The sequence below is a fragment of the Haloechinothrix salitolerans genome (assembly GCF_042662605.1).
GTDB lineage: Bacteria > Actinomycetota > Actinomycetes > Mycobacteriales > Pseudonocardiaceae > Haloechinothrix_A > Haloechinothrix_A salitolerans.
Genome location: NZ_JBHSXX010000001.1, coordinates 3,760,897 through 3,818,567, shown reverse-complemented (window position 1 = coordinate 3,818,567; position 57,671 = coordinate 3,760,897). Strand labels below are relative to the sequence as shown.

51 protein-coding genes and 1 pseudogene (2 of these 52 only partly in view) are annotated in these 57,671 nt (G+C 67.8%); 28 read left to right on the top strand and 24 right to left on the bottom strand.

Translation table 11 applies throughout. The features are described from left to right. From ACFQGD_RS18080 to ACFQGD_RS18070, 3 genes are all read left to right on the top strand, one after another. Nucleotides 1-2,056, top strand: partial view of an AMP-binding protein gene (locus ACFQGD_RS18080; RefSeq protein WP_345393257.1) — the 3' portion only. The gene continues 740 nt to the left of window position 1, outside the view; 2,056 of the gene's 2,796 nt are visible here — the last part of the coding sequence; its start codon lies off the left edge, out of view; the stop codon is at nt 2,054-2,056. A gap of 46 nt (nt 2,057-2,102) precedes the next feature. Continuing rightward, the gene (locus ACFQGD_RS18075) at nt 2,103-2,228 is read left to right on the top strand and encodes a hypothetical protein (RefSeq protein ID WP_345393260.1); all 126 of its coding nucleotides are present in this window, start codon (nt 2,103-2,105) and stop codon (nt 2,226-2,228) included. A gap of 253 nt (nt 2,229-2,481) precedes the next feature. Beyond that, nucleotides 2,482-2,760, top strand: coding sequence for a hypothetical protein (locus tag ACFQGD_RS18070; protein ID WP_345393263.1), 279 nt, complete (start codon nt 2,482-2,484; stop codon nt 2,758-2,760). 91 nt (nt 2,761-2,851) lie between these two features. Here the strand turns inward: ACFQGD_RS18070 and ACFQGD_RS18065 are convergent, their stop codons facing one another. Continuing rightward, complete coding sequence (locus ACFQGD_RS18065; protein ID WP_345393266.1) at nt 2,852-3,274, bottom strand: nitroreductase family deazaflavin-dependent oxidoreductase; 423 nt, start codon at nt 3,272-3,274, stop codon at nt 2,852-2,854. A 132-nt stretch (nt 3,275-3,406) separates the two neighbouring features. Between ACFQGD_RS18065 and ACFQGD_RS18060 the strand changes: the two genes are divergently transcribed. Next, entirely contained in the window at nt 3,407-4,414 is a 1,008-nt protein-coding gene (locus tag ACFQGD_RS18060; protein WP_345393269.1) for an RNA polymerase subunit sigma-70, read from the top strand. Nucleotides 4,415-4,424: 10 nt separating this feature from the next. On the opposite strand, the gene ACFQGD_RS18055 is transcribed toward ACFQGD_RS18060, so the two are convergent. From ACFQGD_RS18055 to ACFQGD_RS18045, 3 genes are all read right to left on the bottom strand, one after another. Continuing rightward, nucleotides 4,425-4,988, bottom strand: a complete 564-nt coding sequence (locus tag ACFQGD_RS18055; RefSeq protein ID WP_345393272.1) for a dihydrofolate reductase family protein — start codon at nt 4,986-4,988, stop codon at nt 4,425-4,427. Nucleotides 4,989-5,210: 222 nt separating this feature from the next. Then, nucleotides 5,211-5,813, bottom strand: a complete 603-nt coding sequence (locus tag ACFQGD_RS18050; protein ID WP_345393275.1) for a response regulator transcription factor — start codon at nt 5,811-5,813, stop codon at nt 5,211-5,213. After that, on the bottom strand, nt 5,810-6,985 hold the full coding sequence (locus tag ACFQGD_RS18045; RefSeq protein ID WP_345393278.1) for a sensor histidine kinase: 1,176 nt from the start codon (nt 6,983-6,985) through the stop codon (nt 5,810-5,812). The genes ACFQGD_RS18050 and ACFQGD_RS18045 overlap by 4 nt, the downstream gene beginning before the upstream one ends. 131 nt (nt 6,986-7,116) lie before the next feature. Between ACFQGD_RS18045 and ACFQGD_RS18040 the strand changes: the two are divergent. Together ACFQGD_RS18040 and ACFQGD_RS18035 are read left to right on the top strand one after the other, a co-directional pair. After that, nucleotides 7,117-7,695 (top strand): annotated as a pseudogene (locus ACFQGD_RS18040) (ABC transporter ATP-binding protein); the annotation flags it as partial. Between the two features lie 170 nt (nt 7,696-7,865). Then, a complete protein-coding gene (locus tag ACFQGD_RS18035; RefSeq protein ID WP_345393284.1) occupies nt 7,866-8,609 on the top strand; it encodes a hypothetical protein in 744 nt (247 codons plus the stop codon). A 437-nt stretch (nt 8,610-9,046) separates the two neighbouring features. Here ACFQGD_RS18035 and ACFQGD_RS18030 read toward each other — a convergent pair whose 3' ends face one another. Then, on the bottom strand, nt 9,047-9,727 hold the full coding sequence (locus ACFQGD_RS18030) for a winged helix-turn-helix transcriptional regulator (protein WP_345393287.1): 681 nt from the start codon (nt 9,725-9,727) through the stop codon (nt 9,047-9,049). 113 nt (nt 9,728-9,840) lie between these two features. Here ACFQGD_RS18030 and ACFQGD_RS18025 point away from each other — a divergent pair, with 113 nt between their 5' ends. Continuing rightward, nucleotides 9,841-10,713, top strand: a complete 873-nt coding sequence (locus ACFQGD_RS18025) for a class I SAM-dependent methyltransferase (RefSeq protein ID WP_345393290.1) — start codon at nt 9,841-9,843, stop codon at nt 10,711-10,713. Nucleotides 10,714-10,775: 62 nt separating this feature from the next. Here the strand turns inward: ACFQGD_RS18025 and ACFQGD_RS18020 are convergent, their stop codons facing one another. After that, nucleotides 10,776-12,149 (bottom strand): MFS transporter, encoded by a 1,374-nt coding sequence (locus tag ACFQGD_RS18020; RefSeq protein ID WP_345393293.1) that lies wholly within the window; start codon nt 12,147-12,149, stop codon nt 10,776-10,778. 64 nt (nt 12,150-12,213) lie between these two features. Here ACFQGD_RS18020 and ACFQGD_RS18015 point away from each other — a divergent pair, with 64 nt between their 5' ends. From ACFQGD_RS18015 to ACFQGD_RS18005, 3 genes are all read left to right on the top strand, one after another. After that, complete coding sequence (locus ACFQGD_RS18015; protein WP_345393296.1) at nt 12,214-12,618, top strand: ArsR/SmtB family transcription factor; 405 nt, start codon at nt 12,214-12,216, stop codon at nt 12,616-12,618. A gap of 136 nt (nt 12,619-12,754) precedes the next feature. Further along, nucleotides 12,755-13,816, top strand: coding sequence for a HupE/UreJ family protein (locus tag ACFQGD_RS18010; protein WP_345393299.1), 1,062 nt, complete (start codon nt 12,755-12,757; stop codon nt 13,814-13,816). 154 nt (nt 13,817-13,970) lie between these two features. Continuing rightward, on the top strand, nt 13,971-15,158 hold the full coding sequence (locus tag ACFQGD_RS18005; protein ID WP_345393301.1) for a DUF418 domain-containing protein: 1,188 nt from the start codon (nt 13,971-13,973) through the stop codon (nt 15,156-15,158). A 24-nt stretch (nt 15,159-15,182) separates the two neighbouring features. Here the strand turns inward: ACFQGD_RS18005 and ACFQGD_RS18000 are convergent, their stop codons facing one another. Next, nucleotides 15,183-15,839 carry a response regulator transcription factor gene (locus ACFQGD_RS18000; RefSeq protein ID WP_345393304.1) on the bottom strand — a complete coding sequence of 219 codons (657 nt, stop codon included), beginning with the start codon at nt 15,837-15,839 and terminating at the stop codon, nt 15,183-15,185. 9 nt (nt 15,840-15,848) lie between these two features. Further along, nucleotides 15,849-17,000 carry a sensor histidine kinase gene (locus ACFQGD_RS17995; RefSeq protein ID WP_390183622.1) on the bottom strand — a complete coding sequence of 384 codons (1,152 nt, stop codon included), beginning with the start codon at nt 16,998-17,000 and terminating at the stop codon, nt 15,849-15,851. Nucleotides 17,001-17,235: 235 nt separating this feature from the next. On the opposite strand from ACFQGD_RS17995, the gene ACFQGD_RS17990 reads away from it, so the two are divergent. Continuing rightward, on the top strand, nt 17,236-18,759 hold the full coding sequence (locus tag ACFQGD_RS17990) for a flavin-containing monooxygenase (protein ID WP_345393310.1): 1,524 nt from the start codon (nt 17,236-17,238) through the stop codon (nt 18,757-18,759). Nucleotides 18,760-18,795: 36 nt separating this feature from the next. Here the strand turns inward: ACFQGD_RS17990 and ACFQGD_RS17985 are convergent, their stop codons facing one another. Further along, a complete protein-coding gene (locus ACFQGD_RS17985) occupies nt 18,796-20,115 on the bottom strand; it encodes an alpha/beta hydrolase domain-containing protein (RefSeq protein ID WP_345393313.1) in 1,320 nt (439 codons plus the stop codon). Here ACFQGD_RS17985 and ACFQGD_RS17980 point away from each other — a divergent pair. Continuing rightward, the gene (locus ACFQGD_RS17980; RefSeq protein WP_345398830.1) at nt 20,109-20,480 is read left to right on the top strand and encodes a hypothetical protein; all 372 of its coding nucleotides are present in this window, start codon (nt 20,109-20,111) and stop codon (nt 20,478-20,480) included. The two genes, ACFQGD_RS17985 and ACFQGD_RS17980, sit on opposite strands and share 7 nt — an antisense overlap. A 102-nt stretch (nt 20,481-20,582) precedes the next feature. Here the strand turns inward: ACFQGD_RS17980 and ACFQGD_RS17975 are convergent, their stop codons facing one another. From ACFQGD_RS17975 to ACFQGD_RS17925, 11 genes are all read right to left on the bottom strand, one after another. Continuing rightward, complete coding sequence (locus ACFQGD_RS17975) at nt 20,583-21,491, bottom strand: hypothetical protein (protein ID WP_390221041.1); 909 nt, start codon at nt 21,489-21,491, stop codon at nt 20,583-20,585. 517 nt (nt 21,492-22,008) lie between these two features. Further along, nucleotides 22,009-22,983: a hypothetical protein gene (locus ACFQGD_RS17970; RefSeq protein ID WP_390221072.1), complete on the bottom strand. Its 975-nt coding sequence runs from the start codon at nt 22,981-22,983 to the stop codon at nt 22,009-22,011. 3 nt (nt 22,984-22,986) lie between these two features. After that, entirely contained in the window at nt 22,987-23,319 is a 333-nt protein-coding gene (locus ACFQGD_RS17965) for a helix-turn-helix domain-containing protein (RefSeq protein WP_345390872.1), read from the bottom strand. Then, a complete protein-coding gene (locus tag ACFQGD_RS17960) occupies nt 23,320-24,435 on the bottom strand; it encodes a tyrosine-type recombinase/integrase (protein ID WP_390183717.1) in 1,116 nt (371 codons plus the stop codon). A 129-nt stretch (nt 24,436-24,564) separates the two neighbouring features. Further along, a complete protein-coding gene (locus ACFQGD_RS17955) occupies nt 24,565-26,610 on the bottom strand; it encodes a site-specific integrase (RefSeq protein WP_345392809.1) in 2,046 nt (681 codons plus the stop codon). Next, complete coding sequence (locus ACFQGD_RS17950; protein ID WP_345392812.1) at nt 26,607-27,314, bottom strand: tyrosine-type recombinase/integrase; 708 nt, start codon at nt 27,312-27,314, stop codon at nt 26,607-26,609. The genes ACFQGD_RS17955 and ACFQGD_RS17950 overlap by 4 nt, the downstream gene beginning before the upstream one ends. 33 nt (nt 27,315-27,347) lie before the next feature. Further along, a complete protein-coding gene (locus ACFQGD_RS17945; protein ID WP_345392815.1) occupies nt 27,348-27,836 on the bottom strand; it encodes a site-specific integrase in 489 nt (162 codons plus the stop codon). Nucleotides 27,837-28,073: 237 nt separating this feature from the next. Continuing rightward, a complete protein-coding gene (locus tag ACFQGD_RS17940) occupies nt 28,074-29,534 on the bottom strand; it encodes a purple acid phosphatase family protein (RefSeq protein WP_345392821.1) in 1,461 nt (486 codons plus the stop codon). A 571-nt stretch (nt 29,535-30,105) separates the two neighbouring features. Then, nucleotides 30,106-30,579, bottom strand: coding sequence for a hypothetical protein (locus ACFQGD_RS17935; RefSeq protein ID WP_345392824.1), 474 nt, complete (start codon nt 30,577-30,579; stop codon nt 30,106-30,108). A gap of 171 nt (nt 30,580-30,750) precedes the next feature. Beyond that, nucleotides 30,751-32,880 (bottom strand): YhgE/Pip domain-containing protein, encoded by a 2,130-nt coding sequence (locus tag ACFQGD_RS17930; protein ID WP_345392827.1) that lies wholly within the window; start codon nt 32,878-32,880, stop codon nt 30,751-30,753. After that, on the bottom strand, nt 32,874-35,576 hold the full coding sequence (locus ACFQGD_RS17925; protein ID WP_345392829.1) for an MMPL family transporter: 2,703 nt from the start codon (nt 35,574-35,576) through the stop codon (nt 32,874-32,876). The genes ACFQGD_RS17930 and ACFQGD_RS17925 overlap by 7 nt, the downstream gene beginning before the upstream one ends. A 125-nt stretch (nt 35,577-35,701) precedes the next feature. On the opposite strand from ACFQGD_RS17925, the gene ACFQGD_RS17920 reads away from it, so the two are divergent. The 4 genes from ACFQGD_RS17920 (at nt 35,702) to ACFQGD_RS17905 (ending at nt 38,773) form a co-directional block, all read left to right on the top strand. Further along, nucleotides 35,702-36,361, top strand: a complete 660-nt coding sequence (locus ACFQGD_RS17920; protein ID WP_345392832.1) for a TetR/AcrR family transcriptional regulator — start codon at nt 35,702-35,704, stop codon at nt 36,359-36,361. Between the two features lie 198 nt (nt 36,362-36,559). After that, nucleotides 36,560-38,155 (top strand): matrixin family metalloprotease, encoded by a 1,596-nt coding sequence (locus tag ACFQGD_RS17915; protein ID WP_345392835.1) that lies wholly within the window; start codon nt 36,560-36,562, stop codon nt 38,153-38,155. Continuing rightward, entirely contained in the window at nt 38,155-38,409 is a 255-nt protein-coding gene (locus tag ACFQGD_RS17910; protein ID WP_345392843.1) for a hypothetical protein, read from the top strand. Before ACFQGD_RS17915 ends, ACFQGD_RS17910 begins: the two co-directional genes overlap by 1 nt. A 13-nt stretch (nt 38,410-38,422) precedes the next feature. After that, nucleotides 38,423-38,773 carry a hypothetical protein gene (locus tag ACFQGD_RS17905; protein WP_345392846.1) on the top strand — a complete coding sequence of 117 codons (351 nt, stop codon included), beginning with the start codon at nt 38,423-38,425 and terminating at the stop codon, nt 38,771-38,773. A 73-nt stretch (nt 38,774-38,846) separates the two neighbouring features. Here ACFQGD_RS17905 and ACFQGD_RS17900 read toward each other — a convergent pair whose 3' ends face one another. From ACFQGD_RS17900 to ACFQGD_RS17890, 3 genes are all read right to left on the bottom strand, one after another. Then, complete coding sequence (locus ACFQGD_RS17900) at nt 38,847-40,094, bottom strand: PP2C family protein-serine/threonine phosphatase (RefSeq protein ID WP_345392849.1); 1,248 nt, start codon at nt 40,092-40,094, stop codon at nt 38,847-38,849. Between the two features lie 142 nt (nt 40,095-40,236). Further along, nucleotides 40,237-41,424: an NAD(P)/FAD-dependent oxidoreductase gene (locus ACFQGD_RS17895; RefSeq protein WP_345392852.1), complete on the bottom strand. Its 1,188-nt coding sequence runs from the start codon at nt 41,422-41,424 to the stop codon at nt 40,237-40,239. After that, entirely contained in the window at nt 41,421-41,780 is a 360-nt protein-coding gene (locus tag ACFQGD_RS17890) for a bifunctional 3-phenylpropionate/cinnamic acid dioxygenase ferredoxin subunit (protein ID WP_345392855.1), read from the bottom strand. Before ACFQGD_RS17890 ends, ACFQGD_RS17895 begins: the two co-directional genes overlap by 4 nt. 146 nt (nt 41,781-41,926) lie before the next feature. On the opposite strand from ACFQGD_RS17890, the gene ACFQGD_RS17885 reads away from it, so the two are divergent. From ACFQGD_RS17885 to ACFQGD_RS17855, 7 genes are all read left to right on the top strand, one after another. Then, complete coding sequence (locus ACFQGD_RS17885) at nt 41,927-42,706, top strand: IclR family transcriptional regulator (protein ID WP_345392858.1); 780 nt, start codon at nt 41,927-41,929, stop codon at nt 42,704-42,706. A 281-nt stretch (nt 42,707-42,987) separates the two neighbouring features. Beyond that, nucleotides 42,988-44,271, top strand: coding sequence for a serine hydroxymethyltransferase (gene glyA / locus ACFQGD_RS17880; RefSeq protein WP_345392861.1), 1,284 nt, complete (start codon nt 42,988-42,990; stop codon nt 44,269-44,271). Nucleotides 44,272-44,294: 23 nt separating this feature from the next. Further along, nucleotides 44,295-45,380 carry an S-(hydroxymethyl)mycothiol dehydrogenase gene (locus ACFQGD_RS17875; protein ID WP_345392864.1) on the top strand — a complete coding sequence of 362 codons (1,086 nt, stop codon included), beginning with the start codon at nt 44,295-44,297 and terminating at the stop codon, nt 45,378-45,380. After that, entirely contained in the window at nt 45,377-46,006 is a 630-nt protein-coding gene (locus tag ACFQGD_RS17870) for an MBL fold metallo-hydrolase (RefSeq protein WP_345392867.1), read from the top strand. Before ACFQGD_RS17875 ends, ACFQGD_RS17870 begins: the two co-directional genes overlap by 4 nt. A gap of 45 nt (nt 46,007-46,051) precedes the next feature. Continuing rightward, entirely contained in the window at nt 46,052-48,502 is a 2,451-nt protein-coding gene (locus ACFQGD_RS17865) for a GcvT family protein (protein ID WP_345392870.1), read from the top strand. 19 nt (nt 48,503-48,521) lie between these two features. Further along, nucleotides 48,522-49,703: an aromatic ring-hydroxylating oxygenase subunit alpha gene (locus ACFQGD_RS17860; RefSeq protein ID WP_345392873.1), complete on the top strand. Its 1,182-nt coding sequence runs from the start codon at nt 48,522-48,524 to the stop codon at nt 49,701-49,703. Further along, on the top strand, nt 49,700-51,364 hold the full coding sequence (locus ACFQGD_RS17855; RefSeq protein ID WP_345392876.1) for a BCCT family transporter: 1,665 nt from the start codon (nt 49,700-49,702) through the stop codon (nt 51,362-51,364). The genes ACFQGD_RS17860 and ACFQGD_RS17855 overlap by 4 nt, the downstream gene beginning before the upstream one ends. 56 nt (nt 51,365-51,420) lie before the next feature. Here ACFQGD_RS17855 and ACFQGD_RS17850 read toward each other — a convergent pair whose 3' ends face one another. After that, on the bottom strand, nt 51,421-52,089 hold the full coding sequence (locus ACFQGD_RS17850) for a GntR family transcriptional regulator (RefSeq protein ID WP_345392879.1): 669 nt from the start codon (nt 52,087-52,089) through the stop codon (nt 51,421-51,423). Nucleotides 52,090-52,162: 73 nt separating this feature from the next. Here ACFQGD_RS17850 and ACFQGD_RS17845 point away from each other — a divergent pair, with 73 nt between their 5' ends. The 5 genes in view from ACFQGD_RS17845 to ACFQGD_RS17825 are tightly spaced (at most 34 nt apart) and all read left to right on the top strand, a layout consistent with a single transcriptional unit that may run on beyond the window. Then, nucleotides 52,163-53,407: a sarcosine oxidase subunit beta family protein gene (locus ACFQGD_RS17845; protein WP_345392882.1), complete on the top strand. Its 1,245-nt coding sequence runs from the start codon at nt 52,163-52,165 to the stop codon at nt 53,405-53,407. A gap of 34 nt (nt 53,408-53,441) precedes the next feature. Beyond that, nucleotides 53,442-53,720 (top strand): sarcosine oxidase subunit delta, encoded by a 279-nt coding sequence (locus ACFQGD_RS17840; RefSeq protein ID WP_345392885.1) that lies wholly within the window; start codon nt 53,442-53,444, stop codon nt 53,718-53,720. Continuing rightward, nucleotides 53,717-56,560, top strand: a complete 2,844-nt coding sequence (locus ACFQGD_RS17835; protein ID WP_345392888.1) for a 2Fe-2S iron-sulfur cluster-binding protein — start codon at nt 53,717-53,719, stop codon at nt 56,558-56,560. The genes ACFQGD_RS17840 and ACFQGD_RS17835 overlap by 4 nt, the downstream gene beginning before the upstream one ends. Next, complete coding sequence (locus ACFQGD_RS17830) at nt 56,550-57,149, top strand: sarcosine oxidase subunit gamma (RefSeq protein ID WP_345392891.1); 600 nt, start codon at nt 56,550-56,552, stop codon at nt 57,147-57,149. The genes ACFQGD_RS17835 and ACFQGD_RS17830 overlap by 11 nt, the downstream gene beginning before the upstream one ends. Continuing rightward, nucleotides 57,146-57,671, top strand: partial view of an L-serine ammonia-lyase gene (locus tag ACFQGD_RS17825; RefSeq protein WP_345392894.1) — the 5' end (the start) only. 848 nt of this gene lie beyond the right edge of the window; 526 of the gene's 1,374 nt are visible here — the first part of the coding sequence; the start codon lies at nt 57,146-57,148; the stop codon falls past the right edge of the window. Before ACFQGD_RS17830 ends, ACFQGD_RS17825 begins: the two co-directional genes overlap by 4 nt.

Below are 57,671 nucleotides of genomic sequence, written 5' to 3'. Positions count from 1 at the left end.
GCTGCGCCATGTGCTGACACCGGACCAGCTCACCGGCTCCGGCGACACCGTCGCGGTCGCACGCCACCCGGACGACCTCGCGCTGCTGCAGTACACCTCCGGCAGCACCGGCGACCCGAAGGGCGTCATGCTCACCCACCAGAACCTGCTGGCGAACATCCGCGCGATGGGCGAGGCGGCCGCCGTATCCACTCAGGACGTTTTCGTGAGCTGGCTGCCGCTCTACCACGACATGGGCCTCATCGGCGCCTGGCTGGCCACGATGTACTACGGGGTGCCCTTGGCGGTGATGTCACCACTGGACTTCCTGACCAGGCCCGCCCGCTGGCTCTGGGCCCTGCACACCCACCGCGGCACGCTGTCGGCCGCCCCGAACTTCGCCTACGAGCTGTGCCTGCGCAAGACCACCGACGCCGAACTCGACGGCCTCGACCTCGCCTCGGTGCGCATGCTCTACAACGGCGCCGAGCCGGTGCAGGCCGACACGATGACCGGGTTCGCCGAGCGGTTCGCCCGCTACGGACTCCGGCGCGAGGCCTTGGCCCCGGTATACGGGCTGGCCGAGTCCTGCGTGGGGCTCGCCTTCCCTCCGATCGGCCGCGGGCCGATGATCGACCGCGTAACACGCGACGCCTTCCTACGCACCGGCCGCGCCGCCCCAGCCGCCGACGACGACCCCGACCCGCTGCGATTCGTCGCCTGCGGCCGGGCCATCCCCGGACACCAGATCCAGGTGGTCGACCCGGCAGGCAACCCGCTGGGCGACCGCAGGGAGGGCCGCATCGAGTTCCGCGGCGCCTCGGCCACAGCAGGGTACTTCCGCAACCCCGTCGCGAGCAGGGCGCTCATCCGGCACGACTGGCTGGACACCGGCGACCTCGGCTACCTCGACGACGGCGAACTGTACGTCACCGGTCGCATCAAGGACCTCATCATCCGCGCCGGCCGAAACCTGCACCCCGAAGAACTGGAACGCGCCGTCGGCGACATCCCCGGAATCCGCGCCGGCTGCGTCGCCGTGTTCGCCACCTCCGGCCGCGACGCCACCGAACGACTCGTGGTGCTGGCCGAAACCCGGCACACCGACCCCCACCAACTCGCCGACCTACGCAACGGGATCACCGGCGTCAGCGTCGACCTGCTCGGCACACCTCCCGACGACATCGCCCTCGCACCACCGGGAACGGTACTCAAGACCTCCAGCGGCAAGATCCGGCGCGCCGCAACCCGCGAACACTACGAGCGTGGCCATGCCGAACGCCGCCAACCCGTATGGTGGCAACTCGCCCGGTTCGCCGCGCACGGAGTGCTGCCGAGGCTGCGCCGCACCAGCCGCGCCGCCTCGACGGTGGCGTTCGCCGCCTGGTGCTGGTCGCTACTCGCCCTGATCGGGGCACCCACACTGATCGCGCTCTCGGTGCTGCCCAGCCTCGCGGCCCGCCGCGCCGTCGTCCGCTCGGCCGCCCGCGCTCTCGCCCACCTCACCGGAACCCCGATCACCGTGGACGGCACCGACCACCTCGCCGACACCCCGGCGTGCGTGGTCGTCGCCAACCACGCCAGCTTCCTCGACGGCATCGCGATGACCGCAGCGCTCCCCGGCCAATACACCTTCGTCGCCGGAGAGGTCTTCGAACACAAACCGTTCATCGGCATCGTCCTGCGGCGCACCGGAACCCGCTTCATCGAACGCACCCAACACCTGCAAAGCGTCGCCGACACCCAGCGGCTCATCGACGACGTCCGCGCTGGAGAACGGCTAGTGATATTCCCGGAAGGACGCCTCTCCCCCATGACGGGCCTGCGACCGTTCCACATGGGCGCGTTCGTCATCGCCGCACACGCACACCAACCCGTCGTGCCCGTCGCGATCTCCGGCACCCGTGCCATGATGCGGCCCGACCACGGCACCGTCATCCACCGCGGCGCGATCCACCTCGTCGTCGGCGAACCCCTCCACCCCACCGGCACCGGGTGGGACGCCGCCGTCGCACTCGAACACGCCGCCAGGACCGCGATCGCCGACCACTGCGACGAACCCGACCTGCACGAATAGACCATCGAGCAGGGTGCGTCAGCTACCTGCTGGCGAACGCGGGTGAATGCCTGAGGCACGGGTCATGGCCGTGGCGAAGTCCAACCTGGTGGCGTGCTGCGTGTCCATACCCGCCACCGAACCCGCCAGCCCGACCGGCCAACAAGGGCCGAATGACCCGGCCAGCAAGTGACCGCCAGGTCAACCCGAACGGTCAAGACCCCCGCCAGCGATCGGCGACCAGCACGCACAGGCCCGCCGCCGGGTCGGCAGGTTCACCGAGTCTCGGACCGAGGGTCATTGCTACCGGCTCTCCGAGGACTTCTTGGGTGTTGATCAGAGGTCCGAGGTCGTACGACCGCAGGGAGTTCGCCTCTGCCGCTCCCTGCCATGCCGGGCTTATGTTCCGACCGCAGACAGCAGTTCGGTGTGGCCGGGGAGGCGTCATGAGCTACGACGATGGCGATGTGGACCAGGTCGCCTATTCCCATCGGACGGTCGCGATGTTGCGTGCGGTCGCGGCAGGCCGAGCTGTTATGACCTGCAGCGCCGAACCCGATCTGTTCATCGATGGACTGCCCTGCTGCGACCAGTTCGCCGCGCACGAGCTAACCCATCACGGCCTCGTCTACCCGTCCCACCCCGGCCAGGTCGGCCAGCGGGTGCCGGCGCGGCTGACGCCCACCGGCCTCGGGCTGGTTGCCGAACTGACCGTGACCGCATAAGGCGGGTCGCCGATCCGCTCGCCTCACGGCCGCCGACGATCAGTAACGTCGGGGGCAAACTGGAAACAGCGGTACGATCACAAGGCCGCGCCTACGTGAGTAGCACGAGCGGGATCTCACGCGTGGTCTTGCGCTGGTAGCTCGCGTAGCCCCGGTATGCCTCCACCACACGCGGCCAGAGCGCGGCCCGCTCGTCCGCACTGGCGATCCTGGCCTTCATCGGGTGTCGTGGCCCTTGCTGCAACGACACCTCGACAGCGGGGTTGTCGCGCAGGTTGAGAAACCACGCTGGATGGGTAGGGTCCCCGCCTCGGGACGCCACGACGACGATGGTGTCGCCGTCGACGATGGGCGCGGTGAGCATGACCGATCGTGGCTCACCGGACTTCCGGCCGATCGTGATCAGCTCCAGCGACGGCATACCCGCGATCGTGCGGCCGAGCCTGCCCCCGGTGAGTTTGAGCAGAAGTCGGTGCCCGGCGTTCATCGTCTTCAGCTGGAGATCAGTTGGCATAATTCAAGCCTAGTGGGTCAGGCGCACCCGCACGTTGCGCCACATACGGGCAACGGCATCCGCGATCAGAAATCCTCCGCTACGTCGTCAGTTCTGGTAGTGCCCTCGCAACCGGTGGAAGGATTGATGACCATGACCGACGCTAGACCGCTGGGCGCCGACGAGGCCACGTCCATCGCGGCGGTCCGCTCAGGCGATACGACGCGGTTCGCGCTCATCACGGAGCGCCACCGGCGTGAGCTGCAGGTGCACTGCTACCGGATGCTCGCGAACTACGAGGACGCCCAGGACATGACGCAGGAGACGTTCCTGCGAGCGTGGCGCAAGCGGGAGTCGTTCAAGGGCCACGCTGCGCTGCGGACCTGGCTGTACCGGATCGCGACGAACGTCTGCCTCGACTTCCTGGAGAAGCGCAATGACCGCACACCCGTACCGACCGAGCTGTCGGACTCCGGCTCCGAGCTGCCGTACCTGCAGCCGTATCCCGACCGGATGCTCCCCGAGGACCCGCAGGAATCGGTGGTGGCGCGGGAGACGATCGAGCTGGCGTTCATCGTCGCCGTCCAGCACCTGCCGCCACGGCAGCGGGCGGTGTTCATCCTGCGCGATGTCCTCGGCTGGCCGGCGTCGAAGGCTGCCGACGCCCTTGAGCTGACCGTCGCATCGGTGACCAGCGCGCTGCAGCGGGCGCGCGTGACGATGCGCGAGCAACTGCCCGAGCGCCGTCACGACTGGCGGAGCCCCGCCACCCACGAGCTGTCGAATGACGAGCGCGGCGTGGTGAAGTCGTACATCGACACCCATGAGCGCAACGACCTCGACGGGCTGACGTCCCTGCTGCGCGACGACCTGCGGTTCGCGATGCTGCCCGAGCCGGGCACCGTGATCACGACGGCCAAGGACGCGGTGGACGGCTGGATCTCCGGTGGGCTCTTCCAGCGCGGCTACGACGACTGGCGCTGTGTCGCCACGACGGTCAACCGCATGCCTGCCGCCGTGCTGTACCTCCGCACCCCCGGCGACCCGGAGTACCGGTTATTGAACATCGCGGTCCTGCACATCGTCGACGGGAAGATCGCCGAGCTCACCGGATTCGACGTCACCGACAAACCATGGCTGGACCTGCCCCCGACACTGTGATCACACCTGCTCATCGCCTCGTTTCGTATCGGGTCAGCACCACGCCGCCGGGAAACGTGCGCGTCTCCACGAGGTTCAGGTTCAGCCAGCTGTCCATCGCCGTGAAAAATGGCGTGCCGCCGCCCACCAGGACGGGGTGGGTGGCCAGGGCGTACTCGTCGATCAGCCCGGCCCGCATGGCAGCCCCAGCGAGTGTCGCACCGCCGATGCGCATGGGGCCGCCGTCTTCGGCCTTGAGCCGGGTGATCTCGGCGATGGCGTCGCCGGTGACCAGGCGAGTGTTCCAGTCGACCTTGTCGATCGTCGAGGAGAACACCACCTTCGGCGTGTCCCGCCAGTTCCGCGCGAACTCGATCTCCGCAGGGGTGGCGTTGGGCTGCTGGTCGCCGGTCGGCCAGTAGGAGCTCATCGTCTCCCACAGCTTGCGCCCGTACAGCGATAGCCCGCTCGCCAACTCTTGGTCGAGCCACCACTGGAACAGCTCGTCGCTCGGCCCGCTCCAGCCGATGTCGTCGCCGGGTGCGGCGATGTAGCCGTCCAGGGTCAGGTTCATGCCGAAGATCAGTTTCCGCATCATGCCAGCCTTTCGTGAGTCGATCTCACACGTATAGACGGGCGCGGCGCGAAAACCTAATCGGTGCGCGATCTGTGTATCGGTTATGTGCCCGGGTTACTTGGGGCGACCCTGCCAGTATTGGCTTACCGTGTGATCGCAGCAGCAAGGCCGCGATGGCTGCGCCAGCGGTACAAACACCACGCTGGCTAGTAGTGATGAGCAGGCAATTCCCATCAGCGGTCAGATCCAGCCTTCTTCCCATGCCCGATACGCCGCAGCGTGACGGCTGGTGACGCCGAGTTTGCTCATCGCGGCGGAGAGGTAGTTGCGCACGGTGCCCGGTGCGAGATGAACCTGTGCCGCGATGGTGTGCACCGAGTCGCCGGTACGGGCCGCGCGCAACACATCGAGTTCGCGCGTGGTCAGCGGGCAGGTGTGTTCGGTGAGTGCCGACGCCGCGATGTCGGGGTCGACGTAGCGCCGCCCGGCCGATATACCCCGCAAGATCTCCGCGAGTCGGGTGGCGGGTGTGGTCTTGGGGACGAATCCGCTGACGCCGGTCGCGAGGGCTCTGCGCAGCACGCCGGGTCGTGCGTGCCGCGTCACCAGGACGACGTCGATGTCGAGCTCCGCGCGGATGTCCTCGGCGGCCCGTAACCCGTCCGCCGGAGGCATTTCGAGGTCGAGCACCGCGATATCGGGATGGTGCGCTTTGGCTTCGCGCACGGCTTCGGTCGTGGTCGAGACCTGCGCGAGCACGGTCATGTCCGGTTCGAGTTCAAGCAACGCGGCGAGCGCGCCGCGCACCAGGTCTTCGTCGTCGGCGAGCAAGAGTCGGATCACGTCCGCGCTCCTTCCTCGTCGGGTAGCAGAGCGGTGATGGTGAACCACTCGCCGTCGCGGTGCCAGTCCAGCACGCCGCCAGATACGGCCAGTCGCTCAGCCAACGTCGCCAGTCCGCTGCCCGGTTCGGTTGCGGGAGCTACCGCGCCGTTGTTGCGTACGCGTAGTCGCACGCCGTCCGCGTCGGTCCAGAGTGTCAGGGTGGCTTCGTCGGCGTGGCTGTGTCGTAGCACGTTGGTGGTGGCTTCGCGGACGACTTGGCCGAGCAACTGTCGCCGGTCGCTGGGGACCGAGTCCGCAGCTGATTCGCTGCCTGGGTGCAGGCGCCCTTCGATACCGGCTGCGACCAGCACCCGGGTCGCGTTTGTCAGTTCGGTCGTCAGCGGTGTGGTGCGGTAGCCGTGCACGAGGTTCCGGGTCTCTGCTAGGGCGTTCTGTGCGTGCTGGTGCACGTCCCGCATGCGAGCGACCGCCGCCTGCGGGTCGGTCTCGGCCAACCGTGACGCGAGTTCGCTTTCCAAAGCGATGACGTGGAGGTGGTGACCATGCGCGTCGTGCAGGTCGGCCGCGAACCGTAGGCGTTCGTCGGCGACGGCGAGCTCGCCCTCCACGCGACGGGCGTGTTCGAGCTGGACTACGACGTCGAGGTACCAGACGCCAGTGCGCAGTGCCACGGCAAGCAGCACGATCAGCACCGCACCGAACGCCGTGTCCGGCAGAGAGACATCGCCACGCGCGAGGAACCGTGCGGTGACGGCGACGGTGGTCGTGGATGCCGTCGCCACAAGCACGATCCGGGGCCGCCAGCGCGACGGCGCTGCGCACGCAATCGCACCGATCACGACGCCCGCCACGACCGCCCAGGTGAGAGTGGGACTGCCCGTGGCCCACTGCGACGCGACCGTGACTATCAGCGCGCCCGCGACTGCCAACGCTGCGGGTACGAACGCGAGGCCGCGTTCAGCGTCGGCCGCGAGACGGAGATGTAGCAGAGACGCGGCACCGGCCGAACCCGCGACCGTGCCCGCGACGGCGATCGCGGCCAGCGTGACGCTCGGTTCGGTGGTCACGATCGAGGCAACCAGCCCAACACCGAACGCGACGGCGAGCCCAACCGAGGACCACCACGTCAGGCGCCGCACTCGCTCGACGTTGCCCGCAGAATCCGTCATTCCCGTCATGATGCCGCACCCGACGTCTCGGGCACCGGTGCCATCTGTCATCGATTCGCGTGCCGGACTCACGAGAAGTCACGCGGTTGTGACACTGCCACCAGAAGCGTGTGAGCAGCATCGTCGCCGTTATGACGACAACACACTCACCCGCCGTGCACGTACGTGGCCTGCGCTACGACTACGGCTCGTTCGAGGCACTGCGGGGCGTTGACATCGACGTGCACTCCGGCGAACTGTTCGTTCTGCTCGGCACGAACGGTGCAGGCAAGACCACCACCCTGGACGTGCTGGAAGGCAGGTGCCAGCCCGGCGGTGGCTCGGTGCGGGTGCTCGGAATGGACCCGTGGCGGCAACGTCGCGACGTCACTGCCCGAGTCGGCATCGTGCTCCAGGAGTCCGCGCTGCCGCAGGAATTGACACCGCTGGAGTTCCTCCGCCTGTGGAACCGGTTGACCGACGCGGCGTCCACGCACATCCCCTCGGACGACAACCTCGCGTGCGTGGGCCTCGCGCATCGTCGTGACGTGCGCATCGGCAGGCTGTCCGGTGGAGAGCGCCGAAGGCTCGACCTGGCCACCGCGTTGGCCACCGACCCCGAGTTGCTTGTGCTCGACGAACCAACCAGCGGACTCGATCCGGAGACGAGAACGGACACGTGGGACCTGCTGCGCGACTTCCTGCGGCGCGGCACGAGCATCCTGCTGACCACTCATTACCTGGAGGAAGCCGCCACGCTCGCGGATCGGCTCGCCATCCTGCATCGGGGCCGCGTCGCGGTCTCAGGACCCCTCGACGAGGTACTGGCAGCGCGCCGCCTGCCCACACTGGCTGACGTCTTTCATGAGGTCAGCACCACAACGCCCGAGGAGGTGTCCCGATGATGACGACCGTCGCACTCGCGCGAGCCGAACTAGTCATGCTCACCCGCAACCGTACGGCGCTGGTGAACGCGGTACTCGTTCCGTTTGCCCTAGGCATACTGTGGATCGTCTCAGACCCGCCTGGCAAGTTCGCGTCGTTCGGCGCTGTCCTGCAACTGCTTGTGCTGATCGCGTTCACCATACTGAGTGTGGCCACCACGACGCTGGTCGCGCGACGCGGGCAGCACGTGCTGGAACGGTGGCGCCTGTCGACCGCCACGAACACAGCCATCCTCGCGGGAACCCTCACCCCGGCGCTGGTTCTGTTCACCGGCCAGGCGACTTTGCTGCTCGCCATGACCGCGTACGCCACAGGCAGCGCGCCGGACCGGCCGCTCGTCCTCGGGATCGCGGTTGTGCTCGGTGGCGCGTTCGGGTGCGCGCTCGCCTGCGTGACCGCCGCGTGCACCCGGACCGTCGAAGCAACATCGGTCACCCTGCTGCCCGCGACAACAGCGGTGATCGGCGGCGGAATCTGGGCGACCACGACCGCGCCAGGCGAACTGGACTGGTGGGTACCGGCCACCGGTGGCGGCGCGATCGCCGGCATCGTGCGAATCGGCTGGGACGGCGCACCCGACGGCGCTGGCCTCGGCGGCGCGATCGGCGCAGCACTCCCCCACGCCGCGTGGCTGCTCGCCCTGACGGCCGTGGCCACCGCCATCGCCGCACACTCATTCCGCTGGCACGGCCGCGCCTGATCACGCTGTTGGATCGCACGACGTCTACGCCGCGTCGACCCTGGCATCCCCCGACGCTCGGCCAGTCGAACGCCAGGCCCTGAATGCCACCGACCACTCCCGCCGCGCATGGCAGGGTGGCGGCCTCTACCGTGACGGCGTTGCCGTTGCCCTGGCCGCCACAACGCCCATGGGCCCTGCCATCTGCGACGAACCAACGTTCCGGGCGCGGAGCGGACATGATTATCAAGCGACCAGTGAAATGATCCGCTGCCGACGCCGAGCGCACACCCGGACGTCGGCGGCGACGTTCTCGACCGGGTCGGGTGGAGTCCATGACGATGCGGAGCGGGCTGCCTGCCGGTGCCCGAGGCCGACGCCGAGTCCGGCGGCAGCGCACGCTGGAGGCGTCGCTGGACTGGAGTTACGACCTGCGGCCTGCACATAGCCGCGGTCGGTCACCCGTGATCGTGCTTGGCGGTGCGGGGAGCGGGAGCCTTATTCCAGGTTGGCAGAGCCCGGCGCAGGTGTCGGGGGCCGTCGATGGTGATCGCGCCGGAGCGCACGGCGTCGGCCCAGGCGAGGGAGCCGAGGTGCCAGCGGGCGAAGGCGATGGGCTCGTCGATCCTGACGGTGACGTCGTCACCGAAACCGGGATCGAACCGGCAGATCTCCGCGCCGCCCCGCTCCACGAGCAGCCACACGGTACGTCGGCCTCGGTTGTGGAAGTCGAACCGCACCACGACTCGTCGCTCCGGCAGCAACTCAGTCCGCAAATGAGACCGGACCCACGACCACAACACGGCGTCAGGGTCCGCGTGATCGGTCGTGAGGTCAGTCCACTCCTCGGCCCAGTCGCTCAGCGCGTGGAGGATCGGCCACATCGCCTCCGCCGCCGGCGTGGGTTCGTAGCGTGAGCCTCGGCCGTCGGGCTTGGGGCGGATGGTCACCAACCTCGCTCGTTCCAGCTCCCGCAGCCGCCGCGTCAGCAGGGCCCGTGACAGCCCGGGTGCTCCGGCGGCAATCTCGTTGAACGTGTGGCACCCGAGCAGCAGGTTGCGCAGGATGATCGGCGTCCACCGCTCGGCAAAGACCTCTGACCCTCGTGCGATCGGACAGAACTGACCGTAGCTGCGCATGTGGTCAGTGTGCGCCGCGGCGTCGACCGCCGCTAGTTCACATCGAGAACCCCGATGGGCGTAGTTCATATTGTGTCCTTGCCACCCCCGCCAGCGCGCCAAATGCTGGTCACATGAGCCACGACGCCCACGAGGACCCGGCCGCGACCAACACCGCCAGCCGTCGCGGAGGGCACAGCTGGAGCGGCGTGTCCGTAGCCGCCGAACGCTACGAGCACGACCTCGTGCCCGCGCTGTTCGAGCCGTGGGCCAGCGTTCTCATCGACGTCGCCGACATCAGGCCCGGCGACCGCGTACTCGACCTGGCCTGCGGCACCGGCGTGGTCGCTCGCGCCGCCGCGCGGCGCGTCATGCCACACGGGCACGTGTGCGGACTCGACGTCAACGAGAATATGCTCGCCATCGCCCGCCGCGCCGACGCCGACATCGAGTGGCGGCAGACCGACGCCAGCCGCATCGACCTGCCGGATGCGTCCTTCGACGTCGCCGTCTGCCAGCAAGGCCTCCAGTTCTTCCCCGACCGCCTTGCCGCCTTGCGAGAGCTCCACCGCGTCCTCGCACCCGGCGGCCGGGCGGTGATCGCCACCTGGTGTGCCCTCGATGACGGCGACGCTGGCTACGCCCCGATCGCCGCGGCGCTGCAACGCCACCGACCTGACGACCCCGCCCCACTCAGGTTCATCACGGCCATCTTCGCGCTCAGCGACCCCACTGAACTCACACGACTCCTCGAACACGCTGGATTCGACGACATCGACGTCGAACGCCGCACCGGCACCGTGCGGTTCCCGTCGGCAGAGGCGTGGGTAGAGGCGTTCCTCGCCGCCGCGCCCGTCCCGAGCATCGCGAGCCTCTCACCCGCCACCCGAGCCGCGATCATCGCCGACGCCGCCTCCGCTTTACAGTCCTATGTGGATTCGGCTGGCATGGCGTTCGGACTCCACACCAACATCGCGTTGTGCCGCGCTCACCGAGCAGGCTTGTGACGCCTGCCAGCCTGGGTCGATCGAGCCGCGACTGAGCGTCGAGCTCACCGTCAGCGGCGTTCTCACCCGTGTGGCGTGGGCCAGCGGGGGTGGTCGGCGTCGATGATGAACTCGTGCGTGTGGGTGTATGCGCCGGCGGGGATGGCGTCGGCGAGGTGGCCTTCGCCCGTCGGCGGCGCGGGGTGGGTGTGCGTCAGCCGAACCGGATCGCGGCGCGGCCAGACCGCGACGGCGATGACGGTGCCGGTGACGGTGAGCGCGGCGAGGGCCAGCCAGCCGATCGTGAATCCGGCTGAGGTCACCAGGTATCCGGCGATCGGGTAGCTGAGCAGCCAGCAGGCGTGCGACAGCGAGAACTGGGCGGCGAACACGGCCGGGCGGTCGGCCTCCCGCGCGGAACGGCGCAGCACCCGCCCGACCGGGGTAAGCACTAGCCCGGCCCCGACACCCAGCACCGCCCACACGACGGCCGCCGCCACCGACCGGACTTCGCCGAGCGTCACGGTCGAGAGCGCGACAGCCCCGGCGGCACCGGCGCTCAGCACGATCCCACCGCTGAGCATTACCGGCCGCTCCGGCACCCGATCTAGCAGCCTCGGCAGGCACGCGGCGACGACGATCGTGCCGACGCCATTGGCGGCCAACAGCAGCGCGACGTCGTTGTCATCGCCGCCGAGCACGTCGCGGACGATGTTGACCGTGTTGACCATGACGATGGCGCCCGCCCCCGCGATCGCCAGGTTCAGCCCGAGCACGCCACGCAGTCGCGGGGTGGCCGCGAATATCCGCATCCCGGCGGCGATCCGATCGACTGGTCCGGTGCGGTCGCTGGGCCGCGCGCTCGGGATCGTCGACGTCGCCACCAGCATCGCCGACGCGACAAACCCGACCGTGGTGCCCGCGAACAACCAGTGGAAACTCGCCACCGTCAACACCGCGGCCGCGAGCGCAGGACTGAGCAGCGTCTCCATGCTCGCGGCGAGTTGCGAGGCCGACAGCGCGCGGGTGTAGTCCCGCTGATCCGGCAAGATGTCCGGCAGCACCGCCTGAAACGTCGGGGTGAACGCCGCCGACGCTGCCTGCAACACGCCGATCAGCACATACACCTGCCACACCGACGTCACGAACGGCAGCGCGAGCACCACCAGCGCTCGCACCATATCCAGACCGACCAGCAACCAGCGGCGCGGCAGCCGATCCGCGTAGGCGCCCGCGATCGGGGCGATCGTCACGTACACGACCATCTTGATGACCAGTGCCGTACCCAGTACCGCTCCCGCTCTCGACCCGGCCAGCCGGTACGCGAGTAGTGCCAGCGCGACCGTCGCCAACCCGGTACCCAGCAGGGCGATCACCTGCGCGCCGAACAGATGCCGGTAGTCCCGCACCCCGAACAGCGACCGCACCCCCGCCGTCGTCGTAACGCCCGTGCCCATGGGCGCCACCATAGCAGAATATATGAAGACATCTTCAAGTATTTGTGTCGACTAGACTCCCCGTATGGGGCACACACCACCCGGACACGCGGCACCACCGGCGCGGCTCACCGCCGCCGACGCGGACGCCGTCGCCGCGACGTTGCAGGCGTTGGCCACCCCGAGTCGCCTGCTGATCCTCACCCAACTGCGGCAGCGCCCCTGCGCCGTGGGTGAGCTGGCCGACGCCATCGGCATGGAACCCTCGGCCGTCTCCCACCAACTCCGACTGCTGCGCGCACTCGGCCTGGTCACCGGCACCCGACACGGCCGCAGCGTCGTCTACGCCCTCTACGACAGCCACGTCGCCATGCTGCTCGACGAAGCCGTCTACCACATCGACCACCTGCGCCACGGCATCCGTGAGAATCCGCCACCCGGCTCGGCCACCTCCGCCGGCGCCGACGAAGCCCCATCGATCCCCAGCTAGCCACACCACACGACGTAGCCCGCCGCGGTGGTTACTCGCGCGTATGGCACAGTGTCGGCCCCGTACCGTCCACCTGCCGCTCGGGGCTACCGCTGACGGGGCAGCGGTGGTTCGCCCAGAAGGGGGTCCGTTGCTCGTGACCGCACTGCGCCGATGTGCCGCCGTGTTCGCGGTGATGCTCGCCGGGCTCGCGAGCGCGCCGGGTGTCGCGCTCGCCCACGGCATTGGTGGCTCAGCTGCCGATCTGGACGTGTGGGAGTTCCTGCCCCTCGGCATCGAGCACATGCTGCTCGGCTGGGACCACCTGCTGTTCATCGGCAGCGTCGTGCTCCTGGCAGGCGAACTCGGCCGCGCCGCCAAGCTGATCACCGTGTTCGTCCTCGGGCATAGCACCACGCTGATCATCGCGACCTTGGCCGGATGGCAGATCAACGCCCTCGCGGTCGACGTCGTCATCGCGCTCAGCGTCGCCTTCGTAGGCATCGTCGGCTGGATCGGCCGCCCCCAGCGCTGGACGTGGTTCGGCACGGCCGTGCTCGGCTTCGGCCTCATCCACGGGCTTGGCCTCTCCACCCGGCTCCAAGCCCTCGGATTGCCCGAAGACGGTATGCTCGCCCGCGTCATCGCGTTCAACATCGGCATCGAGATCGGCCAGCTCTCCGCGATCGCCGTCATGGTGGTGCTCGGCAAACTCCTCACCCGGTTCATCACCTGGACCCACGCCGAACGCGCCACTCACGGCGGATTCGTCGCCATCGGTGTCGTCGCCGCACTCGTGCTGACCACGCTCACCCTCACCGGGGTCAACAACGACGCTCGCGCCGAGACCCTCGGCAGCTGCACCATCACACCGCGCGCCACGACCTACAGTGCGGCTGGCGGCGGGCACCCCGCCAAACCGTTCTACGGACCAAGCGAGAACTACCCCGAAACCGACTTCGGACACGTCCTCGGCGACGGCTACGTCCTCGTCCACTACCCCACCACTCTGCCCGACACCCAGGTCGCCGAACTCAAGAAACTCATCACCGGCCCCGACGGCGCGGGAATGCTCGCGGGCGCGGCACCGGACCAGGACGGCCCGCTGAGAGCCGTCACCGCACAACAACAGCTTGAGTGCGACGAGTTCGACCTGCCCGCCCTCCGCGAGTTCACCAAGAACTGGCACGCCGAACTCCAAGGAAACAACGCAAACTGAGACCGCGATAGAAACGGGACGCTCACCGATGGGCGTCCCTTTTCGTGACATGCGCGATCCTCGACACAGCGCAGCGCTGGTAGGGCTACCCCCACCCTCCATTGTCTAGTCGTCTGGATTCCACCCGAGTCCGCTGATCCTTAGTGTCGCCGTCATGACACCGACCTTCACGTCTCATCACCTAGCATCGCTAGAAACATCCCGCCTCCGGGACGTCGACGCGCTACGTGGTTTCGCGCTGCTGGGAATTCTGGTCGTCAACATCGCCTACTTCGCATCGGGATATCCATTCCATCAGGTCTCCGATCCGGCGTTCTCATCTGTCGTGGACCATAGCGTGCACTGGCTGGTGACCGCGTTCGTCGAAATGAAGTTCTACCTGCTCTTCTCATTCTTGTTCGGTTACAGCTTCACCCTCCAGCTCGACTCAGCTGAGCGGAGTGGAGCACGATTTCGTCCTCGCTTTCTCCGGCGACTGGCGGTCTTGTTCGTCATCGGAGGGCTGCACGCGATTCTGCTGTTCCAGGGCGACATCCTCACGACATACGCCGTGCTGGGCCTGATTCTGCTCGTCGTGCATCGAATTCAGCCCCGCACGGCTCTCATCGTGGCCGCAACTCTCACCGCCCTGGTCGCACTGTTCTTCGGCGCTATCTCGCTCGGCGACGCTCCGATCGTGAACGAGGCACAGGCTTTGGAGCAGGGCCAACAGAGCACCATCGCCCTGTCCGGCGGCATCACCTCGCTGATCACGGAACATCTCGCGGCCATTCCGCACATGCTGGTCGCCCTCGTCGTCCAGCAGGGCCCGATCGCGTTCGCCGCGTTTCTGGCGGGCTTGGCGGCGGGAAAGCTACGCGCACTCTCCGACACCGCGCGGCAAAACCGAGCACTTCGGACGATCCAGTTGGTCGGCTTCCCGATCGGCCTGGCCGGTGGCGTCGTGTTCGCCTCCCTCGGCGGTACGAGCAGCGCCGCCGGGCTGTCGATCAGCGTCGCGACCGCACCCTTTCTCGCCGCCGCCTACGCCGCGACCCTGCTCCGGTTGTGCCACACAGCGTGGGGAACGACGATAGCCGAGTTGCTCGCCCCCGCCGGGCGCATGGCACTGTCCAACTACCTCGGCCAGTCGCTGATCTGCGTAGTCCTCTTCACCGGCGTGGGATTCGGCCTGGTAGGGACGGTGCCGCCACTCGCGGTGCTGGGCATCGCCATCGCGATCTTCGCCGCGCAGCTCGTCGCTAGCGCGGGGTGGATGCGAACCCATCGGTACGGCCCGGTCGAGTGGCTGCTCCGTGCGGCGACCAACGTGGAAACTCCCCCATGGCGCGCCAGGCCGTGATCCACGCCAGGAACGACGCACCGTTCAGGAGACGTGATCGCCATGCCGGTTGAGGTAGGTCAGCACCGCCCGGACCCTGCGGTGCTCGTCGGTGCTGCCGTCGAGGCCGAGCTTGCTGAAAATATTGCCGATGTGCTTTTCTACCGCGCCTGCCGAGACAACCAGCCGCCCCACGATCGCCACATTGGACAGCCCTTGCGCCATCAGCTCGAGCACTTCACGTTCACGTGGCGTCAGCCGGTCCAGCGGGTTTCGACGACGCGCCAGCAGTTGGGCGATCACCTCGGGATCGATAGCCGTGCCGCCGCGCGCGACCCGCCGTACTGCGTCGAGGAACTCCGCGACGTCGGCGACTCGTTCCTTGAGGAGGTAGCCAACCCCTCCGGTGCCCTTGGCGAGCAGGTCGTCCGCGTAGCTTTCCTCAACATATTGGGACAGCACCAGCACCGGAAGCCCCGGCATCAGCACGCGAGCCGCCAAGGCGGCTCGTAGTCCTTCGTCGGTGAACGTCGGTGGCATGCGCACGTCAACCAAGGCTAGGTCCGGCCGGTGCTCACGGACCGCGGCGAGGAGTTCGTCGCCATTGCTCGCCGTAGCCGCGGTCTCGATACCGTCGTCGGCGAGCAGCCGCTGCAACCCGGCCCGCACCAGAGCCGCGTCCTCGGCGATCACGATCCGCATACTGAGGTTCTACCAGGCACACGGCAGGTCGGCGCGAATCACGGTGGGTCCTCCGCGCGGACTAACGACCGTGACGACGCCGTCGATGGTCGCGGCACGATCGGCAAGCCCTGCGAGTCCGCCACCCGGCTGAAGCTCGGCGCCGCCACGGCCGTCGTCGGTCACCTCGACGATGACCGTCGCGGCGCGACGGGACACCGTGACCTTGGCCTGCTGGGCGCCAGCATGTTTGGCGATGTTGGCCAACGCCTCGCCGACAATGAAGTACGCACAAGTCTCCACCGCCTGCGGAGGCCGCTGTTCCACAAGTCCTTGGTCAACGGCGACCTCGACCGGTACCGGACTTTTCGCCGCCAACGCCGAGAGGGCGGCATCGAGGCCACGGTCGCCGAGCACGGATGGATAGATGCCACGCGCCAGGTCACGTAGCTCCGACACCGCGAGCTTGGCATCGGCGTGTGCCTCGTCGATCAGCGTGCGTGCTTCCTCGGGGTCAACGGCGAATTTGGACCTGGCCTGTCCGAGTGTCATGGCGACCGTGACCATGCGCTGTTGCGCTCCGTCGTGCAGGTCTTGTTCGATGCGGCGCCGCTCGGATTCCGCCGCATCGACACCCCTGGCACGTGACGCCCGCAGTCGTGCTGCCTTCGCGGCCAGCCGCTCGGACTCGCTGGGCCCCAGCAGCGCCATCGCCAGCTTGCCGTGTAACCAGGCCACCCAGGGCGACACCCAGAGCCCGACCGGCACCAGCACGATGCCGCAGGCACCGATCACGAACTCGATCACACCAAGCGGGAACACGATCAGTAGGTAGGCCAAGTATCGCCACGTTGCCCGCTCAGTCAGCGTCGCCAACCACCGTCGGAACGGTGCGCCACCACGATCGGGGCCGTCGGACGGACGCGGCACCCGCACGCCGAGCATGCGGTGAACCCACTGTCGTTCGTGGTCGCCGAGGTAGTACACCAGCGACGTGGCGGCCATCAGAATCGGCACCCCGACCCACACCACGGTCGTCGCGATACCGACTATGGCGAGCGCGACGACCAGCACGAACTGAGCCACCCGGATCGGAAGGCTCAGCACAAGAAACCCGGTCGCCCGCACAACCGACGGAGGCCGGTCATCCCAGGCCGCCTCGGTGTCGCTCACAACGTTCATTCTGCCAAGGGCGGCAGCTGACGTGTCGGTAATAGCACGATCACCGCGCGGATGGCGTCGTTGGCCGTAGCTACCGGAGCGTCGAGCGACCGTGGACTCCGAACCAATTGTGGCCTACGTCTCACGCGACTTTGCGGCGAATTAACTGAGACATACTGTCACAGTTACGTGTGCGGAGCCCGTTCCCGGACCGCGCGATGTACCGGCCAACCGTGGAAACGAGGAGCGCCAGCGCATGAATGACAACTACGTGGACGTACTGATCATCGGCGCCGGCGTATCAGGCATCGGCGCTGCCTGTCACCTGACCCGTGCGCAACCCGGTAAGAGCTACCTCATCCTCGAACGGCGCAACGCGATCGGCGGCACCTGGGATCTGTTCCGCTATCCCGGGATCAGGTCGGACTCGGACATGTACACCTTCGGCTACCGGTTTCGGCCATGGCAGGGCACAAAGGTGCTGGCCGACGGTTCGCACATCAAGGACTATGTCGAGCAGACGGCGGCTGAGCACGGTGTTACCGAGCGCATCCGTTTCGGCCGCAAGGTCGTCTCGGCCAGCTGGTCCACGCCGGACGGAGTGTGGACGGTCCAAACGGTTCTCGAGGCGACGGGCGAACACGAGACCTTCACCAGCCGCTTCCTCATCGGCTGCACCGGCTACTACGACTACGACTCCGGGTACCGGCCCGAGTTTCCCGGCGAGGACACCTTCGGTGGCCGGATCGTGCATCCGCAGCACTGGCCGGACGATCTCGACTACAGGGGTAAACGCGTGGTGGTCATCGGCAGCGGCGCCACGGCGGTCACGCTCGTCCCTGCCATGGCTCGCGAGGCCGCTCATGTCACGATGTTGCAGCGCTCGCCGACCTACGTTTTGCCGGTGCCTGCTGAGGATCCGGTCTCGCGGCTGTTGAAGCGTGTCGGCGTTCCCGACGCTACGATCTACAAGCTCGGCCGCTGGCGCAACATCGCGCTGCAGCGTGCACTGTTCCAGGTCTCTCGGTCGCGGCCGCGCCTTGTGCGATCGCTGCTGCGACAGGTGGTGCGCGCCCAACTCGGCGGCGAGATCGACATGCGGCACTTCACGCCGCACTACAACCCCTGGGACGAGCGGCTCTGTGTCGTCCCTAACGGCGATCTGTTCGCCGCCCTACGCAACGGCACAGCATCGGTCGCCACCGATCAGATCGACACCTTCACCGAGACCGGCATCGTGCTGCGGTCCGGCGAGGAGATCCCCGCCGATATCGTCATCACCGCGACAGGACTTGTCGTGCAGATGGCCGGTGGCGTCAAGATCAACGTGGACGGAGGCCCGGTTTCACCACGCGATCACGTCATATACAAGGGTGTCATGCTCGACGGTGTGCCGAACGCGATGATCGTAATCGGCTACACCAACGCGTCCTGGACTCTCAAGGTCGATCTCGCCTGCGAGTATTTCTGCCGCCTGCTGTCCCATATGGACCAACACGGCTACACGCAGGTCGTGGCCGAAGCCCAGCCCGGTGACCGCGCCGAGGAGTCGGCGATGGGCAGCGCGCTGCGGTCCGGCTACATCCGGCGCGCCGACGCCGTCATCCCGAGGCAGGGCACCCGCGCGCCATGGAAGGTCCTCAACAACGTCTACCGGGATGCGCTCACCCTGCGGCGAGACCGCATCGACGACGGAGTCCTGCGATTCAGCCGCACCCCCGCGACCACAACAGAACACAACACCACTCGGAGTCCTGCCACTGAGGCGACACGGACCTGACCCCGATGTCTTAGCCGAGCCGACCCTTCGAACGGGTCAGCGAGGTAGCAGTGGCGAGTCCACACCTTGCTCGGGGATCGATGACTGCCGTGCCCGCCGCATCAGGTCCTCGGCGTCCTCCGGCAACAGGATGCCCTTGGTCACCGCCGTGTCGGTGGCGTCGCGCATCGTGGCTACGTAGGCCTGATGATCTGGGTAGAGTTCGGCCAGGGTCGCCGGACCAAGTGGGATGGTCGCTCCGAACAGCCCGCAACTCGCGCCGAGGTATCGCGCGACCGGCACATCGATCGGTGGCAACCGTAAACCGCCCTTCACGTTGCCGAACTCGTCCCGCGCGAGCAGTCCGGTTGCGGTGAACTCGGCACGAGGAGGCTGGATCGGGGCTCCCCTGCCCTTGACCCACTCGTCGAGCCTGACCAACGCCGCCGAGACGGCATAGCGTTTGGGGAACATATTCCCGCCCGCGGTGCAGATGAGTTCGCGCGGCTCGATGTCATAGCCGTAGTTCCCGGCTACCTCGTGCTCGGCCTCTTCCCACCCAGCCGGGTACGGCTCGTGGCCCGGCGTCACGATGTGGTCGGCGGCATCGGTTTCGTGGCGCAGCAGCCAGTAGTCCGCGTGCGCGGACCCCGCCACCTCCCAGAGCCGGTAGTTCTCGGCCGCCGAGGCTGGCTCGGGGGTGAAGAACACCTCCTCGAGCACGTTGAGTACGGGCACGCTCGGCTCGGTCGCCGACGCGCCGCGCTTGCCCCCGCCGTCGATGAGGAAGCCGTCGACCACCCCCGCCTTGTCCTGCACGTCGGTGACGTAGTCGGACAACCGGAAACCAGACTGCGAGTGCCCGGCCGCGAGCACCCGCCTGGTGCGCAGGCCACCCATCGGGTCGACACCGCGAGTAGCGGGTGTGCTGATCGCCTCGGCGACGTGGGTGAAGATGTCGAACGAGTAGTCGTCGCCCGGATGCGACAGCGGCTCGTAGCGCGGCGGGTCCGTCATCTTCAGTGACCCGGGGGCGCAGCAGTGTCCAGCCGCCTGTGCGGAGACATGTACATACGCATAACCGCGCCGCAGGATCGTTTCGTGCGCCCACAGCCAGTCAGGGGTGTTGTCGAACTGAGCGGAGACGTTGTTCCATTCCACGATCGTCGTGCCGTTGAACCGTGCCGGATGGACCGGCCGCCGTACGACGAACCGAGTGATGTAGTCGGCACGGGAGGGCGCGGACGTGTAGGTGTCCGCCGTCCCCGTGATGAAATACTCCTCCTCGACATAGCCGAACGGTTCCAGCGAGAAGCGGCTTTCTCTGAACTTGATCAAGGTCTTCGGGCCGCGGTGATGTCCATCCGATCGTGTCACTCGGTTGTGACGATGGGTATGCCGAGGTCGACGCTGGCTGGTCGTGCGGGGTGGCGATCGATCTGGGTGAGCTTGTCTTCGGCTCCGGCGAGGCTGACCTGCAGTCCTTCGATCTCGCCGAGCCAGCCCTCGCGTTCGGCCTCGGCGATGCGGGCGGTGAGGTTGTCACGGATCTCGATGAGCCGATCACGTTGGGCGGGATCGGGCCAGAGAACCGGGCAACGGACGCAGGCATGTTCATGGATGCACGGCGTTCCGAACGCTCGGGCGCAGGTGCCGATGGACACCTTGCGGCGTTCGAAGTGGCCGAGAAACTCCTGCCATTCGGCGTCGGTGGGGGTGCGGTATTCCTCGGTGGGGCGTAGCGCTCGCCGGCGGGTGAGGAACGCCAGATGGGCTTGAATGGCTTCGTCGGGGTAGACCGCCTCTGGCGGACTCAGGTATCAGAACTGTCCGAATTCCTGGCTTCATCGGCTGCTTCGGCGGCTGATTTCGGCGGCGTAGTTGGTCCAGTCGCCGCTGCTGGCGCGTTGCCAGGCGACGGCGACGGTGATGTGGATGCCGAGCAGTCGGGCCAGGACGGCAGCAGGCAGTTCGGTGCTGAGCTGAAACAGCGCTGCGGATCGGGATCGGGCCGAGTTGATGCCGAGCTTGCGGAGACGTTCGGCGAGGCCGAATGCGCTGATGGGCCGGCCGGGCTGACCGCCGGGGAACAGCCAGGGGGAGGTTCCCTGGTCGCCGACGACGGCCTTGCCGTGGCGGGCGGCGACAACCTGGAGAACGAGCTCAGCGAGGGGTTCGGGCAGCTCGATCGGCTCGCGTCCGAGCCGCAGGCGTACTTGGTTGTCGTGGTGTTCGACGTGGTCGATGGTGAGGCGGCTGAGGGCGGCGGGCCACTGGGCGTAGAGCAGCACGAGCAGCCCGGCGACGCGGTCCTCGGGTTTGAGCGTGTCGTCGTGCAGCAGCCAGCGAGCCTGTGTCCAGCGGGTTTCGGTGTCGATGAGGCCGGAGGGTCCGTCCCACCTCGTGGCTGGGAAGTCGAGCTGGGTCAGTTTCTGTTTCTTGGCCCAGCGGACAAAGTTGCCGGCCTCGGTGCGGTAGCTGCGTTTCGTGGTGGCCAGCCAGGCATCCAGGTCGCCTTGCCGCGCCGTGGCCAGCGTGAGCCTGTGATCGGTGAGCCAATCGAGCAGGGTGATGGCGGCCTTGATAACCCGCTGCGCAGCGACGACCTGCTCGTGGGTGGTGTCGGCGCCCTTGACTCGGCCACGCAGCCGCCGCATGACATGCCAGACGGCGTAGCGGTGCAGCATCTGCCGCTCGTCGGGGTCAGCACGGTCGGCGACGATGTCGGTGATCCACCGTTCCAGCCGCGCCATCTGCTCATCCCGTGGCGGCAGCGTTCCGATGGCGACCAGGACGCTGCGCAGGTGTTCGACCGTCTTTCCTCGGGCAGCGCGTCCAGGGACGCGTGGGTGAGCGATTGCCCGGTCAGATCGCGCAGGATCGCCGGGGCGGCGCTCTTGTTGAGCCAGTTCGCGACCGTGGTGGGTCGTTTTGCCTCGGCAAGGGTGTCGTAGAGGCCTTGCAGTTCGGGGCGAATCTCGCCGCTGTCGTTGCTGAGCAGGTCGCGCAGCCGCTGCTGGACGGCGCAGCGGGCGCACCGTCCAGCGTGAATGCGGTCGGGTTGACCGCAGTTGGGGCAACTGCGCCAGAAGCCAGGGTCGGGACGGGCGCAGCTCGCGCAGAGCGGTTCATCGAGGGTGCCGCCACGGATCGGTGCGTCTTCGCCGCAGCCGACGCAACGAATCCACCGCTGTCTGCAGGCCCGGCACCAGGGCGTGCCGGTCGCCTGGGAGATCACGCAGGGTGCGTCCTTCCCGCAGATCTGGCACGTCAGGGTCTTGTATGGCACGCAGCTGCCGCAGAGCGGCCCTCGGCGGTGCGAACGTTGACGGGACGGCGTCGGCCGCAGTCGAGGCAGGTTTCCTGGTTGGCGGGGTCGGTGATCATGCAGTTCGGACACAGCGGTTGGCCGTGCTCGTCGCGGGTGGCCGCCTCGCGGACCACGCCGCAGCGCGAGCAGGGTTGGGCGCGGGATTTGGCCACACAGTTGCGACACAGCCACTGTCCGTCGATCCGGCGGTGCAAATGGATGACTCGGTCACAGCCGGGACAGGACGGGCGCACGATGGCCTGCGCTCCGGCGTCGCGGAGCTTGTCGACCAGCCGCAGCACTGCGAGAACGGGTGCCTCAGCGCCAGCCCCGGTGAGCAGTTCGGGCCGATCTTGCACCGCCCATGCGAGCTGATAGCGGCGTCCGGCGCCGGGCACTGTCGCACGAACTGCGGCGGCCACGACGTCCGCCGACAGTGTCGAATCCACGCCGGTCACCACGCCCACGACGATGTCGACGGGATCCCGACCCGCATCGGGCGGGCAGTGGGCGCATCGCGGATTCCCGTCCCGGTCTCGGCAGTTCACCGGCCGGACCTTGCCGCAGGCCGCGCAGGCGTCTCGCCGGGGACCGCAAACGCCGCAGTACCAGTCCTGGCCGCGGCGCTGCAGGGTGCGCAGGGGTTTACCGCATTCAGCGCAGACCGGCGGCGAAACTTCCATCGCGCCGGCCTCGCGCAGCGCGATGAGCAGATCCCCGACACCCCTGGGTGCTGGGGAGCGACCGTCGGCCAGCAGCACTGGCTTCTCAAGCAGCGCTTGGGCCATGCCGCGGCGCTTGGCCCGGCCCCCGGCAACACCGGTCACCGTGGCTTCGATCACCGTGCGGTCCAAGTTGGGCTCGCGTGCGGCGACAAGGTCGACGATGACGCCGATAGGGTTGGCGAGCACCTCCGGTGCCAGCGGGACTGGCATGGTCTACCCGTCGACGCGGGTGATGCGGGCCCGCTTGGGGCGCAGACCGCCGACCCCGGCCTCGGTATCGCCGACAGCCTTGGACCGGCGAAGCGGGGTGGCCCCGGCGATCGGCTCGATCAACTCGTCCATCGTGCAGTCGAGGATGTCCAGCAACGCCATCAGCACGTTCAGGCTCAACCGTTCAGGCCGCTCGGCGACCAGCCGGTAGACCTGGCTGGACGACAGGTGGATGCCGCGCTGGGCCAGTGGTTCGATCAGGTCGGTGGTGGCGAACAGGCCCCGGTCGGCCATGACGTTTCGCAGCCGCCACCGGTAGTCGAGTTTGCGGGTCATTCACGATTCCTTCCGACATTGCGGGTCGAAGGCCGGGTTCAACGCCTTGCGCAGCGCGGTGTTCATGAAGTCACCGGACACATGGGTGTAGATCGCCGTCGACGTGTCACACCGATGCCCCACGGCCTCCTGGATGAACCGACGATCCACGCCTTGCTCTGTCAGATGGGTGACCCACGAGTGCCTCAGCGAGTGGGGCGTCAGCTGTTTCGGCAGGCCGAGGGCGTCGCGGTAGGCGACGAACCGGGCATTGACCTCCGCCGGTTTGACCCTTCCGCCGCGTTCGGTGACCCACATCGCCGGGTGCTCGTCGCAGCCGAACCTCGGACGGATGTTGTCCACGTAGTCGGCCACCGCCTCGACCGCCCACCCCATCACCGAGGGCACGTTCCGCCGCCGCGGTGGCTGCCCGCGCACCGCCTTGCCATAGCGGACGTGCAGCATCCCGTACCGGCCGAACTCCGGCGCCGCCGGATTCCGGCCCCAATCGGCGATGTCCAGTTTGGACGTCTCGGTGCGGCGCAACCCCCACGCATAGGCGACTTTGAACAGCGTGGCATCACGATAGGCAGCCAGTGCGCCCTTGCGTTTCGCCCGCACCGCGCGGTCGACCTGGTCGTCGGCGTAGTCGAGGAACCGCTGCAACTCCTCGCGGGTGAACGGCCGCGCCTCGGCATCACCCTCGTACTCGTTGAGGTGGGCGATGGTGTTCCACTCGTGGCAGATCGGCACCGGATGCACCCCCGGCCCGAACTCGCCCTCGCACGCGGCCGCCCAGCCATACCGGGCGTCGCACAGGTACTCGCTGAACAACCGCAGATCCGTCTGATAGTTCCGGATCGTCGCCGGGGTCAGATGCTTTTCGCTGGTCAGCCACTGCGTCCACTCGTCCACATGGGCCGGTCCCCAGCTCCACGGGTACTCATTGGTGAACGAGATGAACTGAAGCACCAATCGCACCCGCGGGGCCATCGTGGACTCCTGCAGCCCCCGCGCCGTCTGCTGAGCATGCCAGCCGCGCAGCATCGCCTCCACCATGGCGTCCTCCGGCCGCAACTGCACCACACCCGAGACCAGCTCCAGGTGCGCCGCGCCGGCCAGATCACCCCGTCCCACCACGCCTCCAAACCAAGATCACCAGGACCGTTTGGGGCAGGGATCATGCACCTAACGGGATCACTCGGCAAGCGACGCAGGTCAGACGGCGTGTCGCAGCCGCCCACCACCGGCATTGCCGAAGCGCTCTCAGCAGGCGACCCGCAGTTTCTCGCCCGTTGGATGCAATTCCCGAGGGTTCTTGTAGCCGAGTGTCACGTTGATGTCGCGGTGACCCGCGATGACCTGTGCGATGTGCGGCGGCAGCCCGTTGAGAACGGCGTCGGTGATGAACAACCTTCGGAAATCGTGCGGGGTATAGCGCAACGGACTGCCGTCGGGCTCGGTCAGGTCGGTGCGGGCCAGGGCCTTGGAGAGCAACTTGCGCACGAAGTCCGGGGTGAGGGCGCGGTGTTCGATGTTGACGCGGCGCTGGAACAGCAGCGGCGCCGGGTCACGCCAGACGCACTCATGGTCGTAGGCGGTCACGAGTGGAATGGCACCGGATTCGTTGCGGATCCGACCAATGATCGCGGCGAGCACGTCAGCGAGCTCGGGGCTGACCAGCAGGAGCCGTTCGGTATCGGTCTTCGATGGGGCGATCTGCAGCAGCGGCACGAGTTCCCCGGTCGTGGGCAGACGGTATTGCACCAGGCTGTGGTGGGAGAGTTCGAGGAGTTCCTCGATCCTGACCCCAGTGGCTCGCAGAACCTCCACCGCCGCCCAGGTCCAGAACGCGTAGTCCTCGGCAAGCACGAGATCCTCGCGTTGCCCCGTGTCGGGATCTTCGACCCAGACCTTGCCAGCGCGAGCGTGGGGCGTGTCCGCGCGCACCAACGTCTGGCCCGCGGCGGTGAACGTGTCGCCGGGACCGGCGTTGCGTCCCGCGTGGAGCAGCGCTTCGGCGTCCTTGCGGTGCTGGTCGACAGAGTGGATCAGCTTCGGCAGGACCGGAAGCCGTTCCCGGGTGCGAGCGTCCATTCGAGACTTGTGCCGACGTTTGGCCTTGCGGACCTCGATTTCCTGGGCGCTGACCGGGCTGGGCGCGACCCAGGGACCCCACCGGGCGGGGTCCTCAACGGCCCAGCATGCGAGGTCAAGGTAGAGCGCTCGCACCGGCATGAGAGATTCCCGGTAGCTGATGCGAGGAACGCGGACGTCGCTGTTGGTGCCGCTGTCGGTGCGGACTCGCGTTGTCTTGCTGCGTAGACGCTCTTTCCATGCGGCGGCGACCTCGGCCGGCAGGTTCAGGCTGTCGATCCCGGGGTGGTGCCGTTCGATATCGGCCCAGAACAGCCCGACCAGGTAATGCGCCAGCGACTTCACGCTCGCGTAGTCCAGCGTGGGTTGCCGTTCACAGAGGTAGGCAACCAGCAGATCGCGCACCGATCGGCAGGTCAGCTGGTAGCGATCGACCAGTTCAGCGGGGGTGAGCTGCCCCAGAGTGCGCAGCTCCCGCAGCGAGCTCGGCGCATCGGGTTCTAAGATGCCCATCCGGTGCAGCGTGCGATAGAACGCCGTGGTGCCCGCAGCTCGCTTGACGAGGACGTCGTTCTCGGTATCCAGCAGTTCCAGGACATCGCCGACGGCGACGTCGGACAGGGTGCCGCCTTTGGCCGCGAGGATGTTGGCGCTGCGGTAGAGGGTCCGCTTCGTCTCGGCCGGACTGAGGTCCGCGTCCGTGTCACACATGGCCCGCAACCGCGCGAACCCTTCGACGTCGCGGCTGCGGGCCATGTTGCGGACCAGCGCTCCCCGGCCCGTCGATCCGCCCGCCAGCCAGGACAGGGACGGGCGGATGATGTCACCGCACGTCGCGACGATGACCGCCCCGGACAGCGCCCACTGGCGCCATTGCGCTGGCTCGGATCGAGCGCGCAACCATGCCGCCGTCACCTTCCGCCAGTCGGCACCGGCCTGTTCGGCTCCGCTGGCCAGCCACCGTTGCTGCCAGGTGGTGCCGGGCTGCTCCTCAAGCCAGTCCAGCAGCAACCTCAGACCACTGGCACGCACCTTCTGGCTGTTGGGTTTGTGCTGCACGAACGGTGGCGCGGTCAAGCGCGCCAGCACCACATCCCGCGGCTGCTGGGTCGCATCCCATGCCTCCGCCGCGGGTCGGGCCGGGAACCGCGTCCTGCCTGCCGCGCGGCGTTTCATCCATACTGATTCCTGGACTCTCTCGATCACCGCGGTCATGACGATACCTCCGTCCCGAACAACACGCCCAGCGTTTCCGGGCGGTAGCCCGGCGCCGGAGCAGGGGCCACCCGCGCCGCGGCCTGCCGAGCCTGCTCGGCGTGATGGGCGAGCATCCGTCGGATGACTTCTTCCTTGCGCGGCGTCAAATACAGCTGTGTGGTGGTCAACGCGGCGTGTCCGAGGACAAGCTGCACGTCAGTCAGCGGAAGGTCCGGGTCTTCGGCCATCCGGTAAGCCGCGGTATGGCGCAACGAATGCAGCGTGGCGTTCGTGCCGACCTGCTGGTTGACCCGCTCGAACATGCGATGAGCCGCGTGATACGTCAGCGGGCGGGTCGGCCGGCGCAGTGTCCACCACAGCGGTTGACTGCGCCCGCGGGGGATCAGCTCCTGCATCTCGACCTGGTAGAGCCGCAACCAAACGAACGCATCCGGCGACGCCGGCAGTTCCTGCAGCTGCCTGCTGCCCTTGCGGACAACAGTGATCAGACGCCGGCCAGGGTCGACACCGCCCTGGGTGGCCGACAGCAGCTCCGAGGCCCGTGCTCCGGTCGACACGTAGAACGCCACCAATGCCCGATCCCGGTGCGAGGGCAGCCGAGCGAACATCTCGTTGAACTGATCGTCCGGGACGCTGCGAGGAATCCGGGTGGGCACGGTTGGCCGGTAGAGCCCGGTGCGTTCGTTGCGGTGCGGTTCCATCGGGTTGTGATGTGCCTGCGGCCGCCGCCCGCGTCAGGACCGCTCCAGCGGAAACGGGTTCAGGATCGGCCCGTCACCGAGGTCGAGATGGAACTCGTAGAAGCCGCGCAGCACCGTCTCGCTATGTGCACGCACCGACGGCGCATACGCCCGTGCCGGCGAAGGCGCTCCGCTAGGAGGCTGGCCCGGGCGACGCCAATGCGCGCGAGCAGGCTTGCCCGCGACCTGTAGCCAGCGGCAGAAGTCACGAGCCTCGACTCGTGTCGCCCGATCCCAGTCGACGCCGACCGCCCAGCAGAACCGGAACCAGCGCAGCAGGTCCATCCCATAGGACCGCAGCGTCGCTCCTGAACGACCGGCGGCCTGAAGCTCACGGAAGAACGCCGCCACCGACTCCACCGTCGCCCCGCCGCCGTCGAGTAACCGGTACGGATCCCACTCATCGCCGGTAGCCGCCAGCCTCCCAACCTGGGGCACCACCAGCGTCGCCAGATCCCGCGACGGAACGCGCGTCTCGTCCATGGACGCAGATGTTTAGCACAACCAGTAGAGGGTCACTGACCTGGGGATATGCCCCACCTAGTTCAGTCAACAGGCAGTCGGTCTGTGGCCGGTCGAACACACCGCCCTCGATCGGGCCGCTGACAGTCCAGTCCGGATCAGACCGATCCTGCGGCGTGCCGCTGGCGGGTGTGGCAGCGAGGAGGACATGCAGCGCCAGCAGCATCGCGCAACATCGGCCGATGGACAGTAGCGTCGTCACGATGGTTCCTTCCCGTCACGAGAGTGCCGCGCGCTCGGCATATGCGAACGGAGGAGAGTGAGCTCATCGACGACGCGTCGATCGCCCGCGTCAACCGAACGGATGGTCAAGGTGGTTGTGCCGCCACTATCGGGCGGGGATGCCTCGGCGCAGATCACGATGGGCGAGAGTTCGTCTTTGACCGCGGACCACGTGACGACCTCAGGAACCCGAAGTCCGAAATCGGTACCGGTGTAGTGGGTGACCCCGGCGACGGGCGCCGTCGCGATGTCCGGTAGTCGTTCATCCTCCTCGGATAGTCCGGACACGATATAGGTCGTGCCTGCCTGTCCCGGGTCGATTGTCGCGCCGATCGGGGCCTCCGTAGTGGGGTTGCCTTGCCGGATCGGGTGAGTGCGCTCATAGAGGTGGTTGTGGCCATTGATGACGAGATCGACCTGGTAGCGGTCGAACAGCGGGGTCCAGCGGTCACGCACGCCACCATCGGAGCTATGGCGGCTCGACGAACAGTACGGGCAATGGTGAAAACCCACCACGATCCAGTCCACGTCCGGGCGTGACCGGTAGTCGGCCAGGGTCGCTTCGAGCCAGCTTTCCTGAGCGCCGCCGAGGTAGTCCCGGTTTCGGGGCAGCTCGGCGCTGGCGTCATTGCTGTCCGGTGCGATGAATGCGACATTGCCGATCCGCAGCGACCACGTCGCTCCCCGCGGTCCGCCTGCGCCGTTGTCCGGCGGCACGAAACGCGCGAAGTAGGACGCGTAGCCCAACTCTGTGCCGTCGACCTCCATCTCGTGGTTGCCCAGCACCGGCATCCACGGGACCCGCGACGCGAAAGGCTGCAACCCGGCAAGCCAGGCGTCCCATGCTGACGGGTTGTAGCGCCGCTCGTCATCGGCCCACAGGGCTTCGAACGCACGGATTCCGCCCGTGTCTGAGGCATACGACAGGTCGCCGACATGCAGGTGCAGGTCCGGGTCGAAGCTCGCGACGGTGTTGACGACCGGTGCCATCCGGTTCTGGTAGGTGCCCTGATCCCCGAACGCGGTGAACCGTACCGGCCGACGCTCGTTTCCCACTGTGGTAAACGTCAGCTCGTCACTACTACCGCCGTCGTGGGCCGCACGGTAGAAATACGTCTTGCCAGGATCGAGATTCGACAACCGCGCGTGGTGCTGCACCGCATCGACACCAGGCGCTGGTTTCGACTCGGCATCGACTACCTCGCTCAACCCGCCTTGCGTGTCGCCGAGTAGCAGCCTCGGCGTGGCCACCGACTCGGCGGTGCTCCACGACACCACCATTTCCCGCCGCGGGTCGGCACCGTAGGTCAGGTGAATGCCGCTAGGCCGCATCGCGGTGTCGCCGGGCCGCTGCCACAGAATCGGCCCACCCGCCACCGCGCCACCAAGGGCCACGGCACCACGCAGGACAGAGCGCCGATTCAGCTCTCCAGCCATCGGCACCCAGCTCCCGTCTCACCATTCGCCGTGGCCGCGGCAACTGTTCGCGACAAGGCGCAGGCAACAACCCGAACCTTGAGACTGAAACAAGTTCTACCTGATGTCAAGACTCGGTGTGCGTTCGACTCACACCGCGAAACGTCGTAGGTCAGGCAGTGAGTGACGAAGTCCTAGTGCGAGCGAAAGGAACGCGCGGTCGTCTGTCATCACACACCCACTTCGCCGGGCCAAGCAGGGACGCTCAGCATCCCCTCCTCCGCGCGCCCGCGACCCGTCACTAGCGCTGTTTTCCACCGTCGCGAAGCGATGCTGTAGACCAGTGACACTCGCTCCGAGCTGGGCACCACGGTGCGGGTCCAACGTACTCGCCACCCCTGTCGGTGCCAGCTGCACGTTCACGTCGTACCGCTTGCCGCCCGACCGCTCCGCCACCAGCCGCTCGGCTTGCCGCGTCACGTCGTCCATGGCGGAGTTCCACGCGGTCGAGAGTCCATAGAGGACGCTGAACGAGTCAAGCGGTGGTACATCGGCCGGCGGATCGGGCAGCACCATCCACGGATCGGTGGCGTTAGCCGTCCATGTCGAAGTCGCTCAGTGAATGCCCGTCCTCCACCGCGTCGAGACCGTTCGTGACATGCTCGAATATCGCGTGAGTGAAGTCGTCGGACGTCGACGCGATCGCGTGCTCCGGCTCGGCGTCGGTCACATCGACGATCGCGTGCTCCGGTTCCGCGATCGCGTGCTCCGGTTCCGCATCCCCGGTAACACCTGGCACCGCGACGGTGTCGTGCTTGGTTTCATCCAGGTCAGCGCCAGCGCCGAATTCGAAACCAGCGAAAGCGTCGTCGAGGTTCGGCTCGGTGCTGCCGTGCTCCGGCTGTCCGGTCTGATCGGATACCGGCGGCGGCGGGGGATCCGGTGGCGGCGGCCGGTCGGGTCCGCCGTCCGGTACCGGTAAGGGGCCGTCCGGCCGCTCGGTGTCGGGGTCATCCGGCGGGTACGGAGTGTCCCTGCCAGTCTGGGGAAACTGGTCGCGTGTCATCATGCTCTCCCTTCGCGCTACCTGACGGCTTACTTTCCGCAACCGTGGCTCGCCGCTTCAGGGCGCACATCGGGGAAGGCCCCCGTCTCACCCGCCGCCGATAGGGGGTCCGGCTCAGGAGTGGTCGCTGGGATCCGATCCCGTGAGAACTCGGGCGACGCGCCGATCAGACTACGTGGCCGCGGGCAGGAACGATCCGCTGCGCAGCTGCTTGCCGGTCAGGAACCGGCGTCGATCGGTGACGACGATGGTGGCGAGAGCACCGATAGCAAGCCAAACGGCAAGTTGGATGACACCGGTGGTCGCGCCGCCGGCCTCGGTCACGATCGCGCGCAGCGCGAGTACGGCACCGTGTGTCGGCAACACACCGGAGATCGCGTACAGCGGGCCGGGGATGGTCGATACGACACCGGTGGCGGCGGTCAGCACAAGCACCGCCAGTGACGCCAGCCGTCCCGGCCGCTTGAAGATGGCCGTCGCCGCCTGGTTGAGCGCGACGAACGCGAGCGCGGCCAGCAATGTCACGCCGAGGAACGCAAGCCATTGGCCGAGCCCAAGGTCGAGGAACGGTGCGAGGACGAGGCTCAGCCCCAGTACCGCCAGTACCGCCGCTGTCGCGCCGGGCATCGCGGCACGGGCGATGATCCGCCAGGTCGGCTCGCGTGAGGTGAGCACCGCAGAGGGCACGGCGCGAGTGATCAGATACGTCGCGAGCGCCCCTGCCCACAGCGCCAGCGCCACGAACAACGCGATGGCCGACCGGCCGATGTCGATCCCGGACCCGTCGGCGGTCATCGGCGTCGCCGCGACCGTTTTCAGGTGGTCTCGCTCGTCGTCGGTGTAGGTGGGGATCTCGTCCTTGCCGCTGGCGAGGCCGGTCGCCAGCTCTTCGGCTCCGTCGTGGAGCTCGCCGGCGCCGTCGCGAACCTTGCCCGTACCGTCACGGAGCTCGCCGGCGCCGCCGCTGAGTTCGCTGGCGCCGCTACTGAGTTCACCGGTGCCCTCGGCGAGTCTGCTCGCTCCATCAGCTAGCTCGTGTGCACCGTCGTTGGTTCGCCGTACGCCGTCGTCCAGCCTGCGAGCGCCTTCCGCCGCGTCGGCGATACCCGCCGCGAGCTCACCGGCGGAGTCCGCGAGCCTGGCGTTGCCGTCGGCGACCTTGCGGGCGCCTTCGGCGAGCGCGGTGACCGAGTCCCTGGTCTCGACCACCGACTGCCGGACGGACTCCCGCACGGAGTCGATCTTCTCGGCTTCGGCCGTGAACCGGGCAGCCGCGTCGCGGAGCCGATCACAGATCCCGGTCTCACCATCGGGTTCGCACTCGTCGGCCAGTCGCTGGAACTCCGCGGCGGCCGATGAGGCCGCCGGAAGGGCGTCAATGGCCGTGATGATCCGATTCGCCAGCGGCACCACGACATCGGCGATCTGTTCGTTGCCGTTGGCGACCTGCCGGGCGCCTTCGGCGAGCCGTCGGGTGAGCTCGGGCAGCCGGGCGGTGTCGCGCTCAGCCTGGGTCAGCCCGTCCGCCAGCTCGGCCGAGCCATCGGCGAGCCGCGCCGTGCCGTCCGCGAGCTCCGCCGCACCCGCCGAGAGCTCGTGGGCCCCCTCGTCCAACTCGTCGGCCCCTGTGGAGAGTTCGTCGGCACCTATGGCGAGCTTGTCCGCACCATCGGCCAGCTCCCGCGTGCCCGCGAAGAGCTCACCGGCACCATCGGCCAGTTCACCCGCGCCGTCGGCCGCTTCGGCGATCTTGTCGTGGATCGTGCCGAACGCGATGTAGATGTTGCCAAGGTAGGTCTCGACCACCTGCTTGTTCAGCGTCCGCTGGGTGGCTTCGGCGACTTGCCTGCTGACCTCCGGGTCGATCACGCCGGCTGCCGCCGAGGTACGAACCGTGACCTCGGCCTGGGTCGCCTCGAGTGGTTCGGCGGTGGCGACCGACGTCGCGCGCGCCGAGAAGTTCTCCGGGATCGTCACGGCAGCGGTGTAGGAGCCGTCGGCGAGTCCGGCTTCCGCGTCGTCCGCGCTGGTGAGCACCCACCGGTACGCGGAGTCCGCGCGGTGGGTGAGGTTCGCGGCCAGTTCCCTGCCCAGCGGGACCAACTGATCGTCGACGGTGACCGGCTCGTCGAGGTTGACAACCGCGGCCGTCGCGGTCCCGTGGTCGGCCTGCGGCGACCAGTACGCCCAGCTGAGCAAGGCGACGATGAGCGCGGGGACAACGACGAGCCCTGTCCAGGTCCGCCACGTCAGTGGTCCGGACGCGGTGGCACGGGCGGTGTTGGCGAACGGCTTCAACATGAGCTGGCCTCGAGTGATTGTGTTGTCAGGGCAAGAGTGGTCACGCCAGACCGTGGGAGCAGGTCTTGTATCCGAATTGGGTCCTGGCAGGTGAGCACGACTGTCGCGCGCTCGGTGCGGGTCGCGTGGTCGATCAGTCGGCGCAGCTCGGCGCGTTGCTCGGGGTGCGGCACGAGGTCGGCATCATCGAGAAGGATCAGCTCGATCCCATCGTCCACCGCGGTGGCGACTTCCCTTGCGGGGCTGGTGCTTTCCATGCAGGAGATGACCGCGACCTGACTTCGCAGCGCGTGTGTGTGCTGCGGCAGGACGTGGCCGAGCACCTTCAGGTCACCCTGCAGTCGCGGCACGCGCCCGGCGATGCTGAACAGCAAGGCACTCTTGCCGACGGTTCCAGGGCCGTGCAGCACGAGCGTCTCGCCGGTTCGCAGGTGAATCTCCACATCCCGGTACACGGTGCGGTCCCGGTCGTCGGTCAGCGTCAGGTTCGCCGCACTGACGGCCTCGGCGGAGTCCGGCGATGGCCAGTCAGCCAGCCGCAGCTCCCGCATCAGAGCGTCGCCTTCCGCGTCGAAGACCGGCAGTTTGCGGTCGAGCTTGGGCGACAACCCCCATGCCCGGTGACCGAGCATCGCGAGGATCGCGGGTACCAGTGTCATGCGCACGAGGAACGCGTCGACGAACACGCCGACGGCGAGGCTGAAGGCGATTGGTTTGATCGTCGAACTGCCTTCGGGCACGAACGCCGCGAACACGGCGAACATGATCAGCGCCGCCGCGACGACCACCCGGGATGTCGCGACGAACCCGGTCTCGATAGCGCGATGCGGGTCCCCGCCGTGCACGTAGTCCTCCCGGATCCGGGAAACTAGGAACACCTCGTAGTCCATAGCGAGCCCGAACAGCACTCCCATCAGGATGATCGGCAGGAAGCTGATCACGCTGCCGGTACGGGTGATGTCAAGGGCGTCGGCGAAATGGCCTTGCTGGAACACGAACGATGTGGCGCCGAACGCCGCGCCGACCGACAGCAGGTATCCCGCGGTTGCCTTGATCGGAACCCAGATCGAGCGGAACACCATCGCCAGCAGCACCAGCGACAGCCCGATGACGAGGATGCCGAACGGGACGAGCGCGTCACCGAGCTGCGCCGAGACGTCGATGCCTGCCGCGGTGATCCCGGTGACGGCCGTGGCCGTTCCGTAGGTTTCGAGGAAGTGTGGTGCTTTGGCACGGAGCGTGGCGACCAGCTCCTCGGTCCCCGGTGAGTCCGGTGCCGTCGTGGGCACGACCTGGATCACCGACACCTCACCCTTGCGGTTGGGTGTGGCCACCGGCACCAGCGCCACACCATCGATGTCCCTGATCTCGTCGGCGATCTCGTTCGTGACACCGACAGGATCGTTGCTGGCGAGCACGTCGACGGTCACGAGTAGCGGGCCGTTGTAACCGGGTCCGAACCGCTCGGTGATTACGTCGTAGGTGTCGCGGGCAGGGTTGCCCTGTGGTTCGGTTCCGTTGTCGGGCAGTGCGAGCCGCAGATCGGTAGCGGGAATGGCGACTACCGCCAGCCCGGCCACGACAATCACGACAGTCAGTGCCGGGACGCGGGTGACGAACCGAATCCAGCGCCTGCTGAGTCCGGCATGTTCACGACCAGCGCGGCGCCGGCGCTTGGGCCGTATCCGGTCCCCCGCGAACGCGAGCAAAGCGGGAATCAGCGTGACCGCGATGATGACGGCGACCGCCACCGCGGCCGCGGCGGCGACACCCATGGTGGTCAGGAACGGGATGCCGGCAACGGCAAGCCCGAGCAGCGCGATCACCACGGTCAGCCCGGCGAAGATCACCGCGGATCCCGCTGTGGCCGTCGCCCGCGCGATCGACTCCTCGACGCCGATTCCGTCGGTGAGCTGATCTCGGTGCCGTGCGAGCAAGAACAGCGCATAGTCAATGCCGACGGCGAGCCCGAGCATCACCGCGAGCATGGGCGCCGTAGAGGAGATCGGAACCATGATCGTCGCGAGCATGATCAGGCCGATCGAGACGCCGACCCCGATGACCGCGGTCAGCAACGGCATACCCGCGGCCAGGAACGATCGGAACACCACGAGCAGCACGACCAACGCGATGACGAGACCAGCGGCCTCCACGACGCTGAGCTCGGGCACCCGCTCGGAGAGCGCGTCGCCACCCGCGTACACGTCTGCGTCGCCACCGATCGCGCGTTCGTATTCCTCGGCGATCGTGGTGATACCCGCCTTGGTCTCCTCCGAGACGTTGAGCAGGTCTACCTCGAGCAGCACGGAGACCATGGCGGCGCGGTTGTCGGTCGACAGTGCGCCGGTGACGTCGTCGCTGAACGGGTTGAGCACCATGACGACCTGGTCGAGACGTTCGAGCTCGGTGACCGCGTCGGCGGTCGCCGACGTGATCGCGGGAGTCTCGACGCGCTCTCCCTCAGGAACGACCACGACCAGCTGCGCCGACGTCCCGCTCACCTCGGGAAAAACCCGGTCCAGGTAGTCGAGTGCCTGCTGGGACTCGGAGCCGGGTATCTCAAAGCTGTCGTCCGTGCCGTGGTTGAACAGCGTGGCACCGCCACCAGCGCCCGTGAGCAGCACGATCCAGATGAGCAGTACGAGCGCTCTGTGCCTGGCGGCCGACCGGCCGAGCCGGTAGAGGAACGACGACACGTCTCGGCTCCTTGTCGATCCCTGATGACGAAGTCGATACAGTCTGTATCGCGATACATCGTGTATTCAATACACTGTGTACCGAATCACTCGGCGAACGACCTGTGTGACAAGCTGAGGCCGCGATGACGGACGACACCAAGAGCCAGCAACCAGCGACCCGGCGACGTGCGGTGACCCGGCGACGCCTCCTCCAGGCCGCCCTGGAAGTGTTCATCGAGCACGGCATTCGCGACACGCCGGTGGAGCTGATCTGCGACCGTGCCGGATTCACCCGCGGCGCGTTCTACTCGAACTTCGACAGTAAGGAGGACCTCTTCCTCGCGATCCTCGAGGAGCAGGTCCAGCTCCGACTCGAGCAGCTCGAGCAGTCCGTGAACGAGGCGCTGGCCACGTTCGGCCCCGAACGACCAGACAGTGTGCTCAACGCCGTCGTGCGGGCGAGCATGCCGTTCACGGACCAGCTGGCCGTCGACGAGAACTGGTACCTGCTCAACGCCGAGTTCCGGGCGCAAGCCCTGCGTCAGCCAGAGCTACGCGCGCAGACCGAACGGGTGCAGCAACGCCTGCTCGACGATCTAGCGAACGTGCTGACGAACATGCTCGACCGCATCGGCATGCGACTACTGGTCCAGCCGAGGGACGCGGCGCTGGTCGTCATCTCGCTGTATGACGCCGCTATCGAGCGCGGTCTCTTCGAGGGCGGCAGCGGACCCGCCGACCGGCTCGTCACCGAGATCCTGCCGCTGATGACGTCGGCCCTGATGGAGCCCGTGCCCAACTAGCTGCTCACCCGATCCAGCCTGCCGATGATCCGGCGCGCCGAGTGAGTTCACGTCATGGCTGGTCCATACCGGTGACAACTACTTGCGTCTCATTGACCGAATCACTTAGCCAGGTTCACGCTAAGTATTGGACCGACAGCACCGTGCTGCGACGACGTCGAAGGGTCCCAGATGTCTGCGGCAGGCCAGGTGAGGCGCATGCGCCTCGATATCAACCCACCGGGCGACACCGCGCGGACGGGACGGGTGGATTGGGACGAGGGCGAGCAGCGGCGGGTACCCGATAGGCGGCAAACAGCACCCCGCCGACGCGCCACGGCGACGGTCGAGGTCTCGGTCGAGGTCACCGACGCCGGACGGTGGCTCGCCTCCTGCCCGGTCGAGCTTACGTTGCTGCACGTCCACCGCGCGGCGAAGACGCCCGCTCGCGATCTCGAACGCCGCTGGTCGCTGACCGGGGCGGAGCACACTCTGACCGATGTCCCACTCGGTGACCATCTGGCGATCGTCCGCATCGAGAGTCACCGGCCCTACGCCACGATGATCGCGGTCCGCGGCAGGCAGGAACACATCACGCTGCGGCCCCCACTTATCCCCGTCGAGAGGACCGGACAGTCCGAAGAGCTGCTGCGGCCCGGCGAAAGCCATCCGTTCGTCGCGTCGGTGCGAACGTTCCTGCGCCACTTCGGTTACCTGCGGGAAGGCTGCGACTGCCGGCATTCCGAGATCTGTAGCCATGTGGCGGGTGCGCTGGTGCGCTTCCAACGCGCCTTCAGCCTCCGCGCCAACGGAGCGCTGACCATAGACGCGCTGCGTCTGATGCACCTGCCGCGTTGTGCCGTCCCCGACATCACCACCGACGACGATACACAGCCGGAGAATCGCGTCGTCGCAAGCGGATTCGGCGAAGCGGTGTCCGGGCCAGGTGGGACGTCGGAGGAGGACCCCATCGTCTTCAGCGACAACCACTGGGACGACGTCACGCTGACCTACCGGCAGCTCGACGGGACGTCCGATGTCACCAACGAGTGGTCGGAGATCCGGTCGGCGATGCAGGCGTGGGCTGATGTCAGCCCGTTGAGCTTCACCCGCACCACCGGCACACCGTCGCACCTGGAGTTCGACTTCCGCGCCCCGTCGGAGGATGACTACCCGTTCGATAAGGGTGGGTCGAAGGACTACAACACCTACGCACGCGGGTTCTTCCCCACCAACGGCCTCATCGAGTTCGACGACCACGAGGACTGGAGCGATCTCAGTATCGAAGCCACAGCGGCCCACGAGATCGGGCACGCGATCGGCTTGCGGCACTCATCGGTCAAGAACTCAACGATGTACGCCTACTACCACGACAGCTGGGACACGCCGAAAGAAGTCGATATCCGAGGCGTGAAGAGTCTCTACGCACCCGTGGTGCGTCGCGACGGGCAGTTCATCGCCTACCCGCTGTGGGCGGTCAGCGTAACCGGGGGCACCGACACCGTCACCATCGATCTAGGACGTCCACGAAACTTCCTCGCCTGGGGCATCATCACCGTGCTGGACGCCAAGATCGACCTGGACCGCGACAACATGTGCTTCGTCGACGTGTTCGAGGTCGACGGCACGCGCACCGGGTGGCGAGCGGCAGGCGGCGACCACTTCGGTTCGCCGAGCTCGCCCGCGAACCCGCACCAGTCGGCGTATACCGGTTACGGGCGCACGGTCATGTTCCGGCTCGTCGCCGGGCATGTCGCCGATCTCGAGGTCGGTGGATACGCGCTGGTGCTTGTCCTCGATGAAGGAGTCGACTGATGCCGTTCTACGTGCTTTACGACACCCGTGATGGTGCGGTCATCGGAATACACAGCGAGGTCATCGCCGGTACGCAGGACACAGCAACACTTACCGACGAGGAGGTGCTCGCCGCCGCGATGCCGGAGAATCCCGACATCGACGTCGCCGTTCTCGAAGTAGCGGACCATCCTCGTCCCCGCAGGGGCTACCGGCTCGTTGTCGATCCTCACCTCCGTCAAACCATCGAGGTCGAAGCATCATCGGCCGAATGAACCGGAGCGCGTCATGCAAGCATTCACGGTCAACCTGGCGTCGGCCAGCGGTGCTGGCGGCGAGACCGCCACCGTCAACCTCGGTTACCGGCGCACCTTCTATGCGTGGTGTCAGATCACGGTGATCGACTCTTTCAGCGACTTCGACCGTGACAACGCGGCCGCGATTGACATCGTGCGCGTCGATGGCGCCCTCACCCCGTGGCGCGCGGCGGGCGGAGACCATTTCGGCTCACCCGGCGACGTGTCCAACGTGCGCGAGGGCGCGATGACCGGCGTCGGTCAGCGCATCACGTTCCGGCTTCGCGCGTTCCACAAGGCCGACCTCGCCGTGCTCGGCGTCGGCATGGTCCTCGTGCCCTGACCGTCACCCGCGCCTCTGGTCCTGGCATCGCGGGCACCGACTGTTCGGCCGCATTGGTCCGTATCGGCCGATCTCATTCGACTCGGGACGAATTGAACGAACCGCTGCCGCATAGTACGACAAGGGCAACGTCGTCAGTCGGGACTTTTCCTGCGACGAGTTCTTTCATGATGGTGCCGCACACGTCTTCGGCCGGTGTCCCGACGTTGATGGCGCCGCACAGTCGGTCCAGCCCGTCGTCGATCGGCGCGCCGCTGCGCTCGACGAGCCCGTCGGTGTAGCAGCACAGCACGCCGTCGGCCCCGAGGTCGACTCGCGTTGTCCGGCGGCTCTTCGCCGGGAGCGTGACACCGATCGGCAGGTCGGTGGGCATGTCGAGCAACGCGGCGGGATGCCCGGGCAGCGCGTGGACCGGCGGCGGATGCCCGGCGAGCGACACCTCGATCTGGTGGGTCGACGGGTCGACGATCGCGTAGGCGACGGTGGCCATGGCACCGGGCTCGAAGTGCTTCATCTTGCGATCGAGCTTCTCGATGACCACGGCGGGCTCCTCGGTCTCCAGCGCGTACGCGCGAACCGCGCTGCGCATCCTCCCCATGATCACCGCCGCGTGTAGGCCATGCCCAACGACATCGCCGATCACCAGTCCAAGGCGCCCCGACGGCAGCGTGAACACGTCATACCAATCACCCCCGATGCTCGCGCCGCCGCCCGGCACGTACCGGGCGGCGAGCGCGAGACCAGGCACCTCCGGCAGTTTCGACGGCATGAGGCTGCGCTGAAGGGCCGCCGCCGCGGTGCGCTCGGTGCGGTTCGTCGTGGCCTGCGTCGCCAGCGCGATCCTGTCGGCAGCGACTTGCAGCAAGCGAATGTCGTCCTCGGTAAACGGGCGTCGCGCCACGGAGCCCACGTGCAGCACCCCGACGACATGCCCTTCGGCCAGCATCGGAACACCCAGGAGCGAGTTCAACCCCTGCTGCCACAACATCGGGTTGACTACGGTCGTCTCGTCGACCCGGTCGAGCACGAGCGGGCGCTTCAGGGCGGCAACCGAGCCCGCGAACCCGCTTCCGACGGGCACACGGGCGGCCTCCCGTACGTCGTACTGGAGCCCACGCGCCGCTGTGGGCACCATGACACCAGCGTCAGCGTCGTGCATCAGGATCACGGCCGAGTCCGCATCGAGCAGGTCACGTACCCGTTCGAGCAGCTCGCCCAGTAGGTCCTCCAGGTCGACATGCGCGAGTGCCGTATCGGTGATGTGTTCGATTCGGCGTAACTGGTCCTCCGCTTCGCCCGGCTGACCTACTCGTTGTGCCATCCAACGATGCTAGTCCGTGCGCGCTGCCGGGGTACGGTCAGCGCGACGGAATCGTCACATGGCTTCGACCGCGGGCGTATCCGACCACCGCATCGGCGTACGCTGGGTCGGTCCGAAGGGACTGACACCTCCGACGTACCCGTCACGCGGACGTGACGCGTTTCGCCAGCTGCTTGCGCATCCGGGTGAATAGCTTGGGATTGTTCATGGCGAGCACGCCGACGGTCTCACCGCCTTGCCGGTAGGCGACGACGAATCTGCGGTCGCTGGGTGATCCGTCGATCACCTCGACCTCGTCGGGCTGGGCCAGCTCGCCCGCGACCTGTAGTCGAACCCCGTACTGGTCCGACCAGACGTAGCCAGACGGTCGGTAGTGCTCGATCGTGGCACCCGCGAGCAGGTTGCGGATCGCCGTCGCCGACTGTTCGGCCGCGTTGGTCCAGTGCTCGTGGCGCACCGTGCCGCCGTTCGTGGTGCGGTACCGCGCGACATCGCCAACGGCGACCACCGACGGCAGCTCAGTGACGCAGCCGGGGTCACACACCACCCCATCGCTGACGGTGATGCCCGACCCGGCAAGCCAGTCGGCCGCCGGTCGTATCCCGACACCCATTACGACGACGTCGGCCGGCAGCTGTGTTCCGTCGGCCAGCCAGACCCCGGTCACCCGCCGTCCGTTCCCGTCATTGACATGGGTGAACCCGCCGACTCGTTCACCGCAGCGCAATCTCACGCCGTGATCGGTGTGCAGCGCGGCGAATACCGATCCCATCGCGTCGCCGAGCGTGCGCGACAGCGGCACCTCGCTGGCTTCGAGCAACGTCACGCTGAGCCCAAGCTCGTGACATGTGGACGCGATCTCGGCACCGATCCAGCCCGCGCCGACCACGACCACGTTCTCCACGCCATTGGTCAGGTCCGCGCGCAACGCGATCGCGTCCTCGATGGTGCGCACCGTGTGCACGCCTCGCATGTCCTCGGTTCCGGGAACCCGGCTGGCACGGCCTCCGGTGGCGATCACGACGCCATCGGTGTCGATCTCGGTCTCGTTCGACAGCCGCACCCGGCCCGCGGCGGGGTCGAGCTGCTCGGCGCGGACACCCAACAGCCACTCCGCCTCCAGCTCGTCCTGCTCGCTGGCGTCGCACAGCCACAGGTCGTCGACGCGCGCCCGGCCCGCGAGGAACGCCTTGGACAGCGGAGGGCGGTCGTAGGGCCGGTACGGCTCGTCGCCCACCACGACGATACGCCCGTCGAAGCCCTGGTGGCGCAGCTGCTGCACCGAGTTCAGGCCGGCTAAGGACGCGCCGACGACGGTCACTGTCCTCATGCGACAGCCTCGCTCGCCCGCACGGGCTCGGCGGTGTGTTCCGGCACGCGCTCGTGCGCGCTGGTGTCGACGTAGATATAGCCGTCGTGGACAAGCACCATGTGGGTCCGGACGGGCTTCTTCGCTGGCAGGCAGCTCGGCATGCCGGTGCGCAGGTCGAACAGTGCCGCGTGCAGCGGGCATTCCACGAAGCAACCTTCCAGCCAGCCGTCCGAGAGCGAGGCGTCCTGGTGGCTGCAGGTGTCATCAATGGCATAGAGGTCGCCGTCGGCATTGAACACGGCGATGGGGACGTCCGCCTGGATGCGAACCGACTCACCCGGAGGCAGGTCCGTCACGGAGCAGGCTGGAATCATCGGAACCCTCCAGTTGCTTACTAAGAAACTTTGTGTGTAATGCGCAACAGCGTGCTGCCAGTGATAGTGCCCAACCCACCCCCGCGCGTCAAGGAGCAACCAGGGGCAATCTTCCGATAGTTGCGTTTAGCGCTTACAGTTGCGTAATGGCAAACTCATCTGGAAGTAATGAGCCCGTCACAGTGCAGTCGGTCGACCGCGCGATCGAGATCCTCGAACTGCTGCTGCGCGAGGGCGAGGCCGGAATCAGCGAGATTGCCGATGAGCTGGGCGTACATAAGTCAACCGCCTCGCGGTTGGTCTACACGCTGCAGGCGAGAGACCTCGTCGAGCAGCACGGCGAACGAGGCCGGTTCACCATCGGCATCGGCATGCTGCGCTTCGCTGGCGCGGTGACCGGTCAGATCGATCTCGCCCGACTGGGCACGCCGCTGTGCGAATCGCTCGCCGAGAAACTGGGCGAGACGGTCAACATCGCGGTGCTCGACGGCCTGGTCGCGATCAACGTCAGCCAGGCACGGGGCACATCCGCGGTGGCGGCACAGAACTGGACCGGTCAGCGCACCCCGCTACACGCGACGTCCAGCGGCAAGGTTCTGCTCGCGTCGATGGCTGAGCAGGACCAGGAGAATGTGCTCGCGGGCGACCTCACCGCCTACACGCCGAACACCATCGTCGAGCCGGACGAACTGCGGACCGTGCTCAAACGCGTGGCCGAGGACGGCTACGCCACGTGTTTCGAGGAGCTTGAGCCGGGGCTGCACGCGGTCGCCGTCGAGGTGCTTGGGCCAACCGGCAACGTCGTGGCCGCCATCAGTGCGTCCGGGCCCGCCTATCGGCTTTCCCGCAAGCGAATCCGGCAGATCGCCCGCGAGCTCCGGAGTGCGGCATCCGAGCTCTCCGGGCAGCTCGGCTACATGCGGTAGCAGCGATCCCGGAGCCGAAGGATGACCTTCGGTGCATATGCGATACCGAAGGCCATCCTTCGGCACGAACGGGCGGACCGCGACACCTCGCGGCTCGCCCGTTTTGTCTGTCCAGTCCGGACTGGACACGCCGCCGACATCGCCCGCTGCGGCCATTCCGCGTACATCTTCAGTTCACCTCTTGACAGCGTCAGTGACGGGCTCCACATTAGGCGCATACGCGTTGCGTATCGCGATCCGCGATGCGTAATGCGCAACTTCGTCCCTCCGAAAGGAGTCCCGTGTCCTCGACCTCGGTCCATGCTGCCTGCTTGGAGCAGCACCTCGATGACGTCGATCCCGAGATTTCGGCCGCCATCGACGACGAGCTGCGCCGGCAGCGGTCCACCCTGGAGATGATCGCCTCCGAGAACTTCGCGCCGGTGGCCGTGCTGCAAGCGCAGGGTTCGGTGCTCACGAACAAGTACGCCGAGGGCTACCCGGGGCGGCGCTACTACGGCGGTTGTGAGCACGTCGACGTCGTCGAGAGGCTGGCGATCGACCGAGTCACGGCGCTGTTCGGGGCGGCCTACGCCAACGTGCAGCCGCACTCCGGCGCGCAGGCCAACGCCGCCGCGATGTCGGCCGTGCTTGACCCCGGCGACACTATCCTCGGGCTCGACCTCGCCCACGGCGGCCACCTGACGCACGGAATGCGGATCAACTTCTCCGGCCGCCTCTACGACGTCGCCGCCTATCACGTCGACGCGAACACCGGCCGAATCGACATGGCCGAGGTCGAACGCCTCGCGCACGAGCGGCGACCAAAGGTCGTCATCGCGGGCTGGTCGGCCTACCCGCGCCAGCTCGACTTCGCGGCGTTCCGCCGCATCGCCGACGATGTGGGCGCCTACCTGCTGGTGGACATGGCCCACTTCGCCGGGCTGGTCGCCGCTGGCCTGCACCCGAACCCCGTACCGCACGCCGACCTGGTCACCACGACGACGCACAAGACGCTTGGCGGGCCGCGTGGCGGCGTGGTGTTGACCAACGACGCCGAGCTGGCGAAGCGGGTCAACTCGGCGGTCTTCCCCGGCCAGCAGGGCGGGCCGCTTGAGCACGTGATCGCGGCGAAGGCGGTCGCGTTCAAGCTCGCTGCCAGCGACGACTTCGCTGAGCGGCAACGCCGGGTGCTCGATGGTGCCCGCGTCATCGCCGAGCGGCTGTCGTCGGCCGACTGCGCCGCGGACGGCGTCAGGGTGCTCACCGGCGGCACCGACGTGCACCTCGTGCTCGTCGACCTCGCCCAGTCTGAACTGGATGGACGACAGGCCGAGCAGCGACTGCACGGCGTCGGCATCACGGTGAACCGCAACGCGGTGCCGAACGACCCGAGGCCGCCGATGGTCACCTCGGGTCTCCGCATCGGCACTCCCGCGCTGGCCGCGCGCGGGTTCGACGCGGCTGACTTCGCGGAAGTCGCTGACGTCATCGCCGCCGCGTTGCGGCCGGAACCCGACCTGGCGGGACTGCGGTCCCGCTGTGAGGCACTCGCGGCGAAGCACCCGCTTTACGCCGCGCTCTAGCTCCCGAGAAAGGAATCATTCACGTGGCACACACAGTCCAAGGCGTGGTCGCGGGCGTGGCCGGCGCCAAGGTCTCGGTCGAGACCATTACAGTGCCCGACCCCGGCCCTGGTGAGGCGCTGGTCGAGGTGAAGGCCTGCGGCGTCTGCCATACCGACCTGCACTACCGCGAAGGCGGCATCAACGACGAGTTCCCGTTCCTGCTCGGGCACGAGGCCGCCGGTGTGGTGGAGGCGGTCGGTGAGGGCGTGAACGACCTATCCCCCGGTGACTTCGTCGTCCTGAACTGGCGCGCGGTGTGCTGGACCTGCCGCGCGTGCCGTCGTGGCGAGCCGTGGTACTGCTTCGAGACACACAACGCGGCGCAGCCGATGACGCTGGCCGACGGAACGCCGCTGAGCCCAGCGCTCGGCATCGGTGCGTTCGCCGAGAAGACGCTAGTCCACAGCGGACAGTGCACGAAGGTGGACCCCAGGGCTCCCGCTGAAGTAGCCGGGCTGTTGGGCTGCGGCGTGATGGCAGGCATCGGCGCCGCGATCAACACCGGGCAGGTCGGCAGGGGCGACAGCGTGGCTGTGCTCGGCTGCGGCGGCGTCGGCGACGCCGCTATCGTCGGCGCGCGACTCGCGGGCGCGACCACGATCATCGCGGTCGACCTCGACCCGAAGAAGCTGGAGTGGGCGCAGGCGATGGGCGCGACCCACGTCGTCAACGCCGGTAGCGCGGACGTGATCGAGTCGATCCGCGAACTCACCGGCGGCAACGGCGCCGACGTCGTCATCGACGCGGTCGGTATCCCGCAGACGTTCAAGCAGGCCTTCTACGCGCGCGACCTCGCGGGCACCGTGGTGCTCGTCGGCGTCCCGACGCCGGACCTGACCGTCGAGCTGCCGTTGATCGATGTCTTCGCCAGGGGCGGCGCGATCAAGTCCTCCTGGTACGGCGACTGTCTGCCGAGCAGGGACTTCCCCATGCTGATCGACCTCTACCTCCAGGGGCGGCTCGACCTGTCGCCGTTCGTCACCGAGACCATCGGGCTGGACGACGTCGAGGAGGCCTTCGACGCGATGCACGACGGCAGTGTGCTGCGATCGGTGGTGACACTGTGAGCGCCGGGATCGAGCGGGTTGTCACCTCGGGCACGTTCCGCCTCGACGGCGGCAGTTGGGACGTCGACAACAACGTCTGGCTCATCGGCGACGACACCGAGGTGATCGTCATCGACCCAGCTCACGACGCGGCGGCCGTGCTGAACGCGGTCGGTGACCGCAGGGTGACCGCCGTGGTCTGCACCCACGGCCACAACGACCACATCAACGCGGTGGGTGAGGTCGCGGCCAAGACGTCGGCCCCGGTGCTGATCAACCAGGACGACGAGGCGTTCTGGAGCACGGTCTATCCGGAGCGGCAGCCCGACGGCTGGCTCGCGGACGGCGACGAGATCACCGTCGCGGGCACCACGCTGCGGGTGCTGTCCACCCCGGGACACACCTGGGGCTCGGTGTCGCTCTACGCACCCGAGCTGGCGGCGGTGTTCGGCGGGGACACGCTGTTCCAGGGCGGACCAGGCGCGACCGGCAGGTCCGGCTCTGACTTTCCAACGATCATCGAGTCTATCCGCACCCGCCTGTTCACCCTGCCCGCCGACACGACCGTCCACACCGGACACGGACCGACCACGACGATCGGCGAGGAAGCCCCGAACCTCGACGACTGGATCAGCCGGGGCCACTGACCGGCGCCGTTACCCCGAACCACGACTCACACCAGGAGTACCTTCATGGCTAGACAGCCTCGCGTCGTCATCATCGGCGCCGGCATCGTCGGGTGTGCCCTGGCCGACGAGCTCAGCGCACGCGGCTGGACCGATATCACCGTCCTTGAGCAGGGGCCGCTGTTCGCCACCGGCGGTTCCAGCTCGCACGCGCCTGGTCTGGTGTATCAGACCGTGGGCTGCAAGACGATGACCCAGCTCGCCTCCTACACCGTCGAGAAGTACACCGACATGACCCTCGACGGGAAGTGGTGCTTCCAGCAGCTTGGCGGGCTCGAGATCGCCACATCGCGGGAGCGGTGGGACGACCTGCACCGTAAGCAGGGCTGGGCGACGTCGTGGGGCGTCGAGACCTCGCTGGTCGGCCCGGAGGAGTGCGCGAAGCTGCACCCGCTGCTCGACCCGGACAAGGTGCTCGGCGGCTTCTACAACCCCAGCGACGGGCTGGCCAAGCCGCTGCGCGCGGCCGAGGCGCAGGCCCGCGAGGCCATCGACCGGGGCGCGCGGTTCCTCGCCCACCACAAGGTCACCGGCATCGAACGCCATGCGGGCAAGGTCCGCGCGGTGACGACCGATCAGGGTGAGTTCCGCGCGGACATCGTGGTGTCTTGCGTCGGCATGTGGGGTCCGAGGATCGGCGCGATGGTGGACCTCACCATCCCGCTCGTTCCGATGGCCCACCAGTACGCCAAGACCAGCCCGCTGCCGGTCCTCGACGGCGTCAACGATGAGCTGCACGAGATGAGCAAGCCGTTGCTGCGGCACCAGGACGCCGACCTGTACTTCCGGGAGCACGTGGACCGTATCGGCATCGGCGCGTACGGACACCGGCCGATGCCGATCGGCGTCGACGAGATCCTCGACCCCGACGTCGCGCCGACCATGCCGTCGGAGATGGCGTTCACCGAGGAGGACTTCGACCAGTCGTGGGAGGACGCGGTCGACCTGCTGCCGTGCCTCGCCGAGGCGAAGGTCGAGGAGGGCATCAACGGACTGTTCTCGTTCACCCCGGACGGCAACCCGCTGCTCGGCGAGCACCCCGACCTCGACGGGTTCTGGGTAGCCGAAGCCGTGTGGATCACCCACTCCGCCGGTGTCGCGAAGGCGATGGCGGAATGGCTTATCGAGGGCCAGCCCGGCATCGACCTGCACAACTGCGACCTGAACCGCTTCGAGCAGGTCCAGCTCTCCCCCGGCTACGTGCACCAACGCAGCTGCCAGAGCTTCAACGAGGTCTACGACGTGCTGCACCCGTTGCAGCCCGCCGAGAAACCGCGCCCGCTGCGCACCAGCCCGTTCTACGACCGGCAGACGGAGCTGGGGGCGTACTTCCTCGAGGCGTCCGGCTGGGAGCGCCCGCACTGGTACGAGACCAACGCGAACTTGCCCGAGATCGACCTCATCCCCGAGCGCAACGAGTGGGCGTCGCGGTTCTGGTCGCCGATCGCGGGCGCGGAGGCGCTGGTCGCGCGCGAGCGGGTGGCGATGTTCGACATGACGGCGTTGAAGCGGCTGGAGGTCACCGGACCGGAGGCGCTCAACTTCCTGCAGACCATGACCACCAACCAGCTCAACCGCAAGCCAGGGGCCGTGGTCTACACCCTGCTGCTCGGTGAGGACGGCGGCGTGCGCAGCGACCTCACCGTCGCCAGGCTCGCCGAGGACCGGTTCCAGATCGGCGCCAACAGCAACATCGATCTCGAGTGGCTGCGCAGCCACCTGCCGCCGACCGGCACCGTGCAGGTCCGTGACATCACGGCGGGCACCTGCTGCATCGGGCTGTGGGGTCCTCGGGCCCGCGACCTGCTGCAACCGCTGACCAAGGAGGACTTCTCCCACAAGGCCCTCGGCTTCTTCAAAGCGAAGCACGCCTACATCGGCGACGTCCCCGTCACCGCGATGCGACTGTCCTATGTGGGCGAACTCGGCTGGGAGCTCTACACCACCGCCGACATGGGGCTGAAGCTGTGGGACACGCTGTGGGAGGCGGGCCAGCGGCACGGCGTCATCGCCGCCGGACGCAGCGCGTTCAACAGCATGCGACTGGAGAAGGGCTATCGCTCCTGGGGCGCCGACATGACCACCGAGCATGACCCGTTCGAGGCGGGGGTCGGCTTCGCGGTCCGCATGGACAAGGGCTACTTCCTCGGTCGCGACGCGCTCGAAGAGCGGATGGAGACCCCGAACACCCGCCAGCTGACCTGCCTGACCATCGCCGACGACTACCAGGTGGTCATGGGCTCCGAGCCGGTCTACGCGCACGGGAAGCCGGTCGGTTACGTCACCAGCGCCGCCCGCGGCTACACCATCGGCAGAAACATCGCCTACGCCTGGCTGCCCGCCGAGCTGGCCGAGCCGGGCACGCCGGTGGAGATCGAGTACTTCGGCGAACGGGTGGCGGCGGTCGTCGCGGCCGAACCCCTGTTTGACCCGGACATGACCCGGATTCGCTCCTGACACCCCCACGGAGAAACGAATGACCGACACCTTCAGCGCCGACACGGCCACCGAGAGCGAGGCCGACACCGGTAATGGGCACGCGGGCAGTCTCATCAGAACCTTGCCCGGCAACACCTACGTGGACCCGTCGATCTTTGAGCTCGAGCAGATCAAGATCTTCGAGTCGATGTGGTTCTGCGCCGTACGCGCCGCGGACCTGCCCAACCCCGGCGACTTCCGCACCGTCCAGATCGGACGCGAGAGCGTGCTCGTCACGCGCTCGCGCGACGGGTCGCTGCGGGCGTTCCTCAACATCTGCCGGCACAGGGGCGCGCGGCTCTGCGTCGAGGAGACCGGCTCGGTGAAGCGGTCCTTCCAGTGCCCGTACCACGCCTGGACGTACGGGCTCGACGGGAAGCTGATCGCCGCGCCGAACCTGCAGTCGATGCCGGACGTCGACCGCACCGAGTACGGTCTCCGGCCGGTGCACCTGCGGGAATGGCTCGGCTACGCCTGGCTGTGCCTCGCGGAGCAGCCGCCATCGTTCGTCGACACCGTGCAGTCCGACGTGACCGACCGGCTTGGCGACGTCGAGGCGATCGAGAATTACGACATCGACGAGCTGACGCTCGGGCGGCGGATCACCTACGACGTCAAGGCGAACTGGAAGCTCGTCATCGAGAACTTCATGGAGTGCTACCACTGCGCGACCATCCACCCTGAGCTGACCGAGGTGCTGCCGGAGTTCGCCGATGGCTTCGCCGCGCAGTACTACGTCGGCCACGGCGCGGCGTTCGGTGAGGACGTCGACGGCTTCACCGTGGACGGCTCCGAGGGCTTCGAGCGGCTGTCCGGCGTCAGCGAGGAGCAGGACCGCGCCTACTACGCGATCACGGTGCGCCCGCAGGTGTTCATCAACCTGGTCCCGGACCACGTCATCATTCACCGGATGTTCCCGCTCGCGGCGGACCGCACCCTCATCGAGTGCGACTGGCTCTACGCGAAGGACGTCGTGGCCAGTGGGCGCGACGTGTCCCACTCGGTCGAGCTGTTCCACCGCGTGAACCAGCAGGACTTCGACGCCTGCGAGCGGTGCCAACCGGCGATGTCCTCGCGCGCCTACGACAACGGCGGCGTGCTCGTCCCCTCGGAGCACCACATCGGGGCGTTCCATGACTGGGTGCAAAGCGTGCTGACGGAAGGAGGTGCTGGCCGATGACCACATCGGATCGCACCACGGCGTCGGCCGCACGGCGCTCGGTCGCACCGAGGGTGTTCTGGCCGTCGGCGGCCCTTGTGGTCGCCTTCGTCACGGTCACGGTCATCTCCCCTGGCTGGATGGCGTCGGCGATCAGTTCGATCCAGGACTCGATCATCGGGAACTTCGGCTGGTACTACACGCTCATCGTGACCGGGTTCGTCGTGTTCGCGCTGACCGTGGGGCTGGGTCGCACCGGCGACATCACGCTCGGCCCTGACGACGAGGAGCCGGAGTTCCGGCGCAGCTCATGGTTCGCGATGCTGTTCGCCGCTGGTATGGGCATCGGACTGGTGTTCTGGGGCGTCGCCGAGCCGTTGAACCACTTCGTCGCGCCGAAGCCCGGCGTGGGCGGCGCGCCGGACGACCTCGCGCAGGAGTCCCTTGTGCAGAGCTTCCTGCACTGGGGCCTGCATCCGTGGGCGATCTATGTGGTGGCGGGGCTGGCGATCGCGTACGCGATCCACCGCAAGAACCGCCCGGTCTCCATCCGCTGGGTGCTGGAACCCCTGCTCGGCAGCCGGGTCAACGGCTGGGTCGGTGACGCCATCGACATCGCCGCGATCGTGGGCACACTGTTCGGCGTCGCCACCTCGCTTGGTCTCGGCGTGCTGCAGATCTCGTCCGGGCTGAGCTTCCTCGGTCTCGTTTCCGATCCTGGCAACTGGACCTACATCATCCTGATCGGCGGCATCACGGCGCTGGCCGTGTTCTCGGTTGTCACCGGCGTGAAACGCGGCATCAAGTGGCTGTCGAACATCAACATGGTGCTCGTGGCCGGACTCCTCCTGTTCGTGCTGGTCGCGGGGCCGACCGCGTTCATCCTGTCCGAGACGGTGCAGTCCGTCGGGCTCTACCTGCAGAACCTGATCCAGGCGAGCTTCGACACCACAGCGCTGCAAGGCGCGGCGGGACAGGACTGGCAGGCGGGCTGGACCGCGTTCTACTGGGGCTGGTGGATCTCCTGGGCGCCCTTCGTCGGCGTGTTCATCGCCCGCATCTCGCGGGGCAGGACCGTTCGTGAGTTCGTGACCGGCGTGCTCGTCGTGCCCAGCGTCGTCACGTTCCTCTGGTTCACCGCGTTCGGTGGCACCGCTCTGCACCGCGAGTTGTTCGGCGGCGGCGGACTCGTCGTTGACGGCGAGGTCGACACCAACGGCGCCTTGTTCGGACTGCTCAGCGAGCTCCCAGCGGGAACGGCACTGGTGGCGGGGTCAGTCATCCTGATCGTGCTGTTCTTCGTGACCTCATCGGACTCCGGCTCGCTGGTGGTCGACATGCTCGCCTCCGGCGGTGACGTCGATCCGCCCAAGTGGAGCCGGGTTTTCTGGGCTGTCCTTGAGGGGCTGGTCGCGATCGCGTTGCTGCTGGCTGGCGGGCTTACCGCACTGCAGACGGTCTCGATCACGATCGCCCTGCCGTTCAGTTTCGTCATGCTGGCGATGTGTGTGGCTACCTGGCGAGAGCTCGGCGCGGAGCGCCGGGCGCAGCTCCGCCTGCAGCGCAAGCTACAGCGGGAAGAGCTCACCGAGCAGGTATCGCAAAACCTGATCGACGAGGGCTGGACCAATCCGAACGACACGGCCACCGACGTCAAGGACGTCGTCCCAGACAAGGTGTGATGTGTGGGCGAGGCGTGCTCCCGGTGACCTGCCGGGAGCACGCCCGGTCCTGACGCTCAGATCAGCGCGCGGATGGCCGTCTCGAAGCCGGTGACGTGTTGCAGCGCCAGGTCCGCCGCCTTCTCGGCGTCGCCGTCGATGATCGCGGTCAGCAGCGGGCCGTGCTCGCCGACGTGTCCGGCCATGCCGGACAGCCGGGGCGCGAACACGCACCAGATGCGCGTCGCGAGGTTGTCGTAGCCGACGAGGGTGTCCTCGAGGAACGGGTTGTAGACGCAGTGGTAGATCGACCGGTGCACGTCGAGGTCGATCCGCAGCAGCGCGTCGTTGTCCTCAGCGCCCTTGCTCGCGTCCAGCTTGTCGCGTAGCTCGGCCAGCGTCGCGCGGTCCTCGGCGGTCGCCCGCTCAGCGGCGGCAGCCGCCGCCATGGGCTCCAACGCGCGTCTGACCTCGGAGATGTGGGCCAGATCCGCGATGTTGACGTCGGTGGCGAACGTGCCTCGTCGGGGGAACGCGGCGACCAGGCGGTCGCTCGTCAGCCGCTTGAGTGCCTCGCGGATCGGCGTGCGGCCGCAGCCGAGCTCGCTGCTGAGCCGGTCCTCGTTGATGGGCTCGCCCGGTTTGATGTCGAGCATCACCAGGCGATCCCGCAGGACCCGATAGGCCTGCTCGGCAAGGGAGATGCCGATCCCGTCGGACAGTTGGGTGTTGACCTGGGTTCTCACCTGACCTACTGTAGCGCAGAGACTGATATATCAGTAGTTGACCAAACGGACCGCAGAAGGATGGGGTGCCGCGATGCCCTCTGCAACACCACCCGCCCAGCCCGGCGCCGACCTGCCGGAGCACCCTTCGTTCCTCTGGCGGAACCCCGACCCGGCGGCCCCCTACGACGTCGTCATCGTCGGTGGCGGCGGCCACGGACTCGCGACCGCCTACTACCTCGCCGCCGTGCACGGGATCACCAACGTCGCGGTACTGGAGAAGGGCTGGCTCGCGGGTGGCAACATGGCGCGCAACACGACGATCATCCGGTCCAACTACCTTTGGGACGAAAGCTCGGGAATCTACGAGCACGCCCTCAAGCTCTGGGAGGGGCTGGAAGACGAGCTGGACTACCCGATCCTGTTCGACCAGCGGGGCGTGTTGAACCTCGCGCACAGCCTCCAAGATGTCCGCGACAGCGTGCGGCGCGTCAACGCCAACCGGCTCAACGGGATCGACGCGGATTGGCTTGACGCCGACGCCGTCAAAGAGGTCTGCCCGATCATCAACGTCTCCCCCGACGTCCGCTACCCCGTGCTCGGTGCGACCTACCAGCCCCGCGCGGGTATCGCCAAGCACGACTACGTCGCCTGGGGCTACGCCAGCGCGGCGGACCGGCTCGGCGTCGACCTCATCCAGCACTGCGAGGTGACCGGCATCGAGACCACCGACGGCCGCGCCACCGGGGTGAACACCACCCGCGGCCGGATCGCGGCGGGCAAGGTAGCGCTGTGCGCGTCGGGGCACTCGTCCGAGCTGGCCGCGATGGCCGGGATCGAGCTGCCGGTGCAGTCGCATCCGTTGCAGGCGCTGGTGTCCGAGCTGCTGGAGCCGGTGCACCCGACGGTCGTGATGTCGAACGCCGTGCACGTCTACGTCTCGCAGGCGCACAAGGGCGAACTCGTGATGGGCGCGGGCATCGACAGCTACAACGGCTACGGCCAGCGCGGCTCGTTCCACATCATCGAGCGGCAGATGTCCGCGGCGCTGGAGCTGTTTCCGATCTTCGCGCGCGCCCACCTGTTGCGTACCTGGGCGGGCATTGTCGACGTCAGTCCGGACGCCTCCCCGATCATCGGCCTCACCCCCGTCGACGGGCTGTATCTCAACTGCGGGTGGGGCACCGGCGGGTTCAAGGCAACGCCCGGTGTCGGCGACTGCTTCGCGCACACCATCGCCAACGACAAGCCGCACCCGTACAACGAGCCGTTCTCGCTCGAACGGTTCACCACCGGCGCCCTCGTCGACGAGCACGGTGCCGCCGCCGTCGCGCACTGAGACATGTCAAGCACCCCAGACTTCAGGAGTCGTCATGCAACTCATTCCCTGCCCGTGGTGCGGGCCTCGTGAGGAGGTCGAGTTCCACTACGGCGGCCAAGCCCACGTCGACTATCCCGCCGAGCCCGCCGCGTTGTCCGACGAAGAGTGGGCGAAGTTCGTGTTCTTCCGGGACAACCCACGCGGACCGTTCGCGGAGCGCTGGAGCCACTCCGCGGGCTGTCGCCGCTGGTTCAACGCCGTACGCGACACGCGCAGCTACGAACTGCTCGCCGTGTACCGGCTCGACGAGGAAAGGCCGGTGACGACATGAGCGCCGACTTCCGTCTCCCCCGTTGTGGCCGCATCGACCGCGACACCCGGCTGCGCTTCACGTTCAACGGCCAGTCGTTGGCGGGCCGCGAGGGCGACACGCTCGCCTCCGCGTTGCTCGCCAATGGCGTGCACCAGGTGACCACCAGCATCAAGTACGGCCGCCCGCGCGGCATCATGGCCGCCGGGGTCGAGGAGCCCAACGCGCTGGTGCAGGTCGCCGAGCCGTACAGCGAGCCGATGCTGACCGCGACGACGGTCGAGCTGTGCGACGGCCTCGTCGCGGACGGCCTTGTCGGGCACGGCAAGCTCCCCGCCGAACCGGACCTCGCGCGCTACGACCACAAGCACGCGCACTGCGACGTGTTGGTGGTCGGCGCTGGTCCCGCTGGTCTCGCCGCCGCGCTCACCGCCGCCCGCTCCGGTGCCCGCGTCGTGGTCGTCGATGACCAGAGCGAAGCGGGCGGCTCGCTGCTGGGCCGCGACGACTACCTGGACGAACGGTCGTCCGACGCCTGGGTGCGCGACATCGTCACCGAGCTTGCCTCGCTGCCCGACGTGCTGGTGCTTGACCGCACCACCGCGTTCGGCGCGTACCAGGACGGGTTCGTGCTCGCGCTGCAGCGCCGCACCGATCACCTGGGCTTCGACGCGCCGAGCCACGTGTCCCGGCACCGGATCTGGCGGATCAGGGCAAAGCAGACCGTGATCGCGACCGGCGCGCACGAACGCCCCATCGTGTTCGCGGACAACGACCGGCCGGGCATCATGCTCGCCGGGGCCGCGCGCACCTACCTGCACCGATACGGGGTGCAGGTCGGCAGGCGGATCGGCGTGTTCACCACCAACGACAGCGCCTACCACGCCGCGATCGAGCTGGCCGAGGCTGGCATCGACGTCCCGGTGCTGATCGACGCCCGACACGACGTGCCGCCGAAGCTCAGCGCGGAGTGCGCCACGCGAGGCATCGACGTCTACCCAGGCCACGTCGTCACCGGCACCGAGGGAGCCGAACGGCTCACCGACGTCCACATCAGGTCGATCACTGGCGGGCACGCCGACACGTTCGTGTGCGACACGCTGCTCGTGTCCGGGGGCTGGAACCCGGCCGTGCACCTGTTCAGCCAGCTCGGCGGCACGCTGCGGTACTCGCCGGAAGTGGGTGCTTACGTGCCGGGCGAGGCGCTGTCGTCCGCGCGGGTGGCGGGCTCGGCTACGGGAATGGTCGAGCTGACGGCCTGCATCGAGCAGGGCCGCGACGCCGGACGCGCGGCCATCACCGCCGCCGGGTTCACGCCGGGCGCCGAGCTTCCCGCCCCGGCCGCCGACGCTCGCGCCGAGGAAACCGCGGCAGCGGTGCTGTGGCGCGTGCCGGGTGGTGAGACCGACACCCAGTTCGTCGACTTCCAACGCGACGCCACCGTCTCCGACGTCACGCGCGCGACCGGCGCGGGCCTGGAGTCGCTGGAACACGTCAAGCGCTACACCACCATCGGCACCGCGCACGACCAGGGCAAGACGTCCGGGATGCTCGCGGCGGCCATCGTCGCGGAGGAGTTGGGCGCGGACCTGGCCGACCGGCGGCCGACGACGTTCCGCCCGCCCTACGCCTCGGTGCCGTTCGCCGCGCTCGGCGGTCGCGACCGGGGCGAGCTGTACGACCCGATTCGGGTGACCGCGCTGCACGACTGGCACGTGGCGCACGGCGCGGAGTTCGAGGACGTCGGGCAGTGGAAGCGCGCCCGCCACTACCCGCAGGACGGCGAGGACATGCACGCCGCCGTGCTGCGCGAGTGCCGCGCGGCACGCGAAGGCGTCGCGCTGATGGACGCCTCGACGCTCGGCAAGATCGATGTCCAGGGCCCGGACGCGGCCGAACTGCTGGACATGCTCTATACGAACATGATGAGCACGCTCAAGGTCGGCCGCATCCGATACGGCATCATGTGCGGCATCGACGGCATGGTCATCGACGACGGCACGGTGATCCGTCTCGCCGACGACCACTTCCTGCTGACCACGACCACCGGCAACGCGGCGATGGTCCTCGACTGGCTCGAGGAGTGGCTGCAGACCGAGTGGCCGCACCTGCGGGTGTTCGCCACGTCGGTGACCGAGCACTGGGTGACCGTCCCGCTGGTCGGCCCGAAGTCCCGAGATGTGCTGGCGGAGTTGGCGCCGGAGCTCGACGTCGCGGGCGACGCCTTCGGGTTCATGACCTGGCAGGATGCCGTCGTCGCTGGGATTCCCGCGCGGGTCTGCCGGATCAGCTTCTCCGGCGAGCTGGCGTACGAGATCAACGTCCACGCCTGGGACGGCCTCGCGCTGTGGGAGGCGCTGATCGAGGCGGGCGAACCGTACGGCATCACCCCCTACGGCACCGAGACGATGCACGTCCTGCGCGCCGAGAAGGGCTACCCGATCGTCGGTCAGGACACTGACGGCACTGTCACGCCGCAGGACCTCGGGATGTCGTGGGCGGTGTCGAAGAAGAAGGCCGACTTCATCGGCAAGCGTTCATTCAGCAGGGCGGAGAACCTGCGCCCGGACCGCAAGCAGCTCGTCGGCCTGGTGCCCGCCGATCCCACGGTACTTCTGCCCGAAGGCGCGCACATCATCGAGTCCGACCACCTGCCGGAGCCGCCGGTGCGGATGCTCGGGCACGTCACGTCGAGCTACGACAGCGCCGCGCTCGGCAGGACGTTCGCCCTCGCGTTGCTGCGGTCCGGGCGTGACCGCATCGGCGAGAAGCTCTACGCCCCGGTGGGCGACGACCTCGTCGCCGTCACCGTGACCGAAACCGTGCTCTACGACAAGGAAGGAGCCCGCCGTGACGGCTGACATCAGGACCCGCCGCAGCCCGCTCGACGGCTGGGTGGAGTGGCTGGCAAAGCTCGCACCGGCCGTCGAGGTGGCGGAGCGGCCGTTCCGCACACAGATCACGTTGCGGCTGCGCGATGTCGGGAGGGCGGCGGCGGTGAGCGCGGTCCTCGGCGCCGAGTTGCCGCGCACGCCGTGCACCTTCACCGAGGGCGACGGCCCGCACGGGCCGGTCGAGGTGGCGTGGCTCGGCCCGGACGAGTACCTCGTGCTCGCACAGCCTGGCCTGCAGCGCACGCTGGAAAGCGCGCTGCGGCAGGCCATCGGCGACGCGGACGGCGCGGTGGTCGACGTCTCGGCGCAGCGCACCACGCTGACGCTGGCCGGGCCGAAGGCACGCGACCTGCTCGCGCACGGCTGCGCCATCGACCTGCACCCGTCGGTATCGCCCACCGGAACCTGCGTGCAGACGTTGCTCGCGCAGGCTGGGATCGTCCTGCTGGTTCGCGGCGCGGACGAGTTCACGGTGCTGGTGCGAGCGTCGTTCGCGCGCTACCTGGCCGCGTGGCTGCTTGACGCGGGTGTGGAGTACCGGGAGGAACCGGTATGAGCCTGAGCGTGTTCGACCTGTTCAAGGTCGGGATCGGACCGTCGAGCTCGCACACCGTCGGCCCGATGCGCGCCGCCAAGACGTACGTCGAGTCGTTGGCCGAGGAGGGGCTGCTGGGCCGGGTGGCGTCGGTGCGGGTCGAGCTGTTCGGCTCACTCGGTGCCACTGGCCACGGGCACGGCAGCGTCAAGGCCGTCGTGCTCGGTCTCGCCGGGTACGCCCCGGACGAGGTCGATCCGGTGGCGGCGCAGCCCCTGGTGGACGGCGTCGCGGAGACCGGCTCGCTTGAGCTGGCCGGTGGTACGCGCATCCCGTTCTCAGTGACCGACGACGTCAAGCTGCATCGGCGAAAGCGGCTGGAGTTCCACAGCAACGGGATGATGTTCCACGCCTTCGACCGGACGGGAACGGTGCTGTCGGTGCGCACGTACTACTCGGTCGGCGGCGGGTTCGTGCTCGGGGAGGACGAGGCAGGCGGCAAGCAGCTCGTCGAGGACCGCACGCCGGTGCCGTTCCCGTTCT

Coding starts and splice junctions, on each gene's coding strand:
- ACFQGD_RS18075 (WP_345393260.1), top strand. CDS start 2,103: ATGCCTGAGGCACGGGTCATGGCCGTGGCGAAGTCCAACCTGGTGGCG.
- ACFQGD_RS18070 (WP_345393263.1), top strand. CDS start 2,482: ATGAGCTACGACGATGGCGATGTGGACCAGGTCGCCTATTCCCATCGG.
- ACFQGD_RS18065 (WP_345393266.1), bottom strand. CDS start 3,274: ATGCCAACTGATCTCCAGCTGAAGACGATGAACGCCGGGCACCGACTT.
- ACFQGD_RS18060 (WP_345393269.1), top strand. CDS start 3,407: ATGACCGACGCTAGACCGCTGGGCGCCGACGAGGCCACGTCCATCGCG.
- ACFQGD_RS18055 (WP_345393272.1), bottom strand. CDS start 4,988: ATGCGGAAACTGATCTTCGGCATGAACCTGACCCTGGACGGCTACATC.
- ACFQGD_RS18045 (WP_345393278.1), bottom strand. CDS start 6,985: ATGACGGATTCTGCGGGCAACGTCGAGCGAGTGCGGCGCCTGACGTGG.
- ACFQGD_RS18035 (WP_345393284.1), top strand. CDS start 7,866: ATGATGACGACCGTCGCACTCGCGCGAGCCGAACTAGTCATGCTCACC.
- ACFQGD_RS18030 (WP_345393287.1), bottom strand. CDS start 9,727: ATGCGCAGCTACGGTCAGTTCTGTCCGATCGCACGAGGGTCAGAGGTC.
- ACFQGD_RS18025 (WP_345393290.1), top strand. CDS start 9,841: ATGAGCCACGACGCCCACGAGGACCCGGCCGCGACCAACACCGCCAGC.
- ACFQGD_RS18020 (WP_345393293.1), bottom strand. CDS start 12,149: ATGGGCACGGGCGTTACGACGACGGCGGGGGTGCGGTCGCTGTTCGGG.
- ACFQGD_RS18015 (WP_345393296.1), top strand. CDS start 12,214: ATGGGGCACACACCACCCGGACACGCGGCACCACCGGCGCGGCTCACC.
- ACFQGD_RS18005 (WP_345393301.1), top strand. CDS start 13,971: ATGACACCGACCTTCACGTCTCATCACCTAGCATCGCTAGAAACATCC.
- ACFQGD_RS18000 (WP_345393304.1), bottom strand. CDS start 15,839: ATGCGGATCGTGATCGCCGAGGACGCGGCTCTGGTGCGGGCCGGGTTG.
- ACFQGD_RS17995 (WP_390183622.1), bottom strand. CDS start 17,000: ATGAACGTTGTGAGCGACACCGAGGCGGCCTGGGATGACCGGCCTCCG.
- ACFQGD_RS17990 (WP_345393310.1), top strand. CDS start 17,236: ATGAATGACAACTACGTGGACGTACTGATCATCGGCGCCGGCGTATCA.
- ACFQGD_RS17975 (WP_390221041.1), bottom strand. CDS start 21,491: ATGGCGCGGCTGGAACGGTGGATCACCGACATCGTCGCCGACCGTGCT.
- ACFQGD_RS17970 (WP_390221072.1), bottom strand. CDS start 22,983: ATGCCAGTCCCGCTGGCACCGGAGGTGCTCGCCAACCCTATCGGCGTC.
- ACFQGD_RS17965 (WP_345390872.1), bottom strand. CDS start 23,319: ATGACCCGCAAACTCGACTACCGGTGGCGGCTGCGAAACGTCATGGCC.
- ACFQGD_RS17955 (WP_345392809.1), bottom strand. CDS start 26,610: ATGACCGCGGTGATCGAGAGAGTCCAGGAATCAGTATGGATGAAACGC.
- ACFQGD_RS17950 (WP_345392812.1), bottom strand. CDS start 27,314: ATGGAACCGCACCGCAACGAACGCACCGGGCTCTACCGGCCAACCGTG.
- ACFQGD_RS17945 (WP_345392815.1), bottom strand. CDS start 27,836: ATGGACGAGACGCGCGTTCCGTCGCGGGATCTGGCGACGCTGGTGGTG.
- ACFQGD_RS17940 (WP_345392821.1), bottom strand. CDS start 29,534: ATGGCTGGAGAGCTGAATCGGCGCTCTGTCCTGCGTGGTGCCGTGGCC.
- ACFQGD_RS17935 (WP_345392824.1), bottom strand. CDS start 30,579: ATGACACGCGACCAGTTTCCCCAGACTGGCAGGGACACTCCGTACCCG.
- ACFQGD_RS17930 (WP_345392827.1), bottom strand. CDS start 32,880: ATGTTGAAGCCGTTCGCCAACACCGCCCGTGCCACCGCGTCCGGACCA.
- ACFQGD_RS17920 (WP_345392832.1), top strand. CDS start 35,702: ATGACGGACGACACCAAGAGCCAGCAACCAGCGACCCGGCGACGTGCG.
- ACFQGD_RS17915 (WP_345392835.1), top strand. CDS start 36,560: ATGCGCCTCGATATCAACCCACCGGGCGACACCGCGCGGACGGGACGG.
- ACFQGD_RS17910 (WP_345392843.1), top strand. CDS start 38,155: ATGCCGTTCTACGTGCTTTACGACACCCGTGATGGTGCGGTCATCGGA.
- ACFQGD_RS17905 (WP_345392846.1), top strand. CDS start 38,423: ATGCAAGCATTCACGGTCAACCTGGCGTCGGCCAGCGGTGCTGGCGGC.
- ACFQGD_RS17900 (WP_345392849.1), bottom strand. CDS start 40,094: ATGGCACAACGAGTAGGTCAGCCGGGCGAAGCGGAGGACCAGTTACGC.
- ACFQGD_RS17895 (WP_345392852.1), bottom strand. CDS start 41,424: ATGAGGACAGTGACCGTCGTCGGCGCGTCCTTAGCCGGCCTGAACTCG.
- ACFQGD_RS17890 (WP_345392855.1), bottom strand. CDS start 41,780: ATGATTCCAGCCTGCTCCGTGACGGACCTGCCTCCGGGTGAGTCGGTT.
- ACFQGD_RS17885 (WP_345392858.1), top strand. CDS start 41,927: ATGGCAAACTCATCTGGAAGTAATGAGCCCGTCACAGTGCAGTCGGTC.
- ACFQGD_RS17865 (WP_345392870.1), top strand. CDS start 46,052: ATGGCTAGACAGCCTCGCGTCGTCATCATCGGCGCCGGCATCGTCGGG.
- ACFQGD_RS17860 (WP_345392873.1), top strand. CDS start 48,522: ATGACCGACACCTTCAGCGCCGACACGGCCACCGAGAGCGAGGCCGAC.
- ACFQGD_RS17855 (WP_345392876.1), top strand. CDS start 49,700: ATGACCACATCGGATCGCACCACGGCGTCGGCCGCACGGCGCTCGGTC.
- ACFQGD_RS17845 (WP_345392882.1), top strand. CDS start 52,163: ATGCCCTCTGCAACACCACCCGCCCAGCCCGGCGCCGACCTGCCGGAG.
- ACFQGD_RS17840 (WP_345392885.1), top strand. CDS start 53,442: ATGCAACTCATTCCCTGCCCGTGGTGCGGGCCTCGTGAGGAGGTCGAG.
- ACFQGD_RS17835 (WP_345392888.1), top strand. CDS start 53,717: ATGAGCGCCGACTTCCGTCTCCCCCGTTGTGGCCGCATCGACCGCGAC.